Source organism: Raineya orbicola (assembly GCF_002843425.1).
GTDB lineage: Bacteria > Bacteroidota > Bacteroidia > Cytophagales > Thermonemataceae > Raineya > Raineya orbicola.
The window spans coordinates 1-57,671 of sequence record NZ_NKXO01000013.1; the positions used below are offsets into that span (position 1 = coordinate 1).

At 37.3% G+C, this 57,671-nt stretch carries 44 protein-coding genes (1 of these 44 running past the window's edge); 29 read left to right on the top strand and 15 right to left on the bottom strand.

Translation table 11 applies throughout. The annotated features are described in order from the left end of the window. Positions 1 to 400: 400 nt before the first annotated feature. Positions 401 to 1,288 (top strand): N-acetylmuramoyl-L-alanine amidase, encoded by an 888-nt coding sequence (locus tag Rain11_RS05035; RefSeq protein WP_101358254.1) that lies wholly within the window; start codon positions 401 to 403, stop codon positions 1,286 to 1,288. 470 nt (positions 1,289 to 1,758) lie between these two features. Continuing rightward, positions 1,759 to 2,598 carry a helix-turn-helix transcriptional regulator gene (locus tag Rain11_RS05040; protein WP_101358255.1) on the top strand — a complete coding sequence of 280 codons (840 nt, stop codon included), beginning with the start codon at positions 1,759 to 1,761 and terminating at the stop codon, positions 2,596 to 2,598. 223 nt (positions 2,599 to 2,821) lie between these two features. Here the strand turns inward: Rain11_RS05040 and Rain11_RS05045 are convergent, their stop codons facing one another. The 5 genes from Rain11_RS05045 to Rain11_RS05065 form a co-directional block, all read right to left on the bottom strand. Further along, positions 2,822 to 5,101: a TonB-dependent receptor gene (locus Rain11_RS05045; RefSeq protein WP_243390545.1), complete on the bottom strand. Its 2,280-nt coding sequence runs from the start codon at positions 5,099 to 5,101 to the stop codon at positions 2,822 to 2,824. Between the two features lie 192 nt (positions 5,102 to 5,293). After that, complete coding sequence (locus Rain11_RS05050) at positions 5,294 to 7,003, bottom strand: GEVED domain-containing protein (RefSeq protein WP_101358257.1); 1,710 nt, start codon at positions 7,001 to 7,003, stop codon at positions 5,294 to 5,296. Positions 7,004 to 7,300: 297 nt separating this feature from the next. Beyond that, complete coding sequence (gene gpmI, locus Rain11_RS05055; protein WP_101358258.1) at positions 7,301 to 8,845, bottom strand: 2,3-bisphosphoglycerate-independent phosphoglycerate mutase; 1,545 nt, start codon at positions 8,843 to 8,845, stop codon at positions 7,301 to 7,303. Positions 8,846 to 8,921: 76 nt separating this feature from the next. Further along, positions 8,922 to 10,124, bottom strand: coding sequence for a tryptophan synthase subunit beta (gene trpB / locus Rain11_RS05060; protein ID WP_101358259.1), 1,203 nt, complete (start codon positions 10,122 to 10,124; stop codon positions 8,922 to 8,924). A 24-nt stretch (positions 10,125 to 10,148) separates the two neighbouring features. Further along, the gene (locus Rain11_RS05065; RefSeq protein WP_101358260.1) at positions 10,149 to 10,847 is read right to left on the bottom strand and encodes a porin family protein; all 699 of its coding nucleotides are present in this window, start codon (positions 10,845 to 10,847) and stop codon (positions 10,149 to 10,151) included. A gap of 102 nt (positions 10,848 to 10,949) precedes the next feature. Here Rain11_RS05065 and Rain11_RS05070 point away from each other — a divergent pair, with 102 nt between their 5' ends. The 10 genes from Rain11_RS05070 to dapA all read left to right on the top strand — a co-directional run bounded on the left by Rain11_RS05070 (position 10,950) and on the right by dapA (position 23,058). Beyond that, positions 10,950 to 11,390, top strand: a complete 441-nt coding sequence (locus tag Rain11_RS05070) for a Fur family transcriptional regulator (protein ID WP_243390546.1) — start codon at positions 10,950 to 10,952, stop codon at positions 11,388 to 11,390. A 3-nt stretch (positions 11,391 to 11,393) separates the two neighbouring features. Further along, positions 11,394 to 13,115 (top strand): AAA family ATPase, encoded by a 1,722-nt coding sequence (locus tag Rain11_RS05075; RefSeq protein WP_101358262.1) that lies wholly within the window; start codon positions 11,394 to 11,396, stop codon positions 13,113 to 13,115. Between the two features lie 4 nt (positions 13,116 to 13,119). Continuing rightward, positions 13,120 to 14,793, top strand: coding sequence for an ArnT family glycosyltransferase (locus Rain11_RS05080; RefSeq protein WP_101358263.1), 1,674 nt, complete (start codon positions 13,120 to 13,122; stop codon positions 14,791 to 14,793). Positions 14,794 to 14,880: 87 nt separating this feature from the next. Next, positions 14,881 to 15,612, top strand: a complete 732-nt coding sequence (locus Rain11_RS05085; RefSeq protein WP_101358264.1) for a hypothetical protein — start codon at positions 14,881 to 14,883, stop codon at positions 15,610 to 15,612. Positions 15,613 to 15,620: 8 nt separating this feature from the next. Next, positions 15,621 to 16,829 carry a chromate efflux transporter gene (gene chrA / locus Rain11_RS05090; RefSeq protein ID WP_101358265.1) on the top strand — a complete coding sequence of 403 codons (1,209 nt, stop codon included), beginning with the start codon at positions 15,621 to 15,623 and terminating at the stop codon, positions 16,827 to 16,829. A gap of 2 nt (positions 16,830 to 16,831) precedes the next feature. Further along, the gene (murB, locus tag Rain11_RS05095) at positions 16,832 to 17,845 is read left to right on the top strand and encodes a UDP-N-acetylmuramate dehydrogenase (RefSeq protein ID WP_101358266.1); all 1,014 of its coding nucleotides are present in this window, start codon (positions 16,832 to 16,834) and stop codon (positions 17,843 to 17,845) included. A 134-nt stretch (positions 17,846 to 17,979) separates the two neighbouring features. Further along, on the top strand, positions 17,980 to 18,501 hold the full coding sequence (locus Rain11_RS05100; protein ID WP_101358267.1) for a hypothetical protein: 522 nt from the start codon (positions 17,980 to 17,982) through the stop codon (positions 18,499 to 18,501). A gap of 49 nt (positions 18,502 to 18,550) precedes the next feature. Continuing rightward, complete coding sequence (locus Rain11_RS05105; RefSeq protein ID WP_101358268.1) at positions 18,551 to 21,562, top strand: ATP-binding cassette domain-containing protein; 3,012 nt, start codon at positions 18,551 to 18,553, stop codon at positions 21,560 to 21,562. A 1-nt stretch (position 21,563) separates the two neighbouring features. Next, positions 21,564 to 22,202 carry a hypothetical protein gene (locus tag Rain11_RS05110; RefSeq protein WP_101358269.1) on the top strand — a complete coding sequence of 213 codons (639 nt, stop codon included), beginning with the start codon at positions 21,564 to 21,566 and terminating at the stop codon, positions 22,200 to 22,202. Beyond that, positions 22,177 to 23,058 carry a 4-hydroxy-tetrahydrodipicolinate synthase gene (gene dapA / locus Rain11_RS05115; RefSeq protein WP_101358270.1) on the top strand — a complete coding sequence of 294 codons (882 nt, stop codon included), beginning with the start codon at positions 22,177 to 22,179 and terminating at the stop codon, positions 23,056 to 23,058. The genes Rain11_RS05110 and dapA overlap by 26 nt, the downstream gene beginning before the upstream one ends. Positions 23,059 to 23,060: 2 nt before the next feature. On the opposite strand, the gene ung is transcribed toward dapA, so the two are convergent. Genes ung through Rain11_RS05130 form a run of 3 tightly spaced genes read right to left on the bottom strand, consistent with a single transcriptional unit; the run spans position 23,061 to position 24,911 of the window. After that, the gene (gene ung, locus Rain11_RS05120) at positions 23,061 to 23,723 is read right to left on the bottom strand and encodes a uracil-DNA glycosylase (protein WP_101358271.1); all 663 of its coding nucleotides are present in this window, start codon (positions 23,721 to 23,723) and stop codon (positions 23,061 to 23,063) included. Positions 23,724 to 23,763: 40 nt separating this feature from the next. Beyond that, positions 23,764 to 24,381, bottom strand: coding sequence for a Uma2 family endonuclease (locus Rain11_RS05125; protein WP_101358272.1), 618 nt, complete (start codon positions 24,379 to 24,381; stop codon positions 23,764 to 23,766). Further along, positions 24,378 to 24,911 (bottom strand): inorganic diphosphatase, encoded by a 534-nt coding sequence (locus Rain11_RS05130; RefSeq protein WP_101358273.1) that lies wholly within the window; start codon positions 24,909 to 24,911, stop codon positions 24,378 to 24,380. The genes Rain11_RS05125 and Rain11_RS05130 overlap by 4 nt, the downstream gene beginning before the upstream one ends. Before the next feature lie 94 nt (positions 24,912 to 25,005). On the opposite strand from Rain11_RS05130, the gene Rain11_RS05135 reads away from it, so the two are divergent. Next, on the top strand, positions 25,006 to 25,557 hold the full coding sequence (locus Rain11_RS05135; RefSeq protein WP_101358274.1) for a hypothetical protein: 552 nt from the start codon (positions 25,006 to 25,008) through the stop codon (positions 25,555 to 25,557). Positions 25,558 to 25,584: 27 nt separating this feature from the next. Beyond that, on the top strand, positions 25,585 to 26,781 hold the full coding sequence (gene coaBC, locus Rain11_RS05140; RefSeq protein WP_101358275.1) for a bifunctional phosphopantothenoylcysteine decarboxylase/phosphopantothenate--cysteine ligase CoaBC: 1,197 nt from the start codon (positions 25,585 to 25,587) through the stop codon (positions 26,779 to 26,781). A 13-nt stretch (positions 26,782 to 26,794) separates the two neighbouring features. Here the strand turns inward: coaBC and pbpC are convergent, their stop codons facing one another. Further along, a complete protein-coding gene (gene pbpC, locus Rain11_RS05145) occupies positions 26,795 to 29,107 on the bottom strand; it encodes a penicillin-binding protein 1C (protein WP_101358276.1) in 2,313 nt (770 codons plus the stop codon). 158 nt (positions 29,108 to 29,265) lie between these two features. Between pbpC and Rain11_RS05150 the strand changes: the two genes are divergently transcribed. After that, the gene (locus Rain11_RS05150) at positions 29,266 to 29,709 is read left to right on the top strand and encodes an Hsp20/alpha crystallin family protein (RefSeq protein ID WP_101358277.1); all 444 of its coding nucleotides are present in this window, start codon (positions 29,266 to 29,268) and stop codon (positions 29,707 to 29,709) included. A 232-nt stretch (positions 29,710 to 29,941) separates the two neighbouring features. Here Rain11_RS05150 and folD read toward each other — a convergent pair whose 3' ends face one another. The 5 genes from folD to Rain11_RS05175 are packed head-to-tail and all read right to left on the bottom strand — an operon-like array spanning position 29,942 to position 34,700. Then, positions 29,942 to 30,823: a bifunctional methylenetetrahydrofolate dehydrogenase/methenyltetrahydrofolate cyclohydrolase FolD gene (folD, locus tag Rain11_RS05155; protein ID WP_101358278.1), complete on the bottom strand. Its 882-nt coding sequence runs from the start codon at positions 30,821 to 30,823 to the stop codon at positions 29,942 to 29,944. Positions 30,824 to 30,835: 12 nt separating this feature from the next. Further along, a complete protein-coding gene (gene wecB / locus Rain11_RS05160; protein ID WP_243390547.1) occupies positions 30,836 to 31,897 on the bottom strand; it encodes a non-hydrolyzing UDP-N-acetylglucosamine 2-epimerase in 1,062 nt (353 codons plus the stop codon). A 10-nt stretch (positions 31,898 to 31,907) separates the two neighbouring features. Continuing rightward, complete coding sequence (locus Rain11_RS05165) at positions 31,908 to 33,167, bottom strand: glycosyltransferase family 4 protein (RefSeq protein WP_101358280.1); 1,260 nt, start codon at positions 33,165 to 33,167, stop codon at positions 31,908 to 31,910. Next, complete coding sequence (locus Rain11_RS05170; RefSeq protein ID WP_101358281.1) at positions 33,164 to 33,733, bottom strand: anthranilate synthase component II; 570 nt, start codon at positions 33,731 to 33,733, stop codon at positions 33,164 to 33,166. The genes Rain11_RS05165 and Rain11_RS05170 overlap by 4 nt, the downstream gene beginning before the upstream one ends. A 1-nt stretch (position 33,734) precedes the next feature. Continuing rightward, positions 33,735 to 34,700 (bottom strand): sodium-dependent bicarbonate transport family permease, encoded by a 966-nt coding sequence (locus Rain11_RS05175; protein WP_101358282.1) that lies wholly within the window; start codon positions 34,698 to 34,700, stop codon positions 33,735 to 33,737. Positions 34,701 to 34,825: 125 nt separating this feature from the next. On the opposite strand from Rain11_RS05175, the gene Rain11_RS05180 reads away from it, so the two are divergent. The 13 genes from Rain11_RS05180 (at position 34,826) to rfbC (ending at position 55,644) form a co-directional block, all read left to right on the top strand. Further along, a complete protein-coding gene (locus Rain11_RS05180; RefSeq protein WP_101358283.1) occupies positions 34,826 to 37,027 on the top strand; it encodes a S9 family peptidase in 2,202 nt (733 codons plus the stop codon). Positions 37,028 to 37,088: 61 nt separating this feature from the next. After that, positions 37,089 to 38,396 carry a UDP-N-acetylglucosamine 1-carboxyvinyltransferase gene (murA, locus tag Rain11_RS05185; protein ID WP_101358284.1) on the top strand — a complete coding sequence of 436 codons (1,308 nt, stop codon included), beginning with the start codon at positions 37,089 to 37,091 and terminating at the stop codon, positions 38,394 to 38,396. Between the two features lie 256 nt (positions 38,397 to 38,652). Continuing rightward, positions 38,653 to 41,487, top strand: a complete 2,835-nt coding sequence (locus Rain11_RS05190) for a T9SS type A sorting domain-containing protein (protein WP_101358285.1) — start codon at positions 38,653 to 38,655, stop codon at positions 41,485 to 41,487. Between the two features lie 65 nt (positions 41,488 to 41,552). Further along, complete coding sequence (locus Rain11_RS05195; RefSeq protein WP_101358286.1) at positions 41,553 to 41,837, top strand: hypothetical protein; 285 nt, start codon at positions 41,553 to 41,555, stop codon at positions 41,835 to 41,837. A gap of 11 nt (positions 41,838 to 41,848) precedes the next feature. Then, positions 41,849 to 44,719 carry an excinuclease ABC subunit UvrA gene (uvrA, locus tag Rain11_RS05200; RefSeq protein WP_101358287.1) on the top strand — a complete coding sequence of 957 codons (2,871 nt, stop codon included), beginning with the start codon at positions 41,849 to 41,851 and terminating at the stop codon, positions 44,717 to 44,719. Between the two features lie 99 nt (positions 44,720 to 44,818). Continuing rightward, positions 44,819 to 45,292 carry a ribosome maturation factor RimP gene (locus Rain11_RS05205; RefSeq protein ID WP_101358288.1) on the top strand — a complete coding sequence of 158 codons (474 nt, stop codon included), beginning with the start codon at positions 44,819 to 44,821 and terminating at the stop codon, positions 45,290 to 45,292. 31 nt (positions 45,293 to 45,323) lie between these two features. After that, positions 45,324 to 46,595: a transcription termination factor NusA gene (gene nusA / locus Rain11_RS05210; RefSeq protein ID WP_101358289.1), complete on the top strand. Its 1,272-nt coding sequence runs from the start codon at positions 45,324 to 45,326 to the stop codon at positions 46,593 to 46,595. Between the two features lie 187 nt (positions 46,596 to 46,782). After that, positions 46,783 to 49,725 (top strand): translation initiation factor IF-2, encoded by a 2,943-nt coding sequence (gene infB, locus Rain11_RS05215; protein ID WP_101358290.1) that lies wholly within the window; start codon positions 46,783 to 46,785, stop codon positions 49,723 to 49,725. An 82-nt stretch (positions 49,726 to 49,807) separates the two neighbouring features. After that, positions 49,808 to 50,776: a glycosyltransferase family 2 protein gene (locus Rain11_RS05220; RefSeq protein WP_101358291.1), complete on the top strand. Its 969-nt coding sequence runs from the start codon at positions 49,808 to 49,810 to the stop codon at positions 50,774 to 50,776. A gap of 5 nt (positions 50,777 to 50,781) precedes the next feature. Beyond that, positions 50,782 to 51,828 carry a dipeptide epimerase gene (locus Rain11_RS05225; RefSeq protein ID WP_101358292.1) on the top strand — a complete coding sequence of 349 codons (1,047 nt, stop codon included), beginning with the start codon at positions 50,782 to 50,784 and terminating at the stop codon, positions 51,826 to 51,828. 100 nt (positions 51,829 to 51,928) lie between these two features. Further along, a complete protein-coding gene (locus Rain11_RS05230; protein ID WP_101358293.1) occupies positions 51,929 to 52,660 on the top strand; it encodes a hemerythrin domain-containing protein in 732 nt (243 codons plus the stop codon). A 101-nt stretch (positions 52,661 to 52,761) separates the two neighbouring features. Next, positions 52,762 to 55,098, top strand: a complete 2,337-nt coding sequence (locus Rain11_RS05235; protein ID WP_101358294.1) for a peptidylprolyl isomerase — start codon at positions 52,762 to 52,764, stop codon at positions 55,096 to 55,098. Positions 55,099 to 55,104: 6 nt separating this feature from the next. Continuing rightward, entirely contained in the window at positions 55,105 to 55,644 is a 540-nt protein-coding gene (gene rfbC, locus Rain11_RS05240; protein WP_101358295.1) for a dTDP-4-dehydrorhamnose 3,5-epimerase, read from the top strand. A 42-nt stretch (positions 55,645 to 55,686) separates the two neighbouring features. Here the strand turns inward: rfbC and Rain11_RS05245 are convergent, their stop codons facing one another. Further along, positions 55,687 to 56,496, bottom strand: coding sequence for a prohibitin family protein (locus Rain11_RS05245; protein ID WP_101358296.1), 810 nt, complete (start codon positions 56,494 to 56,496; stop codon positions 55,687 to 55,689). Between the two features lie 125 nt (positions 56,497 to 56,621). Here Rain11_RS05245 and Rain11_RS05250 point away from each other — a divergent pair, with 125 nt between their 5' ends. Further along, positions 56,622 to 57,671, top strand: partial view of a 3-phosphoshikimate 1-carboxyvinyltransferase gene (locus Rain11_RS05250; protein ID WP_101358297.1) — the 5' portion only. Its footprint extends 189 nt past the window's final position; 1,050 of the gene's 1,239 nt are visible here — the first part of the coding sequence; its start codon is at positions 56,622 to 56,624; its stop codon lies off the right edge, out of view.

Consider the following 57,671-nt stretch of genomic DNA (forward strand, 5'->3'; position numbering starts at 1 on the left):
ATGCCAATCTGATAAATATTTTTGCAAAACAGCTAACATTTCATTACCTTTGCGTAAAGCTTTCCCTTGTGTGTGAGCCATATAAACTTTGTTTTTTCTCTCAACAATTATATGGCTCTTTTTTTACTTTTTCAAACTAAAAATTTTGTCGGAGGACTGAAAAGAGATTTAAAAGACTCGTATTCCTTTATAAAAACACAGAATTACACTGAAACCTTTAAGATGATAAATCAAAAGAATATAAATGTAAAAATCTATTTTTATACAAATAGGTTCAGCTATAAATTAAAGAAGCCCGAATATCCATATGCAGATTATCACTCTTGGCTATACTCTTTCTGGTATCGGAGATATTTGGAGGGAAATATGGAAACTGTATATCAAATTTTACAAGAAATAGATGAGCATTACGAGAAGCAAAAATAAGAAAAGCGTAGAAGAAACCTACACCCTCCGCACCGATAGCCTCATCACATTCACTAAACTTTATTTTCGTATGGAAATCATTTCAGAAAACCAAAAAACACCTCGCCGCAATATTCTGATGAATTTGCTTGCAGAATTGGGCTTTAAGAGCATTCGGGATTTTCAGAAAAGCCAAAAACTTGCCCAAGACGGCTTGGCAGGGCTAATGACTTACAACGCCCTCTATCAAAAACTTCTTAATATTGTAGAATTGCAGAATTTTGCAGGGCATTATTACAAACAAACCTATCCCAAAAATCAGATTGTTTGGCATCATTCGGCGGGTTGGGATAATGCCCGTGGTATGTACGACTGGTGGCGACAAGATGGCGTAATGCACGTAGCTACTGCCGTAGGCATTGTTGATGACGGCACGCTTTTCAGAGGTTATGACGAAAGTTTTTGGGCTCACCATATCGGTATGAAACACCTCAATAACCTTGCCCGAAATCAGCAAAGTGTAGCCGTAGAAATTTGTAATTGGGGTAGCCTTACCGAAAAAAACAAAAAACTCTACTCTTGGGCAAATGTTGAAATTCCTAAGAAAAAAGCTATCGCTCTCAATTACAAGGGTTACAAATACTATGAAATCTATACCGATAGCGAAATAAAAACGCTTAAATATTGGACGCTACTCAATGCAATGCGTTTTGGTATTCCTCTTGCCTATCGTGAAAGCGATATGTGGGAGCTAAGCCAAAATGCTATCAATGGCGTGGCAGGCATTTACACACACAATAGCTACATTTCTTGGAAAACAGATGTAAGCCCTCAGCTCAAACTAATAAAAATGGCAAAAGAACTTGTAGCATACGAGAAATGAGAATACGGGCTTGTATAGATTTGAACGCAAGTCTATTTCCGTACCTTATTAGTAAAGAATGTAAAAAAGTTGCAAGAAAATGAAGTGAAATGATAAAAAATTTATGTGTATTCATACATAGCACAAGCGACATCATCGCTTGCTATTTGTCATTTTGTTCATTCTCTTAGAAATTTTTTCAAAAAAATAAAAAAGCGACATTTTTTGTCGTTATTAGCCTTTAACTTTGTGAAAACTAAAACACAAAGTATTATGGCTCTTTTCAAACTCACCGCAAAAAGAACAGTGTTAATGGCATAAGATAATGTTTTGTGAATGCAAGTATATGATAAACAGGTACTTGATTTCATTTAAATGCAATTATATTTTTTCGTATCCTTTGCGGAAACCTGTAAAAAGAAAATATTTTTACAAAGCATTGGTATTTAATTTGATAACTCGCAAAACATTATTTTAACTTACAAAGCAAAATGACTTTCCTTTCACATTTGGAAATATTAACAACCTTAATAGAGCTCCTTTCTCGGAAAGGGGTTTATTTTTCATTACCCGAATTGGCGAAAAAAATAAACCTATCAGAACGCCAAACACAACGTTATATTAACGAGATTAAATCTTTGGGCTTTGAAGTAAAATACTATAAAAGAGAAAATGGTTATCAAATCGACCAAGATAGCACGGCTCTTTTACCTGCAACTCACAAACTTTTAGAGGCTTCCAAAATTTATCAGATTTCACAGCAAGATACAAGCACAAGTTACATTATTTTTGATAGACGTCAAGAAGTTGATGCTATATTCAAAGAACTTCACGAAGCTATAATAAAGCGTTTTTTAGTAGAAATTACTTATCAAAGTTTTTGGGCAGAAGAAGCCTTTACAACTGAAATAGAGCCTTATTTGCTCAAAGAATTTAGAAATCGTTGGTATGTAGTAGCTAAAAATCTTTACAACGAAAAAATCAGAACTTACGCTTTAGACCGAATACAAAATTTTCGGCTGAAAGCCAAAAAATTTACTTATCCCAAAGATAACCCTGCGAATTTATTTCAGTATTGTTATGGCATTTTTTTGCCCGAAAACCCACTACAAGAGCCTGAAGAGTTATTTTTACTTTTCACACACGAGCAAGCCTCCTATATTGAAAGTTTGCCCCTACACCATAGTCAGAAAATTATCAAAAAAACTAATGAAGGTGTTTTGTTTTCTTTGAAAGTACATTATACCTACGATTTGGCGATGGAACTTGCCTCAATGGGCGAAAGCGTAAGAGTATTGAATAAAGAGGAGATACAAGCAAAAATGCTTTGAGTTCTTAAAAAACGAAGCAATCAGAAATAAACATTTTCCTCTAAAAATTCTGTAATTGCAAAAATGATTTGCAAATTTCCTTGTAAGAAAATTAAACTCAATAAAAAGTGAATTGGGAAAATTTGAGCGAGCATAAGTCCCTTTCACCTTTGGGGAAAAGGATTTAGGGATAGGGGCTTTCTCATAGTGAAACTTCAAACCCCAAATTTTTTACTTTTGCATTTTACCATTTCACAATTACTCTCAAATTCAGAAATCTTGCCGAGAGGGCATTGGGGATAGCATAGCGTTGCCCGTTCAAATCGCTTACCCAAGAGTAAGAAACGGGATTGTTGATAGCAAGCAAATTCAAAATATCTGCTCCTATCCAAAGCGACTGAAAGAGTGTTTTCCCTTTGAAACGAACTTTATCAACAAATTTAGAAAAACCTATATCTACTCTGCGAAAAGATTTTCCTTGAAAAACATTGCGTAAATTAGGATTATTGGGTACATTAAAAGGCAAACCCGAACCCCAAACCAAATTCAAATTCATTCGCCAAGTGGGGTTGTTGGGCAGGTAGTCTTCCAAATATACGCCCAAAGTAAAACGTTGGTCGGTAGGACGCCGAATAAATCCTTTGTTATCAAAGGCAACGTTTTCTTCGGTTTTCATCAAACTCATTGAAAACCAAGACTCTGTACCTTTGATAAGCTCACCACTAATACGCATATCCCAACCATAAGCGTATGCGAAAGCCTCGTTGGTAGGATAATAACGCAAACGCACATTATCTACATCATACGGCACAACGTCCCAAAGATACTTGTAATAGATTTCGTTTGTAAGTCTGAATTTTCTTTCACTCCACCCTCTAAAATTCCAATCATTACCTATTATTGCCTGCCAAGATTTTTGAGCAAGTAGTGCCAAATTCAAATTTCCTTCAAAACTTCGCAATTCTCGGTAGAAAGGCGGTTGCTGATACATTCCTACGGCAAATTTCCAAATCATATCTTTTCGGGCAGAACGTAAGGCATACTGCAAAGTAGGGGAAGCTACCCATTCGCGATTGATGTCCCAATATGTCAGACGCACTCCTGCGGTCAATCTTTGGCGAATATCAATATCCCACTGATGTTGCAAGAATGCTGAAAAACGATTACTTTCAAGGAAATTATTGGCAAAATTGCGATAATTGATACGCACAAAGCCCGAAGAATCTAAAAAATTATATTCTTGTAGAATATCATCAATGACTTCGTGGCTTATGCGAAAACCTCCTTCGGTGCGATGGTTTGCTTTCCAATCATAAACCGAACGATTTTCCAGAGCATAGATTTGTGCTTGAAAGCGATTGCGTAAGTGCAAATATTCCGAGCCGATACCTACCGTAAGCACGCATTCATTAAATCCTTGTGTGCCAAAATTTGGATTGATTTCACAAAGCCGATACCCCCCTTCTACTTCTGAATACTCTCTTTCGGTAGTAAAAACTTGCGAGAGTATCCAACTACTTTTCAACTTTTCGTTCTGAAAAGTGAGTTTTAGGGCATTTTGAGTAATATCGTAATTCATAGTTTCTTGCCCTTCAAAGGCTACAAAGAGCCTCAATACTCTATTGATTGTCCCGAAAGTGCTTTGTTGGCTTGCAGGACGCACCAAATAGCGATTTTGAGCATAAGAAGTGAGCAGTTCTGCCGACCATTTTTTAGAAAGCTGATAAGTAAAATATCCTTGAAAATCAAGGAATTGAGGCAAATATTCACCTTTTACGGGCAAAGTACGAAGCAAATAACGAGAGCTTTTGCGTCTAATTCCTAAAAGATAAGTAAATTTCTGATTTTTACTCAGCCCTTCCACGTGAGCCTGATTATTCAGAATGCCCAGTGTAAGTGAGCCACCCTTGCAAGTAGGTTTTCGGTAATTTACCGAAAGCACCGAAGAGAGTTTATCACCGTATTTGGCTTGCCAACCTCCTGATGAAAAACTTACCTCTTGTGCTAAATTCGGATTGATAAAACTCAAACCTTCTTGTTGTCCTGCTCTTATGAGAAATGGGCGATAGATTTGAATATCATTGACATACACCAAATTTTCATCAAAATTACCACCACGCACCGAATAAGTAGATGAAAGTTCATTATTGCTCACTACCCCTGCAAGAGTGGCTAAAATTTTATTAAAATCACCAAAAGCCGAAGGCATAGCCTCCAAACGTTTAGCATCAAGGCGAAAAGTACTCACTTCCAAACGTTGTAAAGTATCTTTTTTTCTACCAAACACGCTAATCGCTTCAATTTCGGTAACTTTTAGGTAAAAGTTGATTTCTAGAATAGTATTTTCTGATGCTTGCAAAGTAGTATCCTTACTTTTACCCAGATAACTCACTTTTATACGTAAAAGCTGATTAGCAGGAATTTGTAAGCTATAAAAGCCTTGTGTATTGGTATTTGTGCCTATACCCAAAGAGGGTATGCTTACGATAGCTATTTCCAAGGGTTTTTGGTACTCATCGAACACTCTACCCTGTAAAGTTGCTTTTTGGGCGAAAAGAAAAATTGGAAATATAAATAGGACAGAAAAAAATAAAGACTTTTTCAAGTTCATAGTATTTTTGAAAATTCAAAGATAGAAGGCTTTTCATAAAAAAACAACACGAAGCAAAATCTTTGCCTCGTGTTGCGATAAAAACTGCTTAATTACGTATATGAATTATTTTTGTACCACAAGTTTCTTTCTTTCAATTACGCCGTTAGAAGTTTGCAAGTTGATAAGGTAAATACCTTTCTCAAATTGTTCTAAACGGATAGTATGCTCGCCATTTTCATCAATATTTGCATTATACACATTTCTACCTGCCATATCAAATACTTGCAAAGAAGCAGATTGTGAGCCAACTAGTTTAATGTGAGCTACATCTTTGGCAGGGTTAGGATAAATTTGAATATCAAAACCTTCATTAAGTGTAGGTACAACACTCAAATCTTCACGAGCGGCTACAACATTCACGGTGTAATCTTCCACTTCTCCATAACTAAACGTTTCACAAGAAGTAGGAACACCGTTGTATTTCATTGATACACGCATACGTGTAGCACCTGTGGTTACAGAAGTAGGTACGGTGAATGACCTTGAAATAGGCGTTGTAGTGGTAGCAGATACGGTGAATAATTGTTCGCCTGCATCAAGGAAATCGCCATCGCGGTTGTAGTCAATCCATACGGCATAACCTTCTGCATAGCGAGTGCTTCTCCAACCGGGTGTAATAGTAATGGTGTAGGCGGTTCCACGTACAAGATTAGTAGATTGTGAAGTGAAATTGCCGTAACCCGCATTGGCACCAGAATTGTTATTGATAGTATTGAGTTGAACTCTTTGAATCCATTCATCAGCTACGCTATTACCTTTGGACGCACAATAAGTAGGTGTAGTGCCGCCACCAGAGCTACCACCTACAAATCCAGAACGTCCTCCGCCGGGTTCAAAAGTAGCACGCATACGGTCTTTTTGTCCAAGAGTAAACATATACATACAGCGGTCGTCGGTGTAGTCCATATAATTCATAAACATATCGCTGGTGTTACCGCAAGAAGGTTTTGGGAAAGTAGGGCAACCGCCGTTAGAAGTTTGTTGAGTAGGAGTATCAGCTACAAAGTCGTTTCCGCAATTTGCATCGCCCCATATATGACGAAGGTTGAGCCAGTGTCCTACTTCGTGAGTAGCTGTACGACCTTTATCAAAAGGTGCAGAAAGATAAAATCCTGTACCTTTGGAAGATGAACCAAAATATTGAGGAGAAATTACTACGCCATCAGTAGCAGTGCTTCCGCCAGGGAATTGAGCATAACCCAAAATACCACCGCCGATGTTACAAACCCAAATATTTAAGTAGCGGGTAGCGTCCCAAGGAGCAACCCCACCTGCTGAAGGTTTCTTGCAATCATCATTAGTTCCCCAAGAGGTACGGGTAGAGGCTTTACGAGTAATACCAGTAGTCGCTTGACCAGTGGGAGTGGTAGTCGCTAATACGAACTGAATTTCGGTATCGGCTTTTAGTGAAGAGAACAAAGAAGGTACGTTCACGTGGTCAGGGTTAGTACGGCGGAAGTCCTCATTCAATACGGCAATTTGTGATTGAATTTGGGCGTCGCTGATATTTTCTTGGGGTTTTGATGAGTTATAGATTACGTGTACTACTACGGGGATAGTTACTACTCCTGTTACTCTTTCATTAGCATTCTGATATGCCGAGCCATTTCGCAAGTAGTTTTCGGTTACTCGCTCAATTTCGTGCATTCTTTGTTCTAATTCGGGATTTTCTTGTTTTTGTTTTTCCCACACGTGCATAGTGTGGCAGACGCGTTGAGCAGATACAGCACCCGCAAATAATGCGGCAAGACCGAAGGTTAGAATTTTTTTCATTTTTCTTTGATGATTTGAATGAAAGATGAATGTTGTTTTATTAAGCGGGGCAAAGTAAATACAAGATTTTGAATTATGCAAGAAAAAAGTTAAAAAATTTTTTCAAAATATATCAAAAAATTACAAATGATATTTGTAGTGCTGATTTTCAAAATAATATTTGGTAGGTCTGAAAAAACTTTCTGTTTGTTAAAAGTTTAAGAAAAGGTATTCAGCTTACATAAAATTTGGATAAGTAAGTAAAAAGAAAAAATCCCGAAAATCGCTATTTTCGGGATTTACTTGTTTTTCAAAAATTTAAGCATTGGCTTTTTTTGCTAAAATGGAATTTTCATTCATTTCTTGGGGCTTAGGAATATTCATTAGCTCTAAAATTGTTGGGGCAATATTTGCCAAAATACCTTTGCCTGTAAATTCATAGTTTTGAGCATTTTGGCTTACTAAAATACAAGGTACAGGATTGGTAGTGTGAGCAGTGTTAGGAGAGCCATCTTCATTTATCATATAATCTGCATTGCCGTGGTCGGCAATGATAAGTGTGGTGTAATGATTTTTTAAGGCAGTTTCTACAACTTTTTGTGTGCAAATATCTACTGCTTCGCAAGCCTTAATAGCCGCCTGCATAGACCCTGTATGCCCTACCATATCGGGATTGGCAAAGTTTAGACAAATAAAATCTGCTTCTTGCTTTTCTAATTCAGGGCAAATGGCTTCTGCAATTTCATAAGCACTCATTTCGGGTTTCAAATCGTAGGTAGCTACTTTGGGCGAAGGGCATAAAATACGCTTTTCACCTTCAAAGACCTCCTCTCTACCGCCTGAAAAAAAGAAAGTTACGTGGGGATATTTTTCAGTTTCAGCAATGCGAATTTGTTTTTTTCCTGCTTTGGAAAGTACTTCACCAAGAGTGTTTTGCAAATTGTCTTTCTCAAAAATTACTTTTACATTCTGAAAAGTATCATCGTAATTGGTAAGTGTAATATAATGCAAAGGCATTTTATACATTTGGTATTCGGGGAAATCGGTTTGCGTGAGAGCCTGCGTAATTTGTCTGCCTCTATCGGTACGAAAATTAAAACAAATCACCACATCATTTGGCTCAATATTAGGTAAAGGCTTGCCATTCTCGTATAGTTTGATAGGCTTCAAAAATTCATCTGTAATACCTTGCTCGTAAGATTGCAAAATTGCTTCCTGCAAGTTTTCAGTATTTTTGCCTATTCCTTGGGTAAGTAGGTCGTAGGCGAATTTTACTCTTTCCCAACGTTTATCTCTATCCATTGCGTAATATCTACCCACAACTGAACTGATTTTACCTGTTGTTTTTTGTGTGAAATTTTGTAAATTTTCCAAAAACTTAATACCAGATTGTGGGTCAGTATCTCTCCCATCGGTAAAGGCGTGAATGAAAACATTTTGAAAGTTTCTTTCGTGGGCAATTTGGCAAATGCCTTTCAAATGATTGATATGAGAATGAACACCGCCATCGGAAACTAAACCTATCAGATGGATATTTTTTTGATTTTTTTCGGCATACTCAAAGGCTTGCGTAAGGATAGGATTTCGGTGCATTTCGCCTTTTTCAAAAGCAAGGCTGATTTTTACTAAATCTTGATACACGATGCGTCCTGCACCGATATTGATGTGTCCAACTTCGGAATTTCCCATTTGCCCTTCGGGAAGCCCTACGGCAAGCCCTGATGCCTCAAGCTGCGTGTGTGGATATTTTTGATAAAGACTATCTATGAAAGGTGTATGGGCTTGGTCTATGGCTGAAACTTGGGGATTTTGAGCTATTCCCCAACCATCAAGGATTATAAGTAAAACTTTGCTGTTTTGCATAATTGATTAGGAGTTCTTTGCAAATTTTTGTTGTGAAAGTGCTTATTGAAAAATTGATTTTTTGTTCAATACATTCTTATTGTTTGTTTTTCCATTGAATATAAGTGGCTAAATCTTTGTCGCCTCGTCCTGAAAGACAAATCACCACTATTTCATTGGGTTTAGCATTTAACTTTTCTAAATAAGCAAAGGCGTGAGCCGTTTCAATAGCAGGGATTATGCCTTCGGTTTGAGCAAGCATAAAGCCTGCTTGCATAGCCTCCTCGTCTGTAATAGCGTGATACTCTGCTCTGTAGCTATCAAACAAATAGGCGTGCAGTGGTCCGATGCCTGGGTAATCTAAGCCTGCCGAAATAGAGTATGGTTCAATGATTTGCCCGTCTTCATTTTGCATCAGAAGTGTTTTACTGCCGTGAATGATACCCATTTTTCCAAGGGCTGTGGTTGCCGCCGAGTGTCCCGAATGTATGCCTTTGCCTGCCGCTTCCAAAGCAATGAGCTTCACTTTGGGATTTTCTATAAAATGATAAAAACTACCCGCCGCATTGCTACCACCTCCTACGCAAGCAAGTACGTAATCAGGATAGTTTCTGCCAATTTGTTCTTGTAGTTGTTTCTGTATTTCTTCGGAAATAACCGACTGAAAGCGAGCCACCATATCGGGGTAGGGGTGCGGTCCTACCACTGAACCAATAATGTAGTGAGTATCAACAGGATTATTTATCCAATCGCGAATAGCTTCATTAGTGGCATCTTTGAGCGTTTTACTTCCCGAAGTAGCAGGGCGTACTGTTGCTCCTAGTAGTTTCATACGTTCTACGTTGGGCTTTTGGCGTTCCATATCTATTTCGCCCATATACACGATGCACTCTAAGCCCATTAAGGCACAGACGGTAGCTGTTGCTACGCCGTGTTGTCCTGCTCCTGTTTCGGCAATGATGCGTTTTTTACCTAAATGTTTGGCAAGTAGAATTTGCCCAATAGTATTATTGATTTTGTGCGAACCTGTATGGTTGAGGTCTTCTCTTTTGAGAAAAATTTGCGTTTTGTATTTTTCTGAAAGGCGTTTGGCAAAATAAAGCGGAGAGGGTCTGCCCACATAATTGCGAAGCAAATCCCAAAATTCTTGCTGAAAAGCCTCTGATTGAATGATTTGCAAATAAACACTTTCCAATTCTGCCACATTTGGATAAAGCATTTCGGGGATATATGCACCCCCGAAATTGCCGTAGTAGCCTTGCAACGTTGGACTTTTTTGGATAGAAATTTTTTCAACCATTGAATAGATTATGTTTGAATTTCATCATAAAAATCTGGCTACGCCACCTCCACCTCCTCCAAAAAGCAGAGTGGCATTGATACCTATTACGGTATTGTAGAGTTTTCTGCCTGAGCCATCGGGGGCAATATTCGTAAAACTAGGCGTATAATGCAATCCTATTTGAAGATTTGTAAGTTCTACCCCTGCTGAAACTACCAAGCCCAAATCAAAAGGACGTAAATCTTTGGGGGCAGAAAGAGTAGTAGTATTTCCCCAACGAATTGCAGTTTCACTTTCCGTATAACCTAACGGAGTATCCAAACGGCTATAATTTTTCCCGCCAACGCCATAAGCCAAATAAGGGCCACCCATACCAAAAACTTTAAGTCCTTTCAAGCCAAAACGCAATCCTAAAAGTAGTGGTACATCAACATACAAAGGACTATTTTGGAAAGTGTATTTGGTATTTAAGATGTTATTAGTTTCTACCACTTTTGAACCCTTACTATTGATTTGTATGGCAGGTTGAAAGAAAATAACATTATTGAGGGAATAATCAAACACCAGTCCTAATTGATACCCCAAACGCATTTTAGTTTCGTCATCTAAACCTGTTCGGTCGTCGGGTTGGTTACGCATATCGGCAAGTTGCAAGCCCCCACGCACCCCTATGCGAAGTTGGGCAAAAATACTACTCTGTATAAAGAGAATAGCAATAAAAACACAAATATACTTTTTCATAAGAAATGAAGTTTTGGTTTTACTTGGAACATTTAACTTTGAAAAATTGTTCAAAGTTGCAAAAAATGCTACATTTGAGCAAAATTTATTTGTAAATTTACTATGCTATCTAAGATTATGAAAGATTATGTTGCGGATATTCTTACCAAACATCACTTACGTCAAACTGATTGCCGTTTAGAAACTTTATCCATCTTTATTAGCAAAAACTTTGCCATTAGTCATAACGATTTAGAAGAAATTTTAGTACCTACCTTTGATAGAGTTACACTTTACCGAACACTCAAAACTTTTTTAGAAAAAGGGATTATTCATAAAGTTTTAGATGATGAAGGTACGCCTAAATATGCTTTATGCTCGCCTCATCATTGTTCCACCCAAGAACATCATCACAATCACGTTCATTTCAAATGCTATGACTGCGGAAAAACACAATGTTTAGACAATACTATTATTCCTACCATTCTGCTTCCCCAAGGTTTTATAGCCAAAGAGTTTAATCTACTCATACAAGGTTCGTGCAATTTATGTTCTCAAAAATAAAATATGCAAACAGAAGTATTTTTCCCTTATGGCATTAGTAATTTTGAGCAACTTGTAACACAAGGCTATGAATTTGTAGATAAAACTCCTTTCATAGAACTTTTAGAAAAATACAAAACAAAATTTGTATCTTTCTTGCGTCCTCGCCGTTTTGGGAAAAGTTTGTTTGTTTCGCTTTTAGAACATTATTACGATATGAACCGAAAAGAAAAATTTCAAGAGCTTTTCGGCAAATACTATATCGGCAAAAATCCTACTTCATTGGCTAATTCTTATCGGATTTTGTTTTTTAATTTTAGTGGCATCAATACTGAAACAGAAGAAAAAAGTCGGGCAGGATTTATTTCTAACATCAAATCAGCATTAGAAGAGTTTTTTATCAAGTATGCTCTCTTTGATAGAACCTTGCAACAAGAAATTCTAAATCATTCAGAAACAAGTGAAATTCTAAGTCATTTTTTTAGAAAATATGCCGCTTTTTACAAAGAACCTATCTACCTGCTCATAGACGAATACGACCATTTTACCAATGAAATTTTAATCCGTGATTTGCAAGAATTCAAAGAAAGCGTTTCCCTGAATGGCTATGTTCGTAAGTTTTACGAAGCTATCAAAAATGCCACACAACAAGGCGTCGTAGATAGATTTTTTATCACGGGCGTTTCACCTATTACATTAGATAGCCTCACCAGTGGCTTTAATATCGTAAGACACTTAACCCACGAAAAAGACTTTGAGGCAATGATGGGTTTCACTGAAAGTGAAGTCAGAAACTTGCTTGGGCTTGTCCTTCAAGATAAAAGGCAAGAAGAAGCTGTTTTGAATGATATGAGGCGGTATTACAACGGATACAGGTTTTACCCTTCAAGCCAAGAAAATATTTACAATTCTGATATGGTTTTGTATTTCCTTGACCACTTCAAACAACAACAACAATACCCTCGCCAAATGCTTGACCCCAACATTGCCCCCGACTATGGAAAGCTCAAAGCAATGTTTGAAGTCGCTAATTGGCAAGAAAATATAAAAGTATTAGAGGAGGTTTTAGAAAATGGATTCGTGGAAAGTGAAGAAATTTATCAATTCAACTTTGAAACGGGCTTCGGTAAAAAGGAGTTTGTGAATTTTCTCTACTATCTTGGCAATCTGACTTTCCAAGAGGCTTTTCCAAGTGGTTTGGTGGCTTACAAAGTGCCTAACAAAGTAATTGCAGATTTGTACTGGCAATATTATGCCTTTATTTTGCAGAAATACACTAATTTGCACAATATCCGCGACGAAGTGCAAATAGCCGTTTCCAGAATGGCTATCAGTGGAGATTATAGCAAAGTATTTGAGCTTTTGCAGAAACTTTTACAACATCTTTCCAATCGCGATTTTATTCGCTTTGATGAAAAGCATATCAAAATGGTGCTGATGGCGTATTTCATTCAGTCTAATATTTTTTGGGTGCAAATTGAGCGAGAAATCAGCGGGGGCGGGTATGTGGATTTAGAGTTTTTTATCAGACCCAATAATCCTTTCAAGCATCATCAGTTTGCTATTGAACTGAAATATCTCAAAAAAGAGGAGACCCATTTACTTCAAAGCACTATGCAAGAAGCCAAAGAGCAAATTTTGCACTACTATCAGCAAGATACTTTGCTAAAAAGCAAAGAACAACTGCATCTGCTTGCCGTAGTGGTAGTAAAAGATGAAATTTTTGTAGAAGAAGTAAAAAATTAGACTTATGAATGTTAGTAATACACAATATCGCTTATACCAATTTTTTTTCCTATTAGCAGGATTACTTTTTTTTACAACTTTTTTGGGAAGTGTTCATCTTTTTGATTGGGACGAAGTGAATTTTGCCGAATCGGCTCGCGAAATGCTTGTTACAGGCAATTTTACGCAAGTACAAATCAATTATCGTCCTTTTTGGGAAAAACCACCACTCTTTTTTTGGTTGCAAAGTGTTTCTATGAGCATTTTTGGCATAAATGCCTTTGCGGCACGCCTGCCTAATGCTATTTTTGGAGTGATTACGCTACTTACATTTTTGCGTATAGGCACACGCAAATACTCTTTGCAAATGGGGTTTTGGTGGGCTATGGCGTATTTAGGGAGCTTTTTGCCTTTTATGTACTTCAAATCGGGCATTATTGACCCCGTGTTCAATTATTTTATTTTTTTAGGGGTGTATTATCTTGCAGAAACCATTGAAAACCCAAGTAATCGTAAAGCTATTTTAGCAGGTATTTTTACAGGTTTAGCGGTGCTTACCAAAGGACCCGTAGGGTTTTTGCTAATTTTACTAACATTTTTAGCATTTTGGATAAGTGAGCGTTTTCGCAAAATAGCTACTTGGCAAGTGGTAGTTTTGTATGCTTTGGCTACGGCTTTGGTTTCCTCTGCTTGGTTTGCAGTAGAGCTATGGCGAGGAGGTTGGTGGTTTTTCAAAATGTTCATAGAGTACCAAATTCGTTTATTTTCTACACCTGACGCAGGACACGAACAGCCTTTCTTTTATCATTTTGTAGTAGTTTTTTTGGGTTGCTTTCCGATGTCTGTATTTGCTCTGTGGGGTTTTCGTAAAAATCCAAAAGATGAAAGCCCTGTTTTTCATAAAAAAATGCTGTTTTTGTTTTGGGTAGTAATGATTTTGTTTTCTATTGTAAAAACAAAAATTGTACATTACTCCTCTATGGCATATTTTCCGCTATCTTTTTTTGCCGCAAGGGCAATCACACAATTTGTTGTTCAAAATTCAATTCCCAAACGTTTTGAATGGTTTTTAGGAGTATTAGGGGGCATTTTTGCTCTTATTCTTACGGCTTTACCACTATTTGCTTATTACAAGGAAAATTTCTATGCTTATATTGATGATACTTTTGCTGTGGATTGCCTGAAAACACCTGTAAAATGGGGCGGTTGGGAATTTTTGATAGGTTTTCTGTATGGTGTAGCTGTATTTTGGGCTGTATGGAAAATAAAAAAGCAGGTAGCAAAGGCTTCTATAACACTTTTTGGGGCTTCTACATTGGTAATAACTACTTACTTGGCAATAGTTGTACCATTGATTGAGCAATACTCACAAGCCCCTGCCATTGAGTTTTACAAAATGCTTCGCCGAGAGAGCCCGAATAGTTATGTAACTACCGTTTGGTTCAAAAGTTATGCTCATTATTTTTATTTTCAGTATCCTCGCTACCAAAACCCTAATTTTTATCAAAAAGAAACTTATCAGGAAAATACCGAGTGGCTGTTGAATGGTAATATTGATAAAGATGCTTATTTCGTTGTAAAAACTGACGAGCTTCATAGGTTTCAGCAAACGTATCCACACATTACTATGCTTTACCAAAAAGGAGGTTTTGCTTTTTTCAAGAGAGAAGCCCATGAACCACCTCGCAGTGAGGATTAAATGAAAAATAACATCACTATTCATTTGAATTTGGCAAATAAAATTTTAGCTTTGCGGTGGTTTTTGGCTTAAAAATCAGAAAAATATATGCTCAGAATAATAACTTTTGTGCTTCTTTTGCTAAATTTTCCTCTTTTTGCCCAAATTCCTTTTGAAAAAGCAAAATTAGAAATTCTTTGTCAGGCAGTTCGTTTTAATCACATACAGCAAGGAAAAATAGATATAGCAAGAAAAATAGATTGCTCTACTTTGCAAACTTTGGAAAAAACTATTCCCAATTCATCAAGGGCTTCTAAAAATATTATTTCTGCTTACAAGAATAAAGCCTATTCAAATTTAAGTAGTGATGAGGAGAAAATTAAGCAGTTCAAGAAAGATATTTGGAAAGAACTTCGTAGTTTAGCTCCTCGTATTAGCAAATCTGCTGATTTTCAGGCGAAATGGAAAACAGGCTTAGACTCGCTCTCTGCTTCTTTGGATAAAACTTTGGGTATTATAGCTACTGATGAGGGAGTACAGACGAATGACAGCAAAGGCAATACAAACACAGGAGAAGTTGAGGAAATGATTATACCTGCTGAAAACCAAAAACTTCCTCCTCCCGAAACTAGTAGCAATACAGGACTTTGGATAATTGCCATTCTTTCTATTCTGATAGCTTTTGTCAGTGTGGGATATGCGTATTTGGTAGCCAAAACAACTTCGCATCGTATCAAAGAAATGGAAAATATGTTTAAAGAGCGTTATCAGCATTTGGATACGCGTATGGATAAAATGCTTACTCGTGAGGAGTTCAAAAAGCTCACCAATACTCACTGATGCTATAAATGGAATTTCGCAAAATACGATACCTGATTTTTTTGCGTGAGATTTTTGTAATGTCTTGGACATCATTTGGCGGTCCGCAGGCTCATTTAGCACATTTTATTCGTATTTTTTGCGAAAAAAGAGGCTACCTTTCCGAAAGTGCCTTGCTTGAAATTTATGCGTTGTGTCAGATTTTACCAGGTCCCACTTCCACGCAAACCATTACAGGTATAGCGTATCGTTTAGGCGGGGTAGGGCTTGCTTACCTAACACTTGTGATTTGGGTTTTCCCTTCTTTACTAATAATGACTCTTGCCGCCATTTTTATTACGTATTTAGAACAACAACAAGTAGATTTTTCTTTTGCTCGTTTTACACAAGCTATTGCGGTAGGTTTTATTTTTTCAGCGGCTTGGCAAATAGCCCCCAAAGTAATACAAAGCAAAATTTCAGCCTTTTTAGTGGTTTTTTCAACCATAGTGGCTTATTTTTATCACTCGCAATGGTTTTTACCTTTGCTTATCATCTTTGGAGGGGTAATAACTATGCGTAATTTTGAAAAATATCCAAAAATTCAAGATAAAAAGTTCCAAATACGTTGGCGAAATTTTACATATTTTGTTTTAGTTTTTGCTATTTTAACTTTTTTGAGCGAATTCACACGTCGTTATAGTTTTGGTTTGCCGTTTCGTTTGGCAGAAAACTTTTACCGAACAGGCTCTATTATTTTTGGTGGGGGACAGGTGCTTGTGCCTTTGATGCTTACAGAATTTGTGTATATCAAAAAACTTATCACACGTGAGGAGTTTGATTTGGGGTACAATTTCAATCAAATTCTACCGGGTCCTACGTTTGCTTTTTCGGCTTTTATTGGGGCAATGGCAATGCGAGATTTTGGTGTTTGGGGGCAGGTTTTAGGGGCATTTTTGGCAAGTTTTGGAGTTTTTATGCCGGGTACATTGCTGATTTTTTTTGTAATGCAATTTTGGGACGAACTGAAAAAATATCGTCCTGTGCGTGCCGCTTTGGAAGGCATACACGCCGTAAGTGTTGGCTTGGTATTTGTAGCGGTAATTTTGATGGGGCAGGCTATCTTTGAACAAAACGCTATCAATGAAATTTTTTTAGATATTGGCGTAGTCATTGGAACTTTTTTAATTTTACATTTTACTAAAATTCCGCCACCTATTATTGTCATTGTAGGTTTAATACTCGGTTATTTGCTCTGATTATGAATATTTTGGAAAATGTTTCGCTCAAATCTTACAATACTTTTGCTATTGATGTAAAGGCTCGTTATTTTGTAGAATGTTGGCATATTCACGAAATTTGTGATGCTGTACATTGGCAAAAAACAAATAATTTGCCTTTGCTGATTTTAGGAGGAGGAAGCAATGTACTTTTTACCCAAGACTTTGAAGGAATAGTTTTGAAAGTCAGCCTTTTAGGCAAGGAGATTATCAGAGAAGATAGCGAAAACGTTTGGCTGAAAGTGCAAGCAGGTGAAAACTGGAATACGCTTGTAGAGTATTGTGTTGCTAACAATTGGGGTGGTATTGAAAACTTGACACTCATACCCGGTACCGTAGGGGCGGCACCTATGCAAAATATCGGGGCTTATGGTGTTGAGTTACAAGATGTTTTTGAGTATTTAGAGGCTTTTCATCTGGCTACGGGGGAAGTACATCGTTTTGATAAAAAACATTGTGAATTTGGGTATCGTGAAAGTGTTTTCAAAAATAAGTTCAAAAATCAATATATTATTTTGTCAGTAGTTTTGAGGCTTTCCAAAAAGCATAAACTACATTTTTCCTATGCTGATGTTGAGAAGTTTCTCAAAGAGCATCGTATTGAACCTTCTATTAAAAGCATTAGTGAGGCAGTACGAAAAATTCGTACCGAAAAACTTCCCAATCCTGCTGAAATAGGCAATGCAGGTAGTTTTTTCAAAAATCCATATATTTCAAAAATGCACTATGAGTATCTGAAACGTGATTATCCGAACTTGCCTGCTTACCCACTCGACGAAAACACTTACAAAGTACCTGCCGCTTGGCTCATTGAGCAAGCAGGCTGGAAAGGCTATCACGAAGGAAATGCAGGCGTACATCATAGACAGGCTCTGGTGCTTATCAACAAAGGAAACGCACAAGGCAAAGAAATTTGGGAACTTGCTCAAAAAATTAAAAAAAGCATAGAAGATAAGTTTGGGATTGTTCTGCAAACCGAAGTGAATATCTACTAATTAGATGTTTGGAGGCTAAACCTCAAACTTTTTCTGTTTTAGAGCTTAAACAATTGTATAAAAAAATACTCACTTTCTTGTTTTTCAAGCATATTTTGTAAATTGAAAGCGTTTTTCAAAATAAAACGCTTTTTATGTATCGCTTATTATTTCTTTTCGTGTTTTCAGTTATTATTTCTTTACCAATTTTTGCTCAAAAAAATACCTTGCTTAAAGAATGGCAAGGCGTTTGGAAAGGTAATTTAGAAATTTGGAGTACCAAAACTGAAAAGCCCCAAAGTATCCCAATGGAACTGCATATCTTACCTACTGATTCAGCACAAAAATTTGTATGGAAAATCATATACAATCAGGAGCCACGTAATTATATCCTGTATGCTCTCAATTCTGAAAAAGGTGTTTTTATGCTTGATGAGCAAAATGGAATAAAAATGGAAATGAAACTATGGAAAAATCTTTTTGTAAGCACTTTTGAGGTAGAAAACAATTTGCTTGTAGGTACTTATCGCTTGCAGAAAAGAGAAATTTGGTTTGAAATTCTATTTTATCCTAAAAATAATGCCCAAAAAACAGGTAATTTGCCCGAACAAAAAATCCCCGAAGTAGTATTTTATCCTTCGCAGGTTTTACAAAGAGCCGTTTTGAGAAGAAAATAAAGCTATTATGAATTTTGGGCATTTTTTTAAGTTCTAACGCAAAAAAGCTATGAGTGAAAAAGTTTTACGAGCTATTATTCAACTGCTTGCGGCTTCGGCTCAGATAGATGGCGTAACTGATGAAGAAAAGCAAATTATTCACAAGTTTTTAGAAGAAAATTTTGATGAGGAGATTGTTGCCAAATATATCGCTATTTTTGATAACTACGCCGCAGTAAAGCTCAATCCTCGTGAAATTTGCGAGCAACTCAATAGCGAGCTTACCAAAAATCAGAAAATTATTATTTTGGCATATCTTTTAGAATTGAGCATTGCCGATGGGTTAGCTTCGGAGCGAGAGCAAAAGTTTTCCCAAAAAATTAGTGAATATTTTTATCTTGAGACTACTGAATACGAACTTTTGCGTCATTTTATTTTAGAAGATTTTAGTGAAAGTAATACTCACAGCAATATTATTTGGATAGACGGATTAGAAAAAGCTGAAAGGAAATACAAGCACATTTATCGGAAAAACTTGGAAGGGGCTATTGGCATTTTACGCATTCCCAGTGCCGAAATGTACCTGCTGAAATATGTGGGCAAAACAGACCTGTATCTCAACTCTTTACCTATCAAAGATCATCACGTTTATCCCTTTCCAGTGGGAAGTAGCATTAGAAATGAAAACATTAAGCCCGTGTATTATAGCGATGTGGTAGGGTTGTTTTTGAGCGAAACGAATGAGGTCAAAATTTCTTTTGAAGCACAGGACATTTGGTACAAATTTGCTAATGGGCGTATAGGTTTGCGAGGTATCAGCCTTGCCGAAGGAGCGGGGCAACTCATTGGGCTGATGGGAGCGAGTGGTTCGGGAAAATCTACGTTGCTTAATGTACTTAATGGTACGCTGAAACCAACACAAGGTAAGGTACTTATCAATAGCATTGATATACACGAAAATAAAGAGGCTACCGCAGGGCTTATCGGCTATGTGCCTCAAGATGATTTACTTATTGAGGAACTCACCGTGTATCAAAATTTGTATTATGCGGCAAAATTGAGTATAAGCGATGCTTCTGAACAAGAACTTGATGAACTTGTACAGAAAACCCTTAAAAGTTTGGGCATTTTGGAAATTCAAGACCTTAAAGTTGGTAATCCCTTGCAAAAAACCATTAGTGGGGGGCAGAGAAAGCGGGTAAATGTAGCTTTGGAGCTATTGCGAGAGCCGTATATTCTTTTTGTTGATGAGCCTACTTCGGGGCTTTCTTCAAGAGATTCAGAAAATATTATGGTACTTTTCAAAGAACTTGCTCTGCGTGGAAAACTGATTTTTATTGTCATTCATCAGCCATCTTCTGATATTTTCAAAATGTTTGATAAACTGCTGATTCTTGATGTAGGAGGCTATCCAATTTATTATGGAAATCCTTTGGAGGCTATAACGTATTTCAAGGACATTGCAGGTTTTGTAGATAAAAATAAGAATATGTGCGGTGAGTGTGGAAATGTAAATCCTGAACAAATTTTTAATATCATTGAAACCAAAATGGTCAATGAATATGGCTCATTGACCGATAAACGCAAAATGACCCCTCGGAAGTGGCACGAATTTTACGAAAAACACATTCCACCGCCACAAATTGCTACTCAAACCGAAAAACCTACGATACATTTCAAAGTTGCACCTTTTTTTAAGCAAATGCAGGTATACTTGACGAGAGATGTGCTTTCAAAGCTCAGCAATACGCAATATATGGTTATCAATTTGCTGGAAGCACCTCTTTTAGCTCTTATTCTGGCTTTCATTGTGCGGTTTTACCAAGTTTCCGATGGCACTTATATTTTTGCCAAAAACAACAATTTACCTGCCTATATTTTTATGTCGGTGATTGTGGCTCTTTTTGTGGGGCTTTCGGTGAGTGCCGAAGAGATTATCAAAGATGCTAAAATTCGTAAAAGAGAGCGTTTTTTACATTTAAGCCGAATGAGCTACCTTATTTCCAAAGTGATACTGATGTTTTCGTTTTCTGCTATTCAGATGTTAAGTTTTGTGTTAATTGGTAACTGGATTTTAGGCATAGAAGGAATGAACACAATGTATTGGCTTGTGCTTTTTAGCACGGCTTGCTTTGCCAATATGCTGGGATTAAATATTTCGGCAACGTTTAATTCAGTAGTTACTATTTACATACTTATTCCTTTGCTTCTGATACCGCAATTGCTTTTAGGAGGTATTGTAGTGCGTTTCAATGAAATCAATCCAGTGCTTGGCTCAAACCGAAAAGTACCTCTGCTTGCTGAATTTATGGCTTCGCGTTGGGCTTTTGAGGCTCTTGTGGTAGGGCAGTTTAAGAACAATCGTTTTGAGCGAGATTTTTACCCTTACGACCAAAAAATTGCCCAAGCCGAATACCACAAGGTGCTTTATGTTCCCGAATTGGAAACTAAATTGGATAATGCTTTCAACTTTCAATCTGCTGACTCATTGAAAGATGAAGCCAAAGAAAATTTGGTGGTGCTAAAAAATGAATTACAAAAACAAAATAAACTGACAGGTATTGTTTGGGACAACCCTGAAAGATTAGATTTGCCCGCTTTGAAAGAAAAATATCATAGTCTTAAAGAACATTTGCAGAAAATCAAAAAGTTTTATATTCTTTCTTACAATGAATATAGCGAGCAGAAAGACAAATTGATTGCCTCACTTACCAAAAATGAAGCAGAACGTAAAAACTTCCTTGCGATGAAAAACTATTATCATAACGAAGCGATTGAAAAACTTGTCAAGGCGGTAGAAACACCTGAAAGAATTATTACAGATGGGAGTAGGCTTATTCAAAAAATTTATCCTATCTTTCAAAACCCAGAGCCTAACCACTCTTTTGATTTCAGAACGCATTTTTTTGCACCCCAAAAACATTTTATGGGACAATTTGCGGATACACCTTATTTCAATGTAGTCATTATTTGGTTGATGAGCGGAGTATTTTTTGTAACGCTTTATTTCAATGTTTTCAGGAACTTTTTAGAATACGTAACGAACACAATAGGTAAGTTGCAACACAAACAAAAAAACTGATATGCACTTATTCATTGCTATTTTGGCTTTTGTGATTTTCGGCGGAATGGTATTTTTGGTGTTTTATTTTCGTTTGCAGACCATTCAAGAAAGCAGAAAAATAGTGAATTACTTTCAAAAAATTGCTAAAAAGTTTGGCTTACAAGCTGAATTAGAGCGTAAAAATGGAAACGTAGCACTTCCACATTTGCAAGGAGTATGGGAAAATAGACACGTGCTTATAGAACGTACTATTCAAGAAAAGTACAATTATTTAGTGATAAGCGTAGAGTTAAAAAACCTGCAAAAAATTCATTTTCAAATTACGCCTAAAAACCATTTAAGAGCTAAAGAAAAAGCTGATGAAAGCCAGCTTGTTAGCACTGAAATTGCTTGGATTGACAAAGATTATTTTGTTAGTGGCTCGCCTGCCGAAAAAGTAAAGGAAATTACTCAAAATTTTTTTGTACCTTTTGTAAAGAAATATGCTCAAATTTGGTTTTTGTTCAGTACGCTTCTTATTTTTCAAAATCGCATTACAATTGTACTGCTTTCTTCGCCTAAAAAATTGCGTTATGATTTGATTATTGAACAAATGCTATTAGATTTGCAACTCTTGGCAAAACAAATAGAAAATGAGAACATCACAAAACCAACTTAAAGGGGTAGGGGTTGCCCTTGTTACACCTTTTACAGAAGACTATCAGCTTGACCTTGCAAGTTTTGAAAAACTTTTAGCTCATACCACTAATATTGGCGTTGATTACTGGGTTATTCAGGGGACAACAGGCGAATCGCCTACCACTACCAAACACGAAAAAAAAACATTATTAGAATTTGCAAAGCAAAATAATCCTAAAAATTTGCCTATTGTGTATGGTATAGGCGGGAACAATACTGAAAATTTGTTGCAAACAATTCAAGAAACAGATTTTTCGGGTATTACGGCAATTCTTTCGGCAAGTCCTTATTACAACAAGCCTTCGCAGGCAGGCATAGTAGCTCATTATGAAAAATTGGCAGAGGCTTCACCTGTACCCATTATTTTGTATAACGTTCCAGGGCGTACTTCCTCTAATCTGACCGCTGAAACTACACTTAAATTAGCACAGCACCCAAACATTATAGGTATCAAGGAGGCTTCGGGCAATTTAATGCAATGTATGGAAATTGCTCGTCAGAAGCCCAAAGATTTCTTGCTTATTTCGGGAGATGATATGCTTACGGTGCCTATGATAAGTTTTGGAGCAGTAGGCGTTATTTCGGTAATGGCAAATGCTCTCAAAGCCTTTAACGATATGACTCACTATGCACTTACAGGCGATTTTACCAAAGCTACCGAAAAAATGTTTGAAATATTGCCTCTTAATGATTTGATGTACGTTGAAGGCAATCCTGTGGGTATCAAGCAATTGCTTAATGAAATGGGTATATGTGGCTCGCAAGTACGATTGCCCCTTGTAAAGGCAAGCCAAGAACTTGCTGAAAAAATACGCAAAGCAATGCAGAAGCTCTGATTTCACCAATCAATAGGCTCAAAGCCGTATTTGATGAGGTATTCGTTAGTTTTACTAAAATGACGATTGCCTGCAAAACCTCCACCTGCCAGCGGCGAAGGGTGTGGGGCTTCTAAAACCAAATGTTTATTTCTATCAACGATTTTACCTTTTTTTTGGGCATAAGCACCCCAAAGCAAAAAAACTACGTGTTCTTTTTGCTCTGAAATTACTTTGATAACGGCGTCTGTAAATTTTTCCCAGCCTTTGTTCTGATGTGAGCCTGCCTCACCTGCTCGCACCGTGAGCGTAGCATTTAGTAATAGCACGCCTTGCTTCGCCCAACGTTCTAAATTGCCATTTTTAGGAAAAGGCTTTCCTAAATCAGCTTGAATTTCCTTGAAAATATTAACCAACGAAGGAGGCATTTTTACACCCTCGGGTACAGAAAAAGAAAGCCCGTGGGCTTGTCCTTCGCCGTGATAAGGGTCTTGCCCTAAAATTACCACGCGACAATTATCAAAAGAGCATTTTTCAAAAGCATTGAAAATCAAGCTACCCGGAGGATATACTTTTTTGGTTTTATATTCGTGTTTTACAAAAGTGATTAAATCTTCAAAATAAGGCTTATTAAACTCTTCTTGTAAATGTGTTTTCCAACTTTCTGCGATTTTTACTTCTGCCATTTTTTTAGATTTTAGATGCAAGAAATAGAATGAAAAATAATTATTCTTCAAAGACTTTAGCTAAATCAATTTGTAAATCGGGGAAGATATGAGAAACGAGTATTTCATCTTCGGCGAAAGTGGCTTTGAGATAAAATTTATCAGTTTTTTCATCTAAAACGAATTGAAGCACGCTTTCCTCGTAAGGATAAACGACCCAATATTCTTTCACGCCAGCCTCCTCGTAAAGTTGATATTTGATTTTCATTTCTTTTTTAGAATTACCCAAAGAAAGAATTTCCACAATTAAATCGGGTGAGCCTAAACAGCCTCTTTCGTCTAATTTATTTTTATCGCAAATCACGGAAATATCAGGCTGAACAACGGTATAGACGTCTTTGCTGGCTTTTTTAGATTTTCGTTTATCAAGCAGGCGAACATCAAAAGGAGCGGAAAAAACCTGACAAGAAGTATTTGCCGAAACACTTTTTAGGTAGTTGAAAATATTTGCACTCAAAAACATTGAAATTCTTTGGTGCTTCATACTTGGTGCAGGGGACATAGGAAAAATTTTTCCTTTGATAAGCTCAACAGCCTGCTCCAAACGCCAATTCAGATAATCGGCGTAAGTATAAATACCATTCAAATCTAACTCCGAAAGGCTTGTAACGGGTTTCATTGTTTGCCAAAAGTTTTTTGGTACAGCTCTATACTTTCTTGTACAATTTGCATAGCTTCGGTTTTGCCTAAAAATTCCTCTACAATCACCTTTTTGTTTTCAAGTTTTTTGTAATCTTCAAAAAAGCGTCTGATTTCAACGGTAGTATGCGGTGGCAGTTCGCTGATGTCGTTAATATGATTCACACTCATATCGTATTGAGCCACAGCGATAATTTTATCATCAGCTTCGCCTTGGTCTATCATCCGCATTACGCCAATCACTTTGGCATCAACCATACACAAATGGGGTAAATCAATGGACATTATCACCAAAATATCAAGCGGGTCTTTATCGTCGCAGTAAGTTTGTGGAATAAATCCATAATTTGCAGGATAATGCACTGCTGAAAATAGCACTCTATCCAGCATTAGCAAACCTGTGGGTTTATGTATTTCAAATTTTCCCTTGCTACCTTTGGGAATTTCAATGATAGCATTGACAATCTCGGGGGGCTTATCGCCTACGGGTACATCGTGCCAAGGGTTCATAACAAGTAGATTTTAGAGTTTATCTAAAAGTTTTTGACTTGAAATTACGAAAAAACCAAATAAAAACTATCTTTGCAAGATAAAAAATTTGCAAATGGAAAAAATTTATATCAAAGAAGTCAATGAGTTGCAAAGAGCAAAGCAAATTGCTGAAAAGTTAGATTTATACGAACACGACTTGAAGGAGGAGTACAAGCGTTTGCTTTTCAATTTTGAGGAGTCTATCGGACAAATGAGGCTTATTACCAAAGTAAGTGATAAAATTCAAAAGAAATTAGACAAAGTCAATGCCGCCCTTGACCAAAAGAACCGAGAATTAGATGCTAAAAATCAAGAATTGCAACAAACCATTGACGAACTTACCCAAGCTCGTGCAGGTCGTACTGCCACTACCATAGTATTGTTTTTGGCTCTGCTTTTATTTTTGGTGGAAGAAATCTTAGTAGAACCTGTGATAGAAGCTAATTTTGGAGGTAACCAATGGGCAAGCATAGGCACAAAACTATTCATTGTATTGTTATTAAAGCCCATTGAAAGTGTTTTGGAAAATATAGTTTTTTCTTATTTGCATAAAAGAGCAAAAAGACAAAAAGAAATAAATCAAGCTCATCAGATAAGCGTATCTAAAAAAAGCGAGGACGAATAAATTTTAGATTTTTCAAATCTATTTTGAATGCAAGGGAAGAAAATCATTTTAGGAGTAACGGCGAGCATTGCCGCTTACAAATCGGCACTTTTGGTGCGTTTGCTTGTCAAAAAAGGGGCAGAAGTAAAAGTATTGATGAGCCAGACGGCTACCGAGTTTATCACACCGCTTACATTGGCTACTCTTTCCAAAAATCCTGTTTTCGTTGATTTTGTAAAAGATAAAACGGGCGTATGGCACAATCACGTAGATTTAGGCTTATGGGCTGATGCTATCGTGGTAGCTCCTGCCAGTGCCAATACCATTGCTAAATGTGCCAATGGGATTTGTGATAATTTGCTTACGGCTACTTATTTTTCGGCACGTTCGCCTGTTTTTTTTGCTCCTGCAATGGATTTAGATATGTATAAGCACCCTGCTACGCAAGAAAATTTACGAAGGTTACAAAGTTATGGTAATTTTATTATCCCTTCGGAATATGGTGAGCTAGCAAGCGGATTGATAGGAGAAGGGCGAATGGCTGAACCCGAACATATTGTAGATTTTTTGCAGAATTTTTTTCAAGAAAAACAAATTTTTGCAGGAAAAAAAGTAATGATTACCGCAGGAGCTACGCGTGAAGCTATTGACCCTGTACGTTTTATTAGCAATTATTCTACGGGTAAAATGGGTTTTGCTTTGGCTGAAAGTTTTGCCCGAAAAGGAGCAGAGGTGCATCTGATTGCCGCTAATACCTCTATTGCTCAACCTGAAAATGTCAGTTCTTACAAGGTTAGTTCTGCACAAGAAATGTTTGAAACAGCTCAAAGTTTAGTAAGTGAGATGGATATTTGTGTATTTTCGGCGGCAGTGGCAGACTACCGCCCCAAAGAAGTAGCTACTGAAAAAATCAAAAAAAACACCGAAACACTTACTTTGGAGCTTATCAAAAATGTAGATATTGCCTTTACCCTGGGGCAGAAGAAAAAGAAAAATCAATTTTTTGTGGGTTTTGCCTTGGAAACGCAAAATGAAACTGAAAATGCTTTGCAAAAATTGCAAAAAAAGAATTTTGATATGGTAGTGCTAAATTCGCTTAAAGATGAAGGGGCAGGTTTTGCCCACGATACCAACAAAATCTCTATTATAGACAAAAACGGCACAAAGATAGATTTCCCGCTAAAAAGCAAGAAAGAAGTAGCAAAGGATATTGTGAGCTTTATTTATGAGTGCTTGCAAAAATAGCTGAAAAAAACAATTATTCTCTCTCTACTTGAATACTAATTTTCTGACTTCTGCCTTTGTCATCTACACAGGTAATTGTATTTTTGCCAAGTTTAGGTTTGAAGAAAATATTTTCTTTGACTGGTGCTTCTTGGAGCAGTCTGTCGTTGATGTACCAATAAACTTTTTGGACATCGTTTTGCGTGTAGGTTTTAAGCAATAGTTCTGTGGGTTCGTTGGAGGGTATAAAATAAGTTTTATCTGCCAAAGGTGAAATGATTTGTGGTTTGAGCTTTTCATTGGCTTGCAAGTATTGCTCACAATTAGGGTGTAGAGGGGGAGTTTGAAAGTAAGGAATTTTTTGTGCTTCGTAATAGACTTGCAATGCTGTGGGAATTACGGGATAGAACTTTTTTTTGTAGCCTGTTTCAGGCAGACAATCGGGCAAATATTGAAATTTTTCATCTGCCGAAACATAAAGTTCTTTTTCGTGTTGGCATACTTGTGAAGGCGAAATAAGTGGAATATAATAATCAATGACCTGATTTTTGCAAAAAGTATTAGGAGGCAAGCCACTTTCAGAGCAAACTAAACGAAAAGTAATTTCTTTGGGGGCAAGGGGTAAAGGAGTTGTAGCATTGTCTAAGGCGTTAAAGATTTCAAAAAGCAGAGGAGTGGCTATCTCCGAACCTGAAAGTTCGGGTACGCCTTTGCCCGAAAAGTTACCTACCCAAACGCCTATGGTGTATTTCTGATTGTATCCAATACTCCAAGCATCACGTTTTCCGTAAGAAGTACCTGTTTTCCAAGCGATTATGGGTTTATTTTTTGCGTTTTGATAACTTCGGGGCAAGTCAGGTCTTTGGGCGAGCGTGAGTACTTGTGTAAAACTATATGTCGAAGCAACCGAAATGATTGTATCGGTGCGTATGGTGCTATCAGTGGCTAAAAAATTCAAAGGGGCGTATTGTCCGTAGTTGGCAAAAGTAACATAGAGATTGGTGAGTTCTTCTAAATTTGTTCCAAAACCGCCTAAAATCATTGAAAGACCTACTTTTTTCTCTTGTTTTTCAAGTGTTTTGAAGCCTGCTTGTTTGAGCTTTTTTACAAAATGTTCTATGGAAATTTCTTGCAAAGTAGCCACTGCGGGAATATTGAGCGAAAGTGAAAGAGCTGTTTCTACAGAAATTTTACCTCGGAATTTGTTATCAAAGTTATCGGGAGCGTATCCGTCCCAATCAGTAGGAATGTCTAAAATAGTAGTTTTAGGAGTAAGTTTGCCCAAATCCATAGCGATTGCATAGACCAAAGGTTTAAGCGTACTACCCGGTGAGCGTATAGCAGTTATGCCATCTACTTGGCTTTCAGCGAAATTTTGTGAACCTACGTAAGCTCTAATTTTACGTGTTTTGTTCTCTACCACTAATACAGCTACGTTTTCAATTTGAAGCAAACGGAGTTTTTTAGCGTAATTTTCGGCAAGGGCTTGAACTTTCATTTGCACGGGCAAGTGTAAGGCAGTTTGTATATTTTCATTTTTGGGATATTTCTGCACCAAGCGAATACACCAATGCGGAGCTAAACGAGGTACCTCGTGCCTTTGTACATTTAAAGGTTCTTGTAAAGCGTTTGAAATTTCTTTTTTACTAAAAATACTTTGTTTTGCAAAGTTTAAGAGCCATTTGTTTCTTTCTTTTTGAACGTATAAGTTATCTTTTCCCAAAGATAAACTATTGGGGCGGTTGGGAATAATAACAAGTGTAGTAATTTCAGCAATGCTCAAATTTTGTGGCAATTTTTGAAAATATATCACAGATGCGGATTTTACGCCTTCTATGTTGCCACCATAAGGCACTAAATTCAGATACATTTGTAAGATTTCTTTTTTGGAATAGTGCCATTCTAACTGCATTGCTCTGATCATTTCTACGAGTTTATTCCAATAGGTGCGAGGTTTAGGCTCAAGCAAGCGAGCTACTTGCATTGTAATGGTAGATGCCCCCGAAGTGCGTTTTTGAGATAGTAAATTATTGAAAATAGCTCTTGCTACTGCCAAAGGATTTACCCCAAAATGATAGAAAAAATACTTGTCTTCTTTGGCAATAAAGGCTTTTTGCAACTCTTCGCTGATTTCTGATAGCTCTGTTTTCATTCGCCATTTTTCATCAGTGCTTAAAAATGCTCCTAAAACTCGGTTTTCTTCGTCTAAAACCACTTGCGAATAGCGAATATGAAAACGAAAAGGGAAAATAAAATCTAAAATCAAAAAAAGTACAAAGCAAGCGAGTAAAGTCCAAAATGATTTGATAAGTAGTTTTTTCCAAAAAATACGGCGTAAGAGAAACATAGACGAAATGGCAGTTGCTATGGCAATTTAAGGCAAATTTAGGACAATTCGTCCATTCTGCTTGACAAAAATGCTGAAAATTTTGTCAAAAGGTAAGCATTTGAGAAGTGGTATGTACTTTGCTTTTAAAGTATTTGAAACCAAAATCTTAAACTGCTATGGCTATGAACTTACTTAAATGGACTAAAAACCTAAAACCCAAGTTCCCCGCAATGATTGAGAGATTTTGGGGTAAAGTAATGGGCAAAGATATCAAAGAAAGTGAGGAAGTAGGTCTTGTGCCTTCAGTGAATATCAGCGAAGAGCAAAAGGCTTACGAAGTATCGGTTGCCGTACCCGGCTTGGACAAAAAAGATATTAAAGTAGAAATAGACAACGGGTACTTGCGAATTTACTCCGAAAAGCAATATGAAAACGAAGAGAGAGATAAAAACTGGCTTCGCAGAGAGTTTGGTTATGCCTGCTTTCAGAGAGTTTTTCAAATTCCTGAAAGTGCAGACCCCGATAAAGTAGAAGCCTCTTTGAAAAACGGCATACTTACTATTAAAATGGCAAAAAAGAAAGGTTACGAGAATTATGTCAAAAAAATCACCGTAAAATAAATTTTCAAACTTTAATTTTTCGCAAGGTCTATGGAAAAATTGAGTTTGAGCCTTACAATGATAGCTCTATCGTATGGGGTAGTGCTTGCTTTAATAAATTACTTGATTTTTGCAAAAAACGAAATGAAATGAAAATTATAATAAGCCACGAATAACACGAATGAAAGATGTTTCGTGTATTCGTGGCAATTTTTTAATTTGGGTTTAATTGACAACAAATATACTTACGGATTTACGCATAAAATATTTTCTTTGCCGCAAGCAAAGTATTTTGCAAAAGTGAAACCACAGTCATTAGTCCTACGCCGCCGGGCACAGGGGTAATGTAGCTACATTTTGGGGCAACTTCATCAAACTTTACATCACCTACAATTCTATAACCTTTTGCCGAACTCTCATCAGGCAAACGGGTAATGCCTACATCTATGACTACTGCTCCTTCTTTTATCATATTGGCTGTTACAAATTCAGGCTTCCCAAGAGCAACTATCAGTATATCAGCTTCTTGTGTAAATTTGCTTAAATCTTTGGTTTTACTATGACAAAGCGTTACGGTGCAGTTGCCAATAGGAGCATTGCGAGCCATAAGAATACTCATCGGCGAGCCAACAATATTGCTTCTACCCACCACTACACAATGTTTGCCTGTGGTTTCTATTTTGTAACGTTCAAGCATTTGCAAAATACCAAAAGGCGTAGCAGGAATGTAAGCAGGCAAATTTTTTGCCATTCTGCCAATATTGATAGGGTGAAATCCATCTACATCTTTTTCAGGGGCAATGGTTTCAATGACTTTGGTTTCAGAAATATGTTTAGGCAAAGGTAATTGCACAATGAAGCCATCAATATCAGGGTTTTCGTTCATTTTTTGAATTTCAGTGAGCAGTTCTTGCTCCGAAATGCTCTCTTCAAAACGCAATAAAGTAGAACTAAAACCTACTTCCTCACAACTTTTTACTTTACTTTTTACATACGTTTCGCTGGCGCCGTCGTTGCCCACTAAAATTGCCGCTAAATGTGGAATTTTACCACCTTTTGCCCTAATGTTTTCTACTTCATTTTTGAGTTCTGCCTTGATTTCAGCAGAAAGTTTTTTGCCGTCTAAAAGTATCATATTTCAAGAAAATTAAAAGTATCTTTCCAAAACATTTACAATCCGAGAGGCTGTTTGCCCGTCCCAAAACGGAATATTTTCGCCTTTTTTGCTTTTTCCTTCTTTTACCTGCTGAATTTTCTGAAACAAAAGCTCATAATTATCTCCTATAAGCGTATTTGTGCCTAATTCAAGGGTGATAGGTCTTTCGGTATTTTTACGCAAGGTAAAACAAGCAACCCCCAACACCGAAGTTTCTTCTTGTATGCCACCTGAGTCGGTCAGCACGCAAAGGGCATTTTTTTGCAAATTGATAAAATCTAAATATCCCAAAGGCTCAATAATATGAAAATTAGCAGGAAAAGCTGAAATATCAATGTTCAACTCCAATTGTTTGCGTGTGCGTGGGTGTATAGGCAAAATTACGACATTCTCTCGGGCAACTTCCGCAAAAAATGCAAATAATCTTTGGAGACTTTCTTTGTCATCAACGTTTGAAGGACGATGCACCGTAGAGAGAATATATTTTTTTTCGCCAAATTTTTTAATAAGTTCAAAGCTTTTTTGAGCTTTTTGAGGAAATTGTTGGATAGCCTGCAAAGCAAAAAACAAGCTATCAATCATAATATTGCCTACACAATGAATTTTATCAGCACTAATTCCTTCGCGTAATAAGTTTTCGTTGGCATCTTGCGATGGAGTGAGCAGTAAGGTGCTGATTTGGTCTGTAAGCAAACGATTGATTTCTTCGGGCATTGTGAAATCACGAGAACGCAAACCCGCTTCTACGTGTACTACGGGAATTTGCATTTTCACACTCACCAAAGCCGCCGCCAAAGTAGAATTGACATCTCCATATACGATTACGCAAGTAGGCTTTTCGGCTCGTAGAATAGGTTCAAGGGCTAACATTATTTTAGCGGTTTGTTCGGTGTGCGAACCTGAACCCACTCCTAAATGATAGTCAGGAGGCGTGATTTGCAATTCCTCAAAAAAAATATCTGACATTTGGCTGTCATAATGCTGACCCGTATGTATGATTTTTTGTTGATGCGTAGTGTGGGCAAGTTCTCTCTGTAAAGGGGCTAATTTCATAAAATTGGGTCTAGCTCCTACTATATGCAAGATTTTCAGGCTCATAAGATAGTTGATATTGATATGAAGTAACTTCGTTGAATGCTCCTACAAAATTCTGCACAACCGTATGAATATTGATGTGCGTGTAGATAAAATTTTCTGCATTTTTACCCACTTTTTGAGCTATTTGCGGATTTTGCAACAAATATTCTATTTGATTTTGTAAGTCTAGGAAATTGTCTTTTTCAAAGAAAAACCCTGTAACCTGATGTGTGATTAAGTCTTTTTCAGTACCATCAGCTTCTGAACAAATGACAGGCGTTCCCCAAGCCATTGCTTCGTTAATGGCAAGTCCGCCTGCCCCAACCAGCACACAAGCCAAAGATGATTGTAAATAGTTTCCCACTACTTCGCTATCATAAATTCCACCTAAAAATTTGACCTTATTTTTAAGATGCAGTTTTTCAGCAAGTTGTTGTAAATGATTTTTTTCTGTGCCATCACCTATCAAAACTAATTCCGCTTGCGGAAAAGAAACAACCACTTTGGCAAAGACTTCTAAAAGAGCATCAATTTTCTTCCATTTCACAAGCCTGCCCACGTGAATAATTCGGTGAGGGTTGTAGGCAAATAGTTTATTTTCGTTTTTTAATTTTTCTTTGGCAAGCAGAATTTTGTCGGTGTCAATGGAGTTGTAGGTAATAAAAATTTTATTTTTGGCAACGCCATAAGTTGGCAGTATGTCAAGAGCTTTTGAGCAGTAATTCAGATGAGCATCTACCCAACAAAAATAACCTTTGTTGATTTGGGTAATAAGCCAATACTTCAATTTTTTCGTAAAAGTATCGGCTTTGATATGATTCATATTTTCATCAAAGAAACCTTCTTGGGAATAAAACTGCATTGCTTTTGGATAGGGCGGAATTTGGTAAGGAATGCTTCGGTAAAGTATTTTGATTTTATTTTTGTAAAGCCAATACCTTACCGAAGGTCGCAGATATATGCCTAAAATATAGGGCCAACCTACTACTAGTATTTGAGGCTGTTCTTGTTGCAAGATTTGTGTTATTTGGGGAAAATGTGGCTTTTGTCCTAAAAGTAAAGTTTCAGGGCTGTAAATTATCTTGAAATGACAATCGTCTCTTTTTTCTGCAACTCCCGAACCAATCGTACTGCTTTTTTTTTCGGGCAATAATACGACAACTTCTAAATTGCGGGTTTGAGACAATTTATTGAGCAAATCTCGCAAGTAATGAGGCATTCCACCGAAAATAAAAAGTACTTTCATAATACTTTGAGCCAATTTGCTAAAATTTCTAAACCATATTCGCACAAGATAGCTTCGGGGTGAAATTGTACGCCAAAAATAGGTAAATTTTGATGCTCCAAAGCCATTACTTCTTGAAAACTATCATTTGTGAAGGCTGTAACTCGTAAAATTGAAGGTAAATCTTTCAAAATAAGCGAATGATATCGCACCACTTTGAATTTTGAGGGCAAATTTGCGAATAAAAAACTTTCTTTGGTGCAAATTTCTGAAATTTTTCCGTGCATAGGGGCGTGAGCGTGGGTGAGTGTAGCTCCGAAATACTCACCAATTGCCTGATGTCCTAAACAAACGCCTAAAATAGGCAATTGCTTATGATAAAAATCCAAAACTTGTATCAAATTTCCTGCTTCTTTGGGAGTAGAGGGCCCCGGGGAAAGTACGACACCATCATAAGTATTTGAAGCAATGAGGGCTAATTCAACATTATTACGAAAAACTTCGCATTTTGCCCCTAAACGTTCAAGGTAATCTTGTAAGTTGTAGGTGAATGAATCAAAATTATCTAAAAGCAAGATTTTAGGCATATCAGATAGCGTTGGCTACTGCAAAATAAAGCGGAAAACCCACAGAAATATTGAAAGGAAAAGTAAGTCCCAAAGCCATAGGAATATAGATGCCAGGGTCGGCATTAGGAGCGGCAAACTTCATAGCCGCAGGCACTGCAATATATGAGCCGCTTGCCGCAAGCACACCAAATATAAATCGGTTGCCAATATCTTGGGTAATAAGCGAACTGACAGCTACCGCCATTATACCATTAAAAGCAGGTAAGAAAATCGCTAACAAGGTGAGAAATAACCCTTGCTTGCGAAAAGAAGCAAAACGCCGAGCCGTTACCATTCCCATTTCTAAAAGAAAAATTGCTAAAAAGCCCTTGAAAATATCTGTTGTAAAGGGCTTAATGCCTTCGGCTTGTTTGGTATCAGAAATAATACCGATTATCAGACTACCGAAAATCATCAAAACGCTACCATTGGTGAAAGAATGTTTGATGATTGTTCCGACATTACTGACTTGGTGACTGGCTTCCTTTTCAAACTTTTTAATCAGCGTAACTCCCACAATAATAGCAGGGGCTTCCATAAAAGCCATTACAGCAACCATATGCCCGCCGAAAGCCATTTTCTGAATTTCTAAAAAAGATACTGCCGAAACAAAAGTTACTGCACTTACCGAGCCATATGTGGCGGCTATTGCACCTGCATCACCTATGCTCAACTTGCGTTTGAGCAAAAAAAACGTATAAATAGGAATGATAGCCGAAATAGCTATTCCCAAAAGAATAGAAAAAATGATTTCCGTAGAAAAATTGCTATGGGCAAGCTCTTGCCCGCCCTTGAAACCTATCGCAAAAAGCAAATACAAAGAAATAAATTTGCTGGAAGACTGAGGTATTTCTAAATCGCTTTTTAGCGTAGTGGCAAGAATTCCAAGCAGAAAAAATAATATCGTGGGATTGGTCAGGTTGCTAATGAGAATATGAAAGTCCATTGCTGAAAAATTTTAGGTGCAAAAATAAGCCTTTTTCGGCTGAAATAAGCATAATTTTTTGAAAGCGATTTTTTTCTTTTGCCGATTATGTTTTTATTTGCAAGGCAATGTAAAAAAATACGTTTATGCTTACAAGATTTTATGCTTTTTGTTTAGCTTTTGTTGTAATTTTCTCGCTTCAAGCCCAAGAAAAAAAGCGTTTTGCATCACTTCAAGAGGCTTTAAGTTCGGGTGGAAAACTTTCGGGAAATTTTGGTCCCCGAAGTGTGAATTGGATTGAGGGAGGAGAAAAATTTTCGTTCATAGAAGGAGCAGGGCAAATCAAGGTTTTTTCGCCCCAAGACGGCAAAGAGGAAGTAATTTTCAGTGCCGCAGGCTTAAAATTTCCTGATAAAGACCAAAATTTCAACTATGTTTCGTTTCAGTGGTCAAAGGATAGCAAATACTTGCTTTTTCAAACGAATTTTCGTCCTGTTTATCGGCGTTCAGGGGTTTCGGATTATTACTTTTATGATGTAAGCACGAAAACGCTCAAACTTGCTGCCAAAGATGCTCATTCAGCAGAGCTTTCCCCTGATGGCAAAAAAATAGCCTACGAAAAAGGAGGAAATCTATTTGTTTTTGACTTTGCTACGCAAAAAGAAACACAACTCACTACCGATGCCCAAGAAAATGTATGGAATGGGCGTTTTGGTTGGGTGTATGAAGAGGAGTTTGGTTTGGCACAGGCTTGGGAATGGTCGCCTGATAGTCGTTATATTGCTTTTTGGCAAACTGATGAACGAAACGTCCCTATCTTTCAGATGACTGATTACAGCGGACTTGCCGATACTTACGAAAAACTTCCTTATCCCAAAGTTGGCAATAATAACCCGCTTGTAAAAATCGGAATGATTGATGTAGAAAAAAATCAGCGTACTTGGGCAAAAGTAGATTTAGGCGATGGTTATATTCCTCGTATCTATTGGACATCTGTTTCGGGGCAATTGGCTGTAATGCACCTTAATCGCAAGCAAAATCATCTGAAACTTTATTTTACGAATGTGCAAACAGGTGAGGCAAAGCTCATTATGGAAGAAACTTCCAAAGCGTGGATAGATGTGTTTGATTTCTTTGCAGGAATTATGCATTATGCGTTTTTTCCACAAGGGTTGCAAGAGTTTTTTTGGATTTCGGAGCGAGATGGTTTTGCTCATTTATACCGATACGATTATAATGGAAAATTGCTCGGGCAAGTTACCAAAGGTAATTGGGAAGTAGTTTTTGTACATAATGTTGATGCCAAAAACAAAAAAATATATTACACTTCTACTGAAGTCTCCCCATTGGAAAGACATTTGTACGAAATAGATTTTTCGGGGAAAAACAAACGCCGTCTTACACAAACAGCAGGCAGGCATATTATTGATTTTTCGCCCAATAGTAAATATTATTTGGATAGGTACTCCAACACTACCACACCTACTCAGGTAGAACTTTGGGAAGTGGGAAAAAATCCTAAAATGCTAAAAAAGCTCGTAGATAACGCCGAAGTGTCTAAATTCATTCAGGAAAATGCTTACTCTCCAAGAGAACTGACAAATTTCACTACCTCTGACGGACAAAAAATAGATATTTATCTTGTAAAACCGCTCAATTTCAATCCTACACAAAAATACCCACTTTTATTGAACATTTACGGCGGACCAGGGGCTCAAAGCGTCTATAATGAATTTGGGAGAGATGCTTGGGAGCAATATTTAGTCCAACAAGGCTATGTTGTGGCAAGTGTCAATAACAGGGGCAGTGGGGGGTATGGTTATGCTTTTGAAAAAATTGTGTATGAACAACTTGGCAAGTATGAAAGTAAAGATTTTGCTGAAACGGCTCAATTCCTTGTAAAACAGGGTTTTATAGATGCAAATCGCATAGCTATTCGTGGGCATAGTTATGGGGGATATATGTCATCTTTCACAATACTGAATTATCCTGATATTTTCAAAGTAGCGATTGTGGCGGCACCCGTTACGGACTGGCGTTTGTATGATAGCATTTACGCCGAGCGTTATATGGGGCTTTTACCCGAAAATGATGCCAAATACGTGGCTTCTTCTTGTATGAATTACGCCCAAAACCTAAAAGGTAAAATGCTGTTAGTACATTCGGCAATGGACGAAAATGTACACGTAAAACATACTTTTCAACTTGCAAAAGCTCTTATAGATGCAGGCAAAGACGCTGATTTGCGTATATTTCCTCCGGGTAATCACGGCGTAGCGTACAGCTGGCAAAGTCGCTTGCTTTTGTTCCAACTTTATACTGATTATTTGGAAAAACATTTGAAATAAGAAAGTAAGCGTAAAACTCAAAATCTTGAATTAAAAAACAAAAATTCTAAAATTTACATAAATGTCTGCTTTTCAAGTTATTGGAGGTAAATCATTTAAAGGAGAACTAAAAGTACAAGGGGCAAAAAATGAGGCTCTGCAAATTTTGTGTGCAGTTTTGCTCACCCCCGAACCTGTGATTATACATAATATTCCACAAATTCGTGATGTGCTTAAACTGATTGAAATTTTACAGGATTTAGGAGTAAAAGTAGATAAAATCAATTCACACTCATATCGTTTTGAGGCTCGCAATATCAATTTAGAGCATTTGGAAACTCCTGCCTATACGCAAAAGGCTTCGGCTTTGCGAGGTTCTATAATGATTTTAGGACCCTTGCTTGCCCGCTTTGGCAAAAGTAAAATTCCTAAACCAGGGGGCGATAAAATTGGTAGGAGGCGTCTGGATACGCATTTTTTAGGGTTTCAGGAGCTTGGGGCGAAATTCAACTACAACTCTAAAACCGAATTTTACGAAATAGATGCCACTAACTTGCAGGGTAAATACATTTTGCTTGATGAGGCTTCGGTTACAGGAACAGCAAATATTATTATGGCGGCGGTACTTGCCAAAGGTACTACTACAATTTATCACGCCGCTTGTGAGCCATACATTCAGCAACTTTGTCGTATGCTTTGCCGAATGGGTGCTAAAATTTCGGGAATTGGCTCTAATTTGATTACAATTGAAGGTGTAGAAAGCCTACAAGGCACTGAACACACAATTTTACCTGATATGATTGAAGTAGGGAGTTTCATAGGGCTTGCCGCTATGACTGCCTCTGAAATTACCATTAAAAACTGCGGAATAGAGCATTTGGGGTGCATTCCGAGAGTATTCGGTAAGTTGGGTATTCAGATGGAACTGCGTGGTGATGATATTTATATTCCTGCACAAGAACATTACCAAATTAGCACTTTTATTGACGGCTCTATCTTGAAAGTTGATGATGCTCCTTGGCCCGGTTTTACTCCCGATTTGCTTAGTATTGTATTGGTTACTGCTATTCAAGCCGAAGGCACCGTACTTATTCATCAGAAAATGTTTGAAAGTCGCTTGTTTTTTGTGGATAAACTTATTGATATGGGGGCTCAAATCATTCTCAATGACCCCCATAGAGCTACGGTAATTGGCATCAATAGGAAGTATCCTTTGCGAGGTATCAAGATGAGTTCGCCTGATATTCGGGCGGGGGTGGCTTTGCTAATTGCCGCTCTTTCTGCCGAAGGAGTAAGCATTATTGAAAATAGCGAACAAATTGATAGAGGCTACGAAAACATAGACGGCAGATTGAATGCTATCGGTGCAGAAATTCGGAGAATTTCTTGATTTTTTAATAAATTGATTTTCAATATTTTATATTTTTTTTCAAAAAAAAATATAAAAATTTTGGTTACTTTTTCTTTCCCTGAATGTATCTATGTTTGATTTTAATTAAACAACTATTCTCTTATTTGTATATTCATACAAATTGAACCTATTCTTTTACAGATTATTCTTATAAGTATCATTTTTATTAGTTCTTACACTTTTTTATTGATTGTAAGAAAAATAATCAGCTTTTTCCACTAAAAACTAATATTGTATGAAAAAGTCTCATTTTTTATTTGTGTTACTGCTACTCTCTTTTACATTTAGCAAAGCTCAAACTATTTACGTTTCACCCACGGGTAATGATACCAACGCAGGAACAAGTTGTACAGACGCTAAACAAACCCTTTCTGCCGCTATTGCCGCTGCTCCTGCGGGAGGGACGGTATTTGTTTGTACAGGAAGTTACACAATTACCAGCAATGTGGTCATCAATAAACCGCTGACCTTATTGGGGGATACTCCTCAACCTATTTTTACTATGTCGGGTGCTTGTGAAAGCATTTTGGTAGTAGCCTCTCCTAATGTTACTATTCAAAATCTGCACTTACGAGTTAATGGAGCAGGCGGAACAAGTACCAATGGAAGGCACGGTATTTTTGTAGCTAATCATGGTGTGCCGGGAGCTTACAATAATTTGCAAATTATAGGTAATACCATAGAAAACATAAACCCTGCCCCGATGAGTGTAGATATGCACGCTTATGCTATACGTTTCGCTGATAATAACATTATTTCTTTTTTAGTTGGGAATAATCAAGTTACAATACAAAATAATACCATACCTGGAAACCCTGCCGCTTTTGCCTTTTTTAGAGTAGGAATTAGGAGTATTGGAAATTATGGCACTATAACCAATAACAACATTCAGGGAGGAGGTTTGTATGCTATTCAATGGGGGGATTTAACGGGAAATGTAAATATTACTTCCAACAACATATCTGCCATAGCCCAAGCAGGTGTTGAAATCAATATTCCTGTTGCTACTGCTACGGTGAATATCAATAACAATAATTTAAGCGTACCTGCTTTTGTTCCTGATGCTTCCTCTTTTGCCGTGATTGAAATTAAAGATAATTATCTTGGCTCGGTAGTTAATATTCAAAATAATACGATTTCAGGGCACCCAAATGTGGGTATCTGGCTGGGGCGTTCAAGAAATGTAAATATTATAAGTAATACTTTTACGCCTCGTCTTACTTCTACTACTTTTAATCATCTGATAATCAATACCAAAAATCGCACATTTTCTGTTTCAGCAGGCTCGCCACTGACAGTGCAAAATATTTCAATTCTTGATAATACCTTTCATCACAGCACAAGTGTGGGAGGCACGGCTATTGCCTTTGCCAATCATCATAGTGGGGCGGTACCTGCTTTTAACAATATCACGATTGGCTCAGCAACTCAAAGAAACCGCTTTCACGCTAACATTGCTCGTTTTATAGCATTAGACCCCTTCTATGGAAATACTGATGCGGTTGTGCTTACCTTGCCATTAGGGGCATTTCCTAATCCTTTTACTTCTATCTGGACAACAGGTATGCCCTCTACTACAATGGCAAGTGTAAATACAAACTTTAACGCAGTAAACAATGAGTTTGACGTAGGTTCAGGCTTGCAAACTCCACTTTCTATGAGCAACCCAGACCTTATTCTTTTAGAAAATCGTATTCAGCACGCCATAGATTATGGAGCTTTGGGCTTTGTAACCGTCAAACCTAATCACGTTTTTGTAACGCAACAAAGTTTTATAGCTCCTGCTTTTACGACATCTCCGCGTATTCGTAGAGGAACGAATGTAATCAGTGCCGATGGTTTTACGCTCAATGTTGAGCAAGGTTCTTACACCGATGATGGGTCTGCTACTGACCGACCTCTTACAACTTACAATACCGATTTTGTGCCTGTGGGAGCAATGCCTGTGATTAGTGAAAATTGGGAACTCAATGGAACAGGCAAAACCCTGAATATGCTTGGCGATTTAACTATCAATAACCAAATGATTTTCACAGATGGATTTGTGCAAACAAACACAAATACTTTGTATTTTTCGCCTACAGCTATAGACCCTGCGGTTAATCCTACTACGGTTGGAGAAAAAAATAATAGTCGTATTTTAGGACGTGCCCGAACTATTCGTAATGTGGGTACAGGTGCTTTTGATTTTTTAGGGCTAAATCTGCCCGCAGGAGCTGATATAGGAACGCTTGACCTTTTGCGTGTTTCTGATGCCGCAGGCATTCAGACCGTAGGAACATTTACTTCTATTGCTTGTACGTGGTATATTCAGCCTTCTGTGGCAAATGGCAGAAACGGTGTAGAGTTTCGTTGGCTTCCCGCCATTAACAATGGGAAAAATACTAATCAGCTACAAGTATGGCGTAATAATGGCACTGTGTGGGAAATTCGTAGTACGCCTTTCATAGCACCCAGCACCAGTCCGTTGATTACAAGCATACCTATCAATGTAACGGCTTTTTCACCTTGGACAATCTCTGATATTGTTAATCCTTTACCCGTAGAATTTTTAAGTATTCAAGCTCGCTACAACGAAAATCATATCCCTGAAATTTTATGGAATACGATGAGCGAAATCAATGCCGATTTTTATGAAGTAGAAAGAAGTTTTGATGCCAAGGATTTTGTAAAAATTGTTCAAATTTCTGCTAAAAAGAAATCTGAAAATCGCTATGTGGTTGAAGATAGAGGTTTAGGTAATAAAATAACGGGTAAAATTTACTATCGCATCAAGCAGGTTGATAAAGATGGAAAATTTACTTATTCTCGCATTGTTTCGCTTTCAACTGAAAAATCTAATTTATTAGCGGGCATTTATCCTAACCCTACACGTGATATTCTGTACTTGAATAGTTTGCAGGAAAGATTGGAGGTAAAAATCCAAGATTTGTACGGCAGAACTTTACAAGTGATAGATGTAAAATTTGGTGAAAATCAAATAAATTTCTCTCATATGCCACAAGGAGTGTATTGGATAGAAGTGAAAGGGGCAAGTTTGCGAGAGCTGTATAAGATTGTTAGAAATTAGCAAATAAAAATCACAAAAGTCCTCTGCAAAAGAGGACTTTTTTTTATTTTTGTCCAAAAATATAAATGCTTCAAGATTTAGAGCAACTTCAAAATCATCTGCAAAAGCATTGCGAAGATTTTACGCCACAAGCACTCCTTTCTTGGGAAGAGTTGCGAAACTATCTTTTGTTTTTTGTGAAAAATCTTTTGCACAAAGCTCCTGAACGTCTCTTGCAAGTGGCTTATCGTTTAGATTTGCCTGAAAATGAATTTTCGGAGGCTTTTGCCAAACAAGATGCCGAAAAAATTGTTGAAATCATACTGCAAAGAGAATTGAAACGATTAGAGTTCCGTAAAAAATACTCTTAAATTGTCTGCATATGCAATCAGCCGTTGAGTTGCCAAAAGAAAATTTTGAAAATCTTTCTGCCAAAGAATTTATTTTAATCAAAGGTGCTAAACTGCACAATCTCAAAAATATTGACGTTGCCATTCCTCGCAATAAATTAGTAGTAGTAACGGGGGTTTCAGGTTCGGGCAAATCATCTTTGGTGTTTGATACCCTTTTTGCCGAAGGGCAAAGAATGTACGTGGAGAGTTTGAGTGCTTATGCAAGACAATTTTTAGCCCGTATGCAAAAACCCGAAGTAGAATACATCAAAGGGGTTTCACCTGCTATTGCCATTGAGCAACGTGTAAGTTCCAAAAATCCTCGTTCTACCGTAGGCACAACCACTGAAATTTACGACTACCTCAAACTGCTATATGCTCGCATAGGTAAAACTTTTTCACCTATTTCGGGCAAAGAAGTACGCAAAGATACCGTAGATAGTGTTACAGAGTATATTTTTTCTTTTCCCGAAGGACAAAAAATTATCATAGCCAGTCCTTTGAAAAATCTTTCAGACCGAACTCTTGAAACAGAGTTGCAAATCTTGCTACAAAAAGGCTTTACAAGGATTCTGATAAATGATGAAGTTGCATTTATTGAGGAGTTTTTGGAGCAAAAAAGTGAAAATTTAGCCCAAAAATACTGGGAAAATATCTTTGTACTCATTGATAGAACTGCGGTAAAGCATAATGATGAGGAAAGCCGCTTTCGTATTGCAGATTCGGTACAAACGGCATTTTTTGAAGGTGCAGGAGAGTGTTTAGTGGATTTTGTTGGGGTTGAAAAAAAGTTCTTTTCCGATAAATTTGAGTTAGACGGGATTACTTTTGAAGAGCCAAGCATTCACTTTTTCAATTTCAATAATCCTTATGGAGCTTGCAAAACTTGCGAAGGTTTTGGTAATGTGTTAGGAATTAGCGAAAAACTTGTTATTCCCAATCCTAATCTTTCGGTATATGAAGATGCTGTAGCTCCTTGGCGTACCGAAAAAATGAGCGAGTGGAAAAAAGAATTTATGCGTAAAGCAACTCTGCTTTATGATTTTCCGATTCATAGAGCCTACAAAGACCTCTCCGAAGCAGAAAAGGATTTGCTTTGGCAAGGTAAAAAAGCTAAAAAAGAAAAAGACACCATTTACGGCATCAATGATTTTTTCAAGTTTTTAGAAAGCGAAAGCTATAAAATTCAATATCGGATTTTGTTGTATCGTTACCGAGGTCGTACTACTTGCCCCGACTGCAAAGGCACACGCATACGCAAAGATGCTTCTTTTGTGAAAATTAACGGAAAATCTTTGCACGAATTACTGCTGATGCCTGTGGAAGAAGTAGCAGAGTTTTTTGATAAATTAGCTCTTGATGAATTTGAGCAAAAAGTAGCTAAACGTATTCTTACGGAAATTCGCAATCGCTTGAATTACCTTTTGAAAGTAGGTTTAGGCTACCTGACACTCAACAGAGCTACGGCAACGCTTTCTGGTGGTGAGTTTCAGCGTATTAAACTTGCTACGGCATTGGGAAGTGCTTTGGTTGGCTCAATGTACATTCTTGATGAACCAAGTATCGGTTTGCACCCTCGCGATACACAAGAATTGATTGAGGTTTTACTTCAACTTCGCAATTTGGGTAATACCGTAGTTGTGGTTGAGCACGAAGAAGAACTAATGCAAGTAGCAGATTACATTATAGACATCGGTCCCGAAGCGGGGGCAAGAGGAGGACAAATTATTTTTCAGGGCAATAAAAATGATTTTGATACTAAAAAATTCCCTTTGTCTAAAACTTTGCAATATTTAAGCGGAAAAGCTGAAATTCCTGTACCTGCATTTCGCCGTAAGTGGGCAAATAGCATTTGGGTAAAAGGGGCAAGAGAAAACAATTTGCAAAATATTGACGTACAAATTCCTTTGGGGATTTTTTGTGTAATCACGGGTGTTTCGGGTTCGGGAAAATCTACTTTGGTGAAAAGAATTTTAATGCCTGCTCTTTCTAAACATTTTGACCTCACGTTCTCCGATGAAAATGAGGTAGGAGCTTATGATAGCTTGGAAGGTGATTTGAATTTGCTTTCAGGTGTAGAATACATAGATCAAAACCCTATCGGTAAATCTTCGCGTTCTAATCCTGTTACCTACTGCAAGGCGTATGATGCGATTAGAGAACTTTTTGCCGCTCAACCGCTTGCTAAAATAAGAGGATACAAAGCAGGGGCTTTTTCGTTTAATGTAGAAGGAGGTCGCTGTGAAGTCTGTAAAGGGGAAGGTGAGGTAAGGATAGAAATGCAATTTATGGCAGATATTTTTGTGCCTTGTGAGGCTTGTAAAGGCAAACGTTTTATAGAGAGCATTTTAGAAGTTACTTATCAAGGAAAAAATATTACCGAGGTTTTAGATTTGACCGTAGATGAAGCCATAACATTTTTTCAGAAAGAGTCTAAAATTATAGAGCGTTTGAAACCTTTGGAAAAAGTGGGTTTGGGTTATGTAAAATTGGGGCAATCGTCTGATACTCTTTCGGGTGGTGAGGCTCAAAGAATTAAGTTAGCTTCCTTTTTAGATGCCAATTTGAGTAAGAAAGGTAAAAAACTTTTTATATTTGACGAACCCACGACAGGATTGCATTTTCAAGATATACAAAAACTGCTCACAGCTTTGCAGTTGCTTGTAGAAAATGGAAATTCTGTGCTTGTAATTGAGCATAATGTAGAGATTATCAAAAATGCCGATTGGATTATAGATTTAGGACCCGAAGGTGGTAAGCGTGGCGGGAAAATTTGCTTTACAGGCACTCCTGAACAAATGGTAGCTCTTTTATCTGAAAATTACACGGCAAGATTTTTAGCAAAAAAGTTAAAAAAATAAGAAAAAAATTTGCAAAAAATGTTTTTATTCGTAAATTTGCAACGCAAGTTTGAAAGGGGGCATAAGTCCCCTTTTGTTTTTGCCTGATAAAATTTCTCTATGAATACTGAAACCTTGAAACAAAATATATGGCAAGCCACAGAAAACCTTTTAGAAAAGGAGTTTTTTGTGGTAGATGTTCTTATCAAAGAACTGAAAGAAAAGCTGAAAGTGAGCGTACTTTTAGATGGTGATAAAGGTGTAAATATTGAAGTATGTGCCAAAACAAGTAGAGCATTGGGCAATATAATAGAGGAGCAGAATTGGATTGAAAGTAAATATATTTTGGAAGTTTCTTCCCCTGGTGCAGAAAATCCGCTTAAAATGCTACGCCAACTGCCCCAACATATTGGTAGAACTTTACAGATTGCTACAAAAGACGGAAAAATTATAGAAGGGGTTTTGAAAAATGTAGAGGGTAATCAAATTGTTGTTGAGCAAAGTATTGGAAAGGGTAAAAAAATGCAAAAAATAGTTCATCAAATAGATTGGAACGAAATTATTACTGCCAAAGTAGTGATTTCATTTAAGTAAAAAAACGATAGAAAATTAAACCCAAATAGTTATGGTAAATAACAAAGAACTCACCGAATCGTTTATGGAGTTTGCCAAACAAAAAGGCATAGACCGCCCTACGATGATTAGTGTTTTGGAAGATGTTTTCAAATCAATGATTCGTAAGCAGTATGGCACAGACCAAAATTTTGAGGTGATTATCAATCCTAATGGAGATTTAGAAATATTTCATTATCGCCAAATTGTAGCTGATAACGAGCCTGAACTTACTCATAATCCAAACCTTATCAGCCTTTCAGAAGCACGCAAGGTGCAAGATGATTTTGAAATTGGCGAAGAATATGCCGAACCTATTGATATTGCTAAATTCGGTAGAAGAATAGTGCAAATGGGTAGGCAAACCCTGATTCAGAAAATCAAAGATTTAGAGAAAACTAATCTCTACGAAAAATATAAAGATAGCGTGGGCGAAATTTTGGTAGGTGAAGTGTATCAGATTGTAGGCAAGGATATTATTGTTACGGATAGCGAAGGAAATGAATTACTTTTGCCCAAAAATCACCAAATTCCCAAAGATCGTTACCGCAAAGGTGATACCGTGAAAGCAGTTATTGAAAAAGTAGAACTCATTAACGGGACACCACGTATTACACTTTCGCGTACTTCGCCCAAATTTTTAGAACGCCTATTTGAGCAAGAAGTTCCTGAAATTTATGAAGGGCAAATTATTATTCGCAAAGTAGTACGCGAACCCGGCGAAAGAGCCAAAGTAGCCGTAGAAACTTATGACGATAGAATTGACCCCGTAGGAGCTTGCGTAGGTATGAAAGGCTCACGTATTCACTCTATTGTTCGTGAATTACATAATGAAAATATTGATGTTATCAACTATACCGATAATTTAGAACTTTACATTCAGCGAGCTTTAAGTCCTGCTAAAATTAGCTCTATTAAGATTGAAGACAATGGCAGAGTTTCGGTGTATCTCAAACCCGACCAAGTGTCTATGGCTATCGGTAAAAATGGCTTAAATATTAAACTCGCAGGCAAACTTGTTGGTAGAGAAATTGATATTTGGAGAGATATTGATGAAGCGGAGTTAGATGAGGAAGATATTGATTTGCAGGAATTTGCAGATGAAATTGAAGAGTGGAAAATTGAAGAGTTGCGTAAAATTGGTCTGGATACTGCCAAGAGCGTTTTAGCTGTGGGTAGAGAAGACCTTATCAGGCGTACTGATTTAGAGGAAGAGCAAGTTGATGAAATTTTGGAAATCATTAAGCGTGAATTTGAGGAAGAAGAGGAAGAAGAAAATGAATAAAAGGGCTTGTCTTGTAAGGTACTGAAACCTTGCAGGACACCCAAAAGCCAAAAACAAAACCAAAAATTTGTAGTTTGATAGAATTTGCGTACCTTTGTGCTTTCAAACTAAATATAAAATCACCTTTTTCTCGTCCAGCCTTTACTAAAAAGCATTATTAAGCGTCATTATACCACAAAAATTTATTATGTCGGAGGAAAAAACAATGAGATTAAGCCAAGCGGCAAGACAATTCAATGTAGCTACCGAAAAAATCGTTGAAACTCTCAAAAACAAGGGTTTTGGTGGCGATTACAATCCCAATAGTAAATTGGGGAACAAAGAAATAGAAGTTTTAGAAAAAGAATTTCGTGGTTCTTTTTTGGAAAAAAAAGAAGCCGAGCATATTGCTTCTATGACCAAAACCCTTGAAAGCAAAATAAAAAAACAGCAACAGGCTGAAAAAGAAAAAACAAAAGAAGCTACTACGCCCTTGTTCTCTACGGAAACTACCACCAAAAAAGAAACAGGAAGTAAAGTAGTGGAAACTATTGCTACTGAGCAAACTACTCTTACGCCCACTCATCAGGAAGAAAAACTTGTGGAAGTGCCACTAACTGAAAATAAAATAGAAAGTAATGAGATGCCTAAAAATGAGCCTAAAATCGGCTTAACGGTAGTAGGTAAAATAGACCTTGATGCTCATAAGAAAAATAAAACAGATAAGCAAAAAGACGAGAAAAAAGATAAAAAAGAGCAGAAAAAGCAACCTGAAAAGAATTTCAAAAAACAAGAAAATCAGAAAAAACAAGAAAAAGAAAATAAAGTAGAAAAAGAAAAGCAGGAAGAAAAGCAACTCAAACCGCTTGAACAAAAAGTTCAAGAACAAAAAAAGGAAGAACCTACTACTATTACCCAAGAAATACCCAAAGTAGAACCTCAAACTGAAATTATAGAAAAAACCACTCAAGAGCCCGAAATAGAAGTAATCAAGGCAAAAGCTGATACACTCAAAGGGCTTACCGTTCTTGATAAAATTGAACTTCCTGTAGAAAAACCCTTCAAAAAGAACAAACCTCTGGCTTCTACTGATGAAGCCAAAGAAGAAAAGAAAAAGAAAAAGAAACGTAAGCGTATCAAGAAAGAAAAATTAGATGTCAAAGTAGCTGTACAAGAGCCAAAAAAAGAGCTGAAAGACAAAGAGTTAAAAGATAAGAGCATCAAAGAAAAAGATAAGAAAAAGCCACGCTTTGAAAAAGAAGAGGTAAGCGAAAAAGAAATTCAAGAACAAATCAAGGCTACACTGGCTCGTATGGGCGGCGGGCAAAAGAAAAAATCTATCAAGAAAGTCCTTAAAAAAGAGCGTGAGAATGAAACAGAACTACAAGAACAAAGCAATCATTTACGGGTAACAGAGTTTATTTCAGCAATGGATTTAGCGAATTTGATGAATGTTTCTATCAATGAGCTAATTTCCAAATGTATGGCTTTGGGTATGTTTGTGTCTATCAACCAACGCCTTGATGCTGAAGCGATTACCATTATTGCTGATGAATTTGGCTATACGGTTGAATTTATTTCTGCCGAAGAGGAAATAGAGGCGGCTTTGGAGGAAGAAGAAGACGCACCCGAAGATTTACTCCCCCGTCCGCCAATTGTTACCGTAATGGGGCACGTAGATCACGGAAAAACTTCCCTCTTGGATTATATTCGTAAAACTAATATTGTTGCCAAAGAATCAGGAGGTATTACACAGCACATAGGGGCGTATAGCGTAACTACCAAAGATAACCGAAAAATTACTTTCTTAGACACTCCCGGACACGAAGCCTTTACAGCTATGCGTGCCAGAGGTGCTAAACTTACAGATGTGGCTATTATTGTAATTGCCGCAGATGATAACGTAATGCCTCAAACCAAAGAAGCTATCAACCACGCCCAGCTCGCAGGCGTACCCATTGTTTTTGCTATTTCCAAAATAGATAAACCTACTGCCAATCCTGACAAAATTCGTGAGCAACTTGCCGCTGAAAATATTTTGGTGGAAGAATGGGGCGGAAAGTATCAATGTCAGGAAATTTCTTCTAAAAGCGGGCAAGGTATTGATGAGCTTTTGGAAAAAGTGCTTTTGGAAGCTGAAATCTTGGATTTAAAAGCTAACCCTAATAAAAAAGCATCGGGTACCGTTATTGAGGCGACTTTGGATAAAGGTAGGGGGTACGTATCTAATCTTTTAGTGCAGACAGGAACGCTCAAAGTGGGGGATATTATTTTAGTAGGAGCTTTGTATGGGCGTGTGAAAGCTATGACTGACCATATCGGAAAGGCTATCAAACAGGCAGGACCTTCAACCCCTGTACAAATTCTTGGTCTGAGTGGTGCTCCGCAAGCAGGTGATAAGTTCCAAGTAATGGAAAGCGAAAGAGAAGCCAAAGAAATTGCCAACAAGCGTGAGCAAATCTTGCGTGAGCAAAGTATCAGAGCCACTAAACGCCTTACACTCAGCGATATTGGTCGCCGAATAGCCTTGGGCAATTTCCAACAACTCAATATTATCATCAAAGGTGATGTAGATGGTTCGGTAGAGGCTCTTTCGGATTCTTTGCTCAAACTTTCTACTGAAGAAATTCAGGTAAATGTAATTCATAAAGCCGTAGGACAAATTACTGAAACTGATGTCAATTTAGCCGCTGTTTCTGATGCTGTTATTATTGGTTTTCAGGTACGTCCTTCGGCAGGAGCTAAAAAACTTGCCGAGCAAGAACAGGTTGAAATTCGTCTGTATTCAATTATCTACGATGCCATCAATGAAGTAAAAGATGCTATGGAAGGTATGCTTGCTCCTACTATTGAAGAAGTAACCGTAGGCAATGTAGAAGTGCGTGAGATTTTCCATATCAAGAAAGTGGGTACTATTGCGGGTTGTATGGTTACAGATGGAATGATAAAACGCCAAAGCAAGATACGTGTGATACGCGATGGAATTGTAATACATACAGGCGAGTTGGATAGTCTCAAACGTTTCAAAGATGATGTTTCAGAGGTAAAGGCAGGTTATGATTGTGGTTTGAGCATCAGAGGATTTAATGATATTCAGAAAGGAGATGTTATTGAAGTCTTTGAGCAAAGAGAAGTAAAAAGAAAGTTGTAAGTTGAGTTCAAGATTAAGATTAGAGGAATTTATTGCCTATACTTTTTGTTTCCTGCTTCCTATTTCCTGACTCCGTTTTGTTATGTACGATATTTCTGTGGTCATTCCTGCATACAACGAAGCCGAATCTTTGCCCGAACTTTGTGCTTGGATTCGGCGAGTAATGCAGGAAAATCATTTTTCTTACGAAATTGTTATTGTTGATGATGGAAGCAACGATAATACGTGGCAAACTATTGAGCATATAGCTCAAATTGAGCCTCATTTGCAAGCTATATCCTTCAATCGGAATTATGGAAAATCTGCCGCTTTACACACAGGTTTCCAATACGCACAAGGTAGTGTAGTAATAACAATGGACGCTGATTTGCAAGATGACCCCGAAGAAATTCCTGAACTCTACCGAATGATAACCCACGAAGGTTATGATTTAGTTTCTGGTTGGAAGCAAAAACGCCAAGACCCCCTTTCCAAAACTATTCCTACCAAACTCTATAATGCCGTAACTCGTTGGTTTTCGGGCATTCCTCTGCACGATTTCAATTGCGGACTAAAAGCCTACAAACAGCAAGTCGTAAAAAGCATAGAAGTATATGGCGAAATGCATCGTTATATCCCTGTGATTGCTAAATCAGTAGGTTTCAAGAAAATAGGAGAGAAAAAAGTCAAACATCACCCAAGAAAGTATGGACATACCAAATTCGGTATGGAACGTTTTTTGTTTGGTTTTTTAGATTTGCTTTCAATTACCTTTGTAACCAAATTTCGTAAGCGTCCTATGCACTTTTTTGGGGGGTGGGGGGTACTTTCCTTTCTAATAGGTTTTGGCATAGCTTTTTACTTGATAGCGAACAAGGTGATTAGTATTTATCAAAAAGAACCCTATCGGAACGTTACCGAACAGCCATTGTTTTATTTGGCTCTTATAGCTATGATTATAGGCGTGCAACTATTTACGGCGGGTTTTATTGGTGAAATGATTATTACAAACTCCTCCAAAGCACAGGAGTACATCGTAAGAAAAAAAATTATTACTTCGGAAAAGTCATAGAGGTAATGCTACAATTGCATACATATATTTACACACTTCAAAACAAAATTCCTTTTACTACGGCTTATGGCTCACGCAGGCAAACGGAAAGTTTGATAGTAGTGCTTAAAGATGAACAAGGTAATTGGGGAATAGGCGAGGGGGTACCTGTAAGATATTTGGGCTATACGGCTCAAGAAGCTCTAACTCTTTTGGAACGGCATCGTACAGAAATTGAAAATTACGACCTGCAAGATGCTCTTGCTTTTTGGGAATTTGCTAAATCTTTCTTGCATAAATACCCTGCCGCTTTGTGTGCTTTGGATATAGCCGCCCACGATTTGCTTGCTCGTAAAGCCCAAAAACCTCTTTATCAAGTATGGGGTTTGGTTTTACACGATAAAATGCCTCTTTCTAACTATACTTTAAGCCTTGCCGAAAAAGACGAAATGCTTGCTCAAATGCAAAGCATAGATTTTCCTATCTACAAAGTAAAAATGGGTAAAGATACCGACATAAGCCTTTTGAAAGATTTACGCAAGCAAACTGATGCAATTTTGAGAGTAGATGCTAATGCCTCTTGGAGTGTAGAGCAAACTTTGCAAAATTTTTCTGTTCTTTCAGAAACGCAGATAGAGTTTTTAGAGCAACCCCTTTCGCCCACAGATTGGCAAGGTATGGGTGTATTGCATAAGAATCGCACTTTGCCACTCATAGCAGATGAAAGTTGCCAAGATCTGAATGATATTGAAAAGTGTAGTTCGTTTTTTGATGGCATCAATATCAAACTGACCAAATGCGGAGGGCTAACACCTGCTTTACAAATGATAAAACTTGCCCGAAAATTAGGCTTAAAAGTAATGGCAGGTTGTATGACAGAAAGTTCGGTAGGGATTTCCGCATTGGCTCAACTTTTACCTCTGCTGGATTATGTAGATATGGACGGCTCTACGCTCATTTCCAATGATTTTGCCGAAGGAGTATTCCTACAAAATGGAAAAGCTGTATTTCCCAAGAGGGTAGGTATTGGTGTAAGGCTCAAACAAGAATATCTTTCGTTTTTTGGGTTTTAGTGCCAAAATTATTACCTTTACAGCGAGTTTATTGAATACTTTGAAGCAAGTTTTTTACAACTTTAACTTAAAACTTCACTTTTGAGCGTTGTATAGTTCAATGTCTGCCAAAAGCACCATTTCTGCAATTTTAGCCCAAAACTTTGCCAAAGCCTATACGCTACACACTTTGGGTATTCCTTTTTATTTGCACGAGAATGACGTTTTGGAGCAAATTTGTGAGCAAAAAAATTTAAGTTTACCTTATGTAGAAAAATTATTGCAGGAAGATAACACATTCAAACCATTAGATACTCGTAAATTCAAGAGTGCTTCTTTGGATACGCTCATCAGCTACTTGAAATATCAGCACGTTATTTTCTTACAAAAAAAAATTCCCTTCGTAAAGCATTTGATAGAGCAACTTTCAAGCAAAGATACGCAAAACCAACGCCTTATCAATGACTTGCAAATAATGTTTCCGCTTTTTGCCGAAGATTTCGTCCTGCATACACGTGAAGAAGAAAACAATCTGTTTTATTACATCAATGCCTTGCAGGAAACCAATTCGGTGCAGAAATACGAACTTTTACAAAAATATTCTTTGCAGGCTTTTGCAGTGGCTCACGATACCCACGATGATGAATTGGAAGGTATCAGAGAAATCACCCAAGATTATAGCTTGCCTGCCGATGCTTCTTTGCTTCTGAAAGTAACTTTTTGGTATCTGCAAGAACTTGAAAAACATCTAAAACAACACGCTTACATTGAAAATGAAATTCTTTTTCCCAAAGCATTGGTTCTTGAAAATGAAGTAAAAAGCAAATGGAGCAAGCATAGTCAGTGGAATTGATTTAGGAACATCTGTGAATTCTAAATCTTTAACACTTCAACGCTTGCTCTTTATTCAAAAAAAAATTAAACTTGCAAGTCTTTTGAAAACGATAAACATTTATGAGGAAAATTTACTTCTTGCTTGTAGCCTGCTTGAGTGCTTTATTTGCCTGCAAAACTACCCAAAAAACTACTTCAACAAAGAAAACCCAAGAGCCAATTTTGATGTATGTGGGTGATATGCCTATCACGGTGGGGGAGTTTAAGTACGTGTATGAGAAAAATAATCCTAACAAAGATAGTTTGTATGTAGAAAAATCTTTACGAGATTATCTTGACCTTTATACTAAATTCAAACTCAAAGTATTAGATGGCATAAAAAACGGCATTGATACCACACGTGAGTTTCAGACCGAATACTATGGGTACGAAGTGCAATTGGTTCGTCCTTATCTTATTCCCAAAGAAGTTACGGATAAATTGGTGCGTGAGGCTTACGATAGAATGCAAGAGGAAATCAATGCTTCGCATATACTCATACGCGTAAGCCCCGAAGCCGACCCCAAAGATACGCTTACAGCGTATGAAAAAATCAAAAAAATTCGTGAGCGAGCCTTGAAAGGTGAAAGTTTTGAAAAACTTGCCCAAGATTTTTCCGAAGACCCTTCGGGAAGTGCTAATGGCGGAAATTTGGGCTATTTTACAGGCTTGAAAATGGTCTATCCATTTGAAACTGCCGCTTATAAAACACCCAAAGGACAAATTTCGGATATTGTACGCACGGAATTTGGATATCATATTATTAAGGTACTTGACCGCCGTCCTACTAGTGGTAAAGTAACAGCCGCACATATTATGCTGCGTACTGCCAAAGGTATTTCTGCCGAAGATTCTATAGCTTTGCGTAAAAAAGCCTTTGAAATCTACGAAAGGGCTAAAAAAGGTGAGGAATGGGGCAAATTAGTGGCTCAATTCTCCGAAGATGCTAATACCAAAAATAGTAATGGACAACTTCGTGAGTTTGGGGTTGGCGACCTTATCCCTGAATTTGAAAATGCCGCCTTCGCTCTTAAAAATCCGGGAGAAATCAGCGAACCTGTACTTTCTCCTTATGGTTGGCATATTATTAAACTAATCAGCAAAGGTAGAAAAGAAACTTTTGAGGAGGTAGAAACATCTATTCGCAATCGGGTGCAGAGAGATTCACGTTCAGAAGTGAGTAAAAGCTTGGTACTGGCTCGTCTGCGTAAAGAAAATAATCTTAAAATCAATGACAAAGTTTTGAAAAAAGCAATAAGTGCCGTAGATAGTTCATTATTAAGGGGAAATTGGGATTTTAAGGAAGATAAATTCTTGAAAGAAATTATTGCAAACTTTGAAAATAAGCAAGTAGGTAAAAAACAAAATATCTCGGTACGCGATTTTTATTTTTACTTAAAAACTCGTCAGCAACAACGCCCCGACCTCAAAGATGCCAAACACTATGCTAATTTGCTTTGGCAAAGATTTATTGACGATGAAACCGTAAATTTTGAAAAAAGCATTTTACCCGATAAATTCTATGACTACAAAATGCTCGCCCAAGAATATCGTGAAGGTATGATACTATTTGCAATGATGAACGACAAAGTTTGGGCAAAGGCTATCAAGGATACCACAGGAGCAAAGCAGTTTTATGAAAAAAATAAAGAAAAATATCGTTGGGGAGAGCGTGCTTTTGCTACTATTTTTGATGCCGCTAATGAAAACATTTTGAAACAAGTAGAAGAATATGCAGGTGAAAAGCCGCCTTACTTACTGAAAGGCTATTTTGAAAACAATATCATCAAGTATGGGAAAGACCAAATGAAATATGATGAGAAAGAGTATTTGGGACTTATCAATGAAGTAGGAGAGGCTTTGAACAAAGATGCTAATCTGCTTTTGGAAATTTCGGGGCATATGGATAAAACAGAGCGTCCTAAAACACTTTCCGCTGATAGAACCAAAGTGATTTTTGATTATTTATACCAAATCAAGCGTATCAACGCCAATCAGGCAATACGAAAAGACTTTGGCAGTTCTATGCCCGGCACCAAGAAAAATCCTAAACCTAATAGCCGTGTAGAATTGCAGATGTACTCTTATGCTCTTTCGGGTATTGAAAAGGTTATCAATAAAAGCAATGCTTTGAACTTAAAAGTTACAGAACTAAAACCTTATGAAAAAGGAACTAATGATTTGCTTAATGCCGTGCCTTGGAAGGAAGGCAAACATCGCTTGCAACGCAATGGCAGATATTTCTTGGTGCATATCAGCAGTATAGAAGCTCCTCGTACCAAAACATTTGAAGAAGCCCGAGGCAATATTATTCAAGACTATCAGGTATTTTTGGAAAAAGAGTGGATTGATGAACTCCAAAAGAAATACCCTGTAAAAATTCAAGAAGAAGAATTTAAGAAATTAGTGAAAAAATAAGAAAAAATGCCTTTTTTGAAAACAGCCATTGAAGGACTTTTGCTTTTTGAGCCTCGTTTGTTTGAAGATGAACGGGGCTATTTCTATGAAAGCTTTAATCAGAAAGAGTTTTTTGAAGCTACAGGAATAGATTTGCCTTTTGTGCAAGATAACCATTCTCTTTCCAAATTTGGTGTTATTCGCGGTTTGCATTTTCAGAAACCGCCTTTTCAGCAGGCAAAGCTCATTAAGGTTATCAGAGGAGAAATTTTTGATGTAGCCGTAGATATTCGCCCTGATTCGCCAACTTATGGCAAGTGGCTTGGCTTTGTACTTTCAGCAGAAAATAAAAAACAGCTTTATATTCCTCGCGGCTTTGCTCACGGTTTTGTAGTACTTTCGGATTGGGCAGAGGTGCTTTACAAATGCGATAATTACTATGCTCCCCAAGCCGAAGGAGGGATTATCTACAATGATAAAACCCTACAAATTGATTGGCGAGTTGAAAAAAAAGATATTATTGTATCGCCCAAAGATTGTCTCTTACCGACTTTTCAAGATATTTGAAGGAACAGGAGAAATACTTTGTGAAAAACTACAAAGCCAATCTTATTTCTTTTTAGGCGTAATCAGGGGACTTACGGAGTTTTGTTCTTCGTTTAGCATATAAGGCATTTGTCCATCGGTGATAATAACTTTGGTATTAGGCGATTTGGCAAGTTCTCGCCAAGCCTGAATGTATTGAAATTGCAAAACAAGAGGGTTTAACCCTTCGGCAAGAATTTTTTGGGCATCACGAGTTCCTTGTGCTTCTATAATACGCCTTTGAGCTTCTAATTTTTCTTGTTCCAAAACAAACTGCATTCTTTGAGCCTCTTGCTCTGCTTGCAATTTGGCTTCAATAGCCTCCACCAATCTTTCGGGGAGTTTGATGCTTTTGAGCAAAACAGCTTCTATAACAAAACCTTTATCCTTCAAGAATTTATCTAAATCGGCAGCAATGGTTTGTTCTATGGTAGCTCTTTCGGCGGTATGGAGGTCTTTGGCAAAAAAACGGGCACTTACATCACGTATAGCCGACCTAAAAGCGGGGGCAACTAAATTATTTTCATAATTTTTGCCTATTTCTTTAAGAATAGAGACAATTTTATTGGGCTGTACGCGATACAGTAAAGTTACTTCCGTTTTTACCGTAAGACCTTCCTTTGTAGGTAAATCGGCAGTTACGGTGAGATTGGTGGTGCGAGTAGGTACTTTAATCATTGTCGTTGTAAATGGATTGATTAGGTAAAAACCGCTATTCAACGTTTTTTCACGCAATTTGCCGAAGCGGCGACGGTAACCTACTTCATCTTGACGAATAGTTACACAGGCACTCAAAAAGGAAAACGATAAAAAAATCAAAAAAAACTGTTTCATTTGGAGTACGATTTAGGTTTTACCTTATATAACATCTATTTGTGTTAATTGTTTTTTCTTGGAGAAAATAATGTTTGTGTTCTTTTGAAAGCCTTTTATTAGTTTTACAGGCAAATCTTGATTTTATGCTTTTTTTATCTAAACCTTCTGAAAAAATTTACACCACTATTGATTTACCTGCTTCTAAAAGTGAAAGCAACCGAGTGCTTATTATAGAGGCTCTTGCTCAGTGGCAATATGAGCAAAAAAGACTTGCTTTACCCAAGTATTCCATTCAGAATATTTCTGAGGCTCGTGATACCAAAATCTTACAAAATTTACTCAAAAGCACAGCATTAAGGCTCAATGTACAAGATGCAGGGACAACAATGCGTTTCCTGACCGCCTTTTGTGCAGTAACTAACCGAAAAGCTATTTTAGAAGGCACCGAACGTATGCACCAAAGACCTATCGGCATTTTAGTAGAGGCTTTGCAAGAATTAGGAGCAGAAATTACTTATTTAGGCGAAAATGGTTTTCCTCCTTTGCAAATTGAGGGTTTTCGGCAAAAGAAAAATGTTATTTCTATTCGTGGTGATGTGAGCAGTCAGTTTATTTCAGCTTTATTGATGATTGCTCCTACTTTGGAAAGGGGGGTGCAAATAACTTTACAAAACAAAGTCAGCTCTCTACCTTATATTCAGATGACACTTTCTTTAATGAAAAACTTTGAAGTAGAAAGTGAATGGAATGAAAACACGATTATTATTCAGCCACAACTTTATCAGATGAAAGATTTTGCAGTAGAGGCAGATTGGTCGGCGGCGAGTTATTGGTATAGTGTAGCCACATTGGCAAAACAGGCAGAAATTTTTTTGCCTTATCTCAAAAAAAATTCCTTACAGGGCGATAGCCAGATTGCTTCTATAATGGAGTTTTTTGGTGTAAAAACTTTTTATGAAAAATATGGTATTAGAATTTGCAAAGTAAGTGAGCCCAAAGTGAATTTTTTTGAATACGATTTCAGTAACCAGCCCGATTTGGCACAAACAATTGTTACCTTGTGTGTTGGAAAAAATATAACACTGATAGCCAAAGGAGTAGAAAGCCTAAAAATTAAAGAAACTGACCGCTTGCAAGCCTTGCAAAACGAAGTCAGAAAGTTTGGATTTCAATTCTATGAAATTGCTGAAAAT

What these genes read in the sequence shown, in the direction of transcription:
- Rain11_RS05035 (WP_101358254.1), top strand. Translation starts at nt 401, where the DNA reads ATGAGCATTACGAGAAGCAAAAATAAGAAAAGCGTAGAAGAAACCTAC.
- Rain11_RS05040 (WP_101358255.1), top strand. Translation starts at nt 1,759, where the DNA reads ATGACTTTCCTTTCACATTTGGAAATATTAACAACCTTAATAGAGCTC.
- Rain11_RS05050 (WP_101358257.1), bottom strand. Translation starts at nt 7,003, where the DNA reads ATGAAAAAAATTCTAACCTTCGGTCTTGCCGCATTATTTGCGGGTGCT.
- gpmI (WP_101358258.1), bottom strand. Translation starts at nt 8,845, where the DNA reads ATGCAAAACAGCAAAGTTTTACTTATAATCCTTGATGGTTGGGGAATA.
- trpB (WP_101358259.1), bottom strand. Translation starts at nt 10,124, where the DNA reads ATGGTTGAAAAAATTTCTATCCAAAAAAGTCCAACGTTGCAAGGCTAC.
- Rain11_RS05065 (WP_101358260.1), bottom strand. Translation starts at nt 10,847, where the DNA reads ATGAAAAAGTATATTTGTGTTTTTATTGCTATTCTCTTTATACAGAGT.
- Rain11_RS05070 (WP_243390546.1), top strand. Translation starts at nt 10,950, where the DNA reads ATGCTATCTAAGATTATGAAAGATTATGTTGCGGATATTCTTACCAAA.
- Rain11_RS05075 (WP_101358262.1), top strand. Translation starts at nt 11,394, where the DNA reads ATGCAAACAGAAGTATTTTTCCCTTATGGCATTAGTAATTTTGAGCAA.
- Rain11_RS05080 (WP_101358263.1), top strand. Translation starts at nt 13,120, where the DNA reads ATGAATGTTAGTAATACACAATATCGCTTATACCAATTTTTTTTCCTA.
- Rain11_RS05085 (WP_101358264.1), top strand. Translation starts at nt 14,881, where the DNA reads ATGCTCAGAATAATAACTTTTGTGCTTCTTTTGCTAAATTTTCCTCTT.
- chrA (WP_101358265.1), top strand. Translation starts at nt 15,621, where the DNA reads ATGGAATTTCGCAAAATACGATACCTGATTTTTTTGCGTGAGATTTTT.
- murB (WP_101358266.1), top strand. Translation starts at nt 16,832, where the DNA reads ATGAATATTTTGGAAAATGTTTCGCTCAAATCTTACAATACTTTTGCT.
- Rain11_RS05100 (WP_101358267.1), top strand. Translation starts at nt 17,980, where the DNA reads ATGTATCGCTTATTATTTCTTTTCGTGTTTTCAGTTATTATTTCTTTA.
- Rain11_RS05105 (WP_101358268.1), top strand. Translation starts at nt 18,551, where the DNA reads ATGAGTGAAAAAGTTTTACGAGCTATTATTCAACTGCTTGCGGCTTCG.
- Rain11_RS05110 (WP_101358269.1), top strand. Translation starts at nt 21,564, where the DNA reads ATGCACTTATTCATTGCTATTTTGGCTTTTGTGATTTTCGGCGGAATG.
- dapA (WP_101358270.1), top strand. Translation starts at nt 22,177, where the DNA reads ATGAGAACATCACAAAACCAACTTAAAGGGGTAGGGGTTGCCCTTGTT.
- ung (WP_101358271.1), bottom strand. Translation starts at nt 23,723, where the DNA reads ATGGCAGAAGTAAAAATCGCAGAAAGTTGGAAAACACATTTACAAGAA.
- Rain11_RS05125 (WP_101358272.1), bottom strand. Translation starts at nt 24,381, where the DNA reads ATGAAACCCGTTACAAGCCTTTCGGAGTTAGATTTGAATGGTATTTAT.
- Rain11_RS05130 (WP_101358273.1), bottom strand. Translation starts at nt 24,911, where the DNA reads ATGAACCCTTGGCACGATGTACCCGTAGGCGATAAGCCCCCCGAGATT.
- Rain11_RS05135 (WP_101358274.1), top strand. Translation starts at nt 25,006, where the DNA reads ATGGAAAAAATTTATATCAAAGAAGTCAATGAGTTGCAAAGAGCAAAG.
- coaBC (WP_101358275.1), top strand. Translation starts at nt 25,585, where the DNA reads ATGCAAGGGAAGAAAATCATTTTAGGAGTAACGGCGAGCATTGCCGCT.
- pbpC (WP_101358276.1), bottom strand. Translation starts at nt 29,107, where the DNA reads ATGTTTCTCTTACGCCGTATTTTTTGGAAAAAACTACTTATCAAATCA.
- Rain11_RS05150 (WP_101358277.1), top strand. Translation starts at nt 29,266, where the DNA reads ATGGCTATGAACTTACTTAAATGGACTAAAAACCTAAAACCCAAGTTC.
- folD (WP_101358278.1), bottom strand. Translation starts at nt 30,823, where the DNA reads ATGATACTTTTAGACGGCAAAAAACTTTCTGCTGAAATCAAGGCAGAA.
- wecB (WP_243390547.1), bottom strand. Translation starts at nt 31,897, where the DNA reads ATGAAATTAGCCCCTTTACAGAGAGAACTTGCCCACACTACGCATCAA.
- Rain11_RS05165 (WP_101358280.1), bottom strand. Translation starts at nt 33,167, where the DNA reads ATGAAAGTACTTTTTATTTTCGGTGGAATGCCTCATTACTTGCGAGAT.
- Rain11_RS05170 (WP_101358281.1), bottom strand. Translation starts at nt 33,733, where the DNA reads ATGCCTAAAATCTTGCTTTTAGATAATTTTGATTCATTCACCTACAAC.
- Rain11_RS05175 (WP_101358282.1), bottom strand. Translation starts at nt 34,700, where the DNA reads ATGGACTTTCATATTCTCATTAGCAACCTGACCAATCCCACGATATTA.
- Rain11_RS05180 (WP_101358283.1), top strand. Translation starts at nt 34,826, where the DNA reads ATGCTTACAAGATTTTATGCTTTTTGTTTAGCTTTTGTTGTAATTTTC.
- murA (WP_101358284.1), top strand. Translation starts at nt 37,089, where the DNA reads ATGTCTGCTTTTCAAGTTATTGGAGGTAAATCATTTAAAGGAGAACTA.
- Rain11_RS05190 (WP_101358285.1), top strand. Translation starts at nt 38,653, where the DNA reads ATGAAAAAGTCTCATTTTTTATTTGTGTTACTGCTACTCTCTTTTACA.
- Rain11_RS05195 (WP_101358286.1), top strand. Translation starts at nt 41,553, where the DNA reads ATGCTTCAAGATTTAGAGCAACTTCAAAATCATCTGCAAAAGCATTGC.
- uvrA (WP_101358287.1), top strand. Translation starts at nt 41,849, where the DNA reads ATGCAATCAGCCGTTGAGTTGCCAAAAGAAAATTTTGAAAATCTTTCT.
- Rain11_RS05205 (WP_101358288.1), top strand. Translation starts at nt 44,819, where the DNA reads ATGAATACTGAAACCTTGAAACAAAATATATGGCAAGCCACAGAAAAC.
- nusA (WP_101358289.1), top strand. Translation starts at nt 45,324, where the DNA reads ATGGTAAATAACAAAGAACTCACCGAATCGTTTATGGAGTTTGCCAAA.
- infB (WP_101358290.1), top strand. Translation starts at nt 46,783, where the DNA reads ATGTCGGAGGAAAAAACAATGAGATTAAGCCAAGCGGCAAGACAATTC.
- Rain11_RS05220 (WP_101358291.1), top strand. Translation starts at nt 49,808, where the DNA reads ATGTACGATATTTCTGTGGTCATTCCTGCATACAACGAAGCCGAATCT.
- Rain11_RS05225 (WP_101358292.1), top strand. Translation starts at nt 50,782, where the DNA reads ATGCTACAATTGCATACATATATTTACACACTTCAAAACAAAATTCCT.
- Rain11_RS05230 (WP_101358293.1), top strand. Translation starts at nt 51,929, where the DNA reads ATGTCTGCCAAAAGCACCATTTCTGCAATTTTAGCCCAAAACTTTGCC.
- Rain11_RS05235 (WP_101358294.1), top strand. Translation starts at nt 52,762, where the DNA reads ATGAGGAAAATTTACTTCTTGCTTGTAGCCTGCTTGAGTGCTTTATTT.
- rfbC (WP_101358295.1), top strand. Translation starts at nt 55,105, where the DNA reads ATGCCTTTTTTGAAAACAGCCATTGAAGGACTTTTGCTTTTTGAGCCT.
- Rain11_RS05245 (WP_101358296.1), bottom strand. Translation starts at nt 56,496, where the DNA reads ATGAAACAGTTTTTTTTGATTTTTTTATCGTTTTCCTTTTTGAGTGCC.